General features: G+C 67.2%; 57 protein-coding genes and 1 tRNA gene (2 of these 58 running past the window's edge). 36 read left to right on the top strand and 22 right to left on the bottom strand.

Going from position 1 to position 54,795, the window contains the following annotated elements; translation table 11 throughout:
• From ACXC9Q_RS11670 to ACXC9Q_RS11640, 7 genes are all read left to right on the top strand, one after another.
• Positions 1-385: the end of an MFS transporter gene (locus ACXC9Q_RS11670; protein WP_457056488.1), read on the top strand. Its footprint begins 911 nt before the window's first position; 385 of the gene's 1,296 nt are visible here — the last part of the coding sequence; its start codon lies off the left edge, out of view; the stop codon is at positions 383-385.
• Position 386: 1 nt separating this feature from the next.
• Positions 387-1,538 (top strand): anhydro-N-acetylmuramic acid kinase, encoded by a 1,152-nt coding sequence (locus ACXC9Q_RS11665; RefSeq protein ID WP_457056487.1) that lies wholly within the window; start codon positions 387-389, stop codon positions 1,536-1,538.
• A 15-nt stretch (positions 1,539-1,553) separates the two neighbouring features.
• Complete coding sequence (locus ACXC9Q_RS11660; RefSeq protein ID WP_457056486.1) at positions 1,554-2,072, top strand: AAA family ATPase; 519 nt, start codon at positions 1,554-1,556, stop codon at positions 2,070-2,072.
• A gap of 92 nt (positions 2,073-2,164) precedes the next feature.
• Positions 2,165-3,271, top strand: a complete 1,107-nt coding sequence (locus ACXC9Q_RS11655; protein ID WP_457056485.1) for a DNA polymerase III subunit beta family protein — start codon at positions 2,165-2,167, stop codon at positions 3,269-3,271.
• Complete coding sequence (locus tag ACXC9Q_RS11650; RefSeq protein WP_457056484.1) at positions 3,268-3,801, top strand: AAA family ATPase; 534 nt, start codon at positions 3,268-3,270, stop codon at positions 3,799-3,801. The genes ACXC9Q_RS11655 and ACXC9Q_RS11650 overlap by 4 nt, the downstream gene beginning before the upstream one ends.
• A 24-nt stretch (positions 3,802-3,825) precedes the next feature.
• A complete protein-coding gene (locus tag ACXC9Q_RS11645) occupies positions 3,826-4,059 on the top strand; it encodes a hypothetical protein (protein WP_457056483.1) in 234 nt (77 codons plus the stop codon).
• Positions 4,059-4,451, top strand: coding sequence for a type II toxin-antitoxin system VapC family toxin (locus ACXC9Q_RS11640; RefSeq protein ID WP_457056482.1), 393 nt, complete (start codon positions 4,059-4,061; stop codon positions 4,449-4,451). The genes ACXC9Q_RS11645 and ACXC9Q_RS11640 overlap by 1 nt, the downstream gene beginning before the upstream one ends.
• 3 nt (positions 4,452-4,454) lie before the next feature.
• Here ACXC9Q_RS11640 and ACXC9Q_RS11635 read toward each other — a convergent pair whose 3' ends face one another.
• Positions 4,455-4,895, bottom strand: coding sequence for an N-acetyltransferase family protein (locus tag ACXC9Q_RS11635; RefSeq protein ID WP_457056481.1), 441 nt, complete (start codon positions 4,893-4,895; stop codon positions 4,455-4,457).
• A 49-nt stretch (positions 4,896-4,944) separates the two neighbouring features.
• Entirely contained in the window at positions 4,945-7,269 is a 2,325-nt protein-coding gene (locus tag ACXC9Q_RS11630) for a hypothetical protein (RefSeq protein WP_457056480.1), read from the bottom strand.
• A gap of 76 nt (positions 7,270-7,345) precedes the next feature.
• Between ACXC9Q_RS11630 and ACXC9Q_RS11625 the strand changes: the two genes are divergently transcribed.
• Together ACXC9Q_RS11625 and ACXC9Q_RS11620 are read left to right on the top strand one after the other, a co-directional pair.
• Positions 7,346-7,945: a DJ-1/PfpI family protein gene (locus ACXC9Q_RS11625; protein WP_457056479.1), complete on the top strand. Its 600-nt coding sequence runs from the start codon at positions 7,346-7,348 to the stop codon at positions 7,943-7,945.
• Entirely contained in the window at positions 7,942-8,418 is a 477-nt protein-coding gene (locus ACXC9Q_RS11620) for a MarR family winged helix-turn-helix transcriptional regulator (protein WP_457056478.1), read from the top strand. The genes ACXC9Q_RS11625 and ACXC9Q_RS11620 overlap by 4 nt, the downstream gene beginning before the upstream one ends.
• On the opposite strand, the gene ACXC9Q_RS11615 is transcribed toward ACXC9Q_RS11620, so the two are convergent.
• Positions 8,396-10,897: a polysaccharide lyase family 8 super-sandwich domain-containing protein gene (locus tag ACXC9Q_RS11615; RefSeq protein ID WP_457056477.1), complete on the bottom strand. Its 2,502-nt coding sequence runs from the start codon at positions 10,895-10,897 to the stop codon at positions 8,396-8,398. The two genes, ACXC9Q_RS11620 and ACXC9Q_RS11615, sit on opposite strands and share 23 nt — an antisense overlap.
• 114 nt (positions 10,898-11,011) lie before the next feature.
• Between ACXC9Q_RS11615 and ACXC9Q_RS11610 the strand changes: the two genes are divergently transcribed.
• Positions 11,012-11,383, top strand: a complete 372-nt coding sequence (locus ACXC9Q_RS11610; protein WP_457056476.1) for a hypothetical protein — start codon at positions 11,012-11,014, stop codon at positions 11,381-11,383.
• On the opposite strand, the gene ACXC9Q_RS11605 is transcribed toward ACXC9Q_RS11610, so the two are convergent.
• On the bottom strand, positions 11,360-13,879 hold the full coding sequence (locus ACXC9Q_RS11605; protein WP_457056475.1) for a hypothetical protein: 2,520 nt from the start codon (positions 13,877-13,879) through the stop codon (positions 11,360-11,362). The genes ACXC9Q_RS11610 and ACXC9Q_RS11605 overlap by 24 nt on opposite strands.
• Positions 13,880-14,061: 182 nt before the next feature.
• Between ACXC9Q_RS11605 and ACXC9Q_RS11600 the strand changes: the two genes are divergently transcribed.
• The 7 genes from ACXC9Q_RS11600 (at position 14,062) to ACXC9Q_RS11570 (ending at position 20,281) form a co-directional block, all read left to right on the top strand.
• On the top strand, positions 14,062-14,475 hold the full coding sequence (locus ACXC9Q_RS11600; protein ID WP_457056474.1) for a helix-turn-helix domain-containing protein: 414 nt from the start codon (positions 14,062-14,064) through the stop codon (positions 14,473-14,475).
• A complete protein-coding gene (locus tag ACXC9Q_RS11595) occupies positions 14,462-14,635 on the top strand; it encodes a hypothetical protein (RefSeq protein ID WP_457056473.1) in 174 nt (57 codons plus the stop codon). Before ACXC9Q_RS11600 ends, ACXC9Q_RS11595 begins: the two co-directional genes overlap by 14 nt.
• Positions 14,636-15,137: 502 nt before the next feature.
• Complete coding sequence (locus ACXC9Q_RS11590) at positions 15,138-15,647, top strand: DUF4145 domain-containing protein (RefSeq protein ID WP_457056472.1); 510 nt, start codon at positions 15,138-15,140, stop codon at positions 15,645-15,647.
• Between the two features lie 456 nt (positions 15,648-16,103).
• Positions 16,104-16,811 carry a DUF6338 family protein gene (locus tag ACXC9Q_RS11585; RefSeq protein WP_457056471.1) on the top strand — a complete coding sequence of 236 codons (708 nt, stop codon included), beginning with the start codon at positions 16,104-16,106 and terminating at the stop codon, positions 16,809-16,811.
• A gap of 392 nt (positions 16,812-17,203) precedes the next feature.
• Positions 17,204-18,301, top strand: a complete 1,098-nt coding sequence (locus ACXC9Q_RS11580; protein ID WP_457056470.1) for an ABC-three component system protein — start codon at positions 17,204-17,206, stop codon at positions 18,299-18,301.
• Entirely contained in the window at positions 18,298-18,549 is a 252-nt protein-coding gene (locus tag ACXC9Q_RS11575) for an ABC-three component system middle component 6 (protein WP_457056469.1), read from the top strand. The genes ACXC9Q_RS11580 and ACXC9Q_RS11575 overlap by 4 nt, the downstream gene beginning before the upstream one ends.
• The gene (locus ACXC9Q_RS11570; RefSeq protein ID WP_457056468.1) at positions 18,542-20,281 is read left to right on the top strand and encodes an ABC-three component system protein; all 1,740 of its coding nucleotides are present in this window, start codon (positions 18,542-18,544) and stop codon (positions 20,279-20,281) included. Before ACXC9Q_RS11575 ends, ACXC9Q_RS11570 begins: the two co-directional genes overlap by 8 nt.
• Before the next feature lie 343 nt (positions 20,282-20,624).
• Here ACXC9Q_RS11570 and ACXC9Q_RS11565 read toward each other — a convergent pair whose 3' ends face one another.
• The 5 genes from ACXC9Q_RS11565 to ACXC9Q_RS11545 form a co-directional block, all read right to left on the bottom strand.
• The gene (locus ACXC9Q_RS11565; RefSeq protein WP_457056467.1) at positions 20,625-20,942 is read right to left on the bottom strand and encodes a hypothetical protein; all 318 of its coding nucleotides are present in this window, start codon (positions 20,940-20,942) and stop codon (positions 20,625-20,627) included.
• The gene (locus ACXC9Q_RS11560; protein ID WP_457056466.1) at positions 20,939-21,109 is read right to left on the bottom strand and encodes a hypothetical protein; all 171 of its coding nucleotides are present in this window, start codon (positions 21,107-21,109) and stop codon (positions 20,939-20,941) included. The genes ACXC9Q_RS11565 and ACXC9Q_RS11560 overlap by 4 nt, the downstream gene beginning before the upstream one ends.
• 212 nt (positions 21,110-21,321) lie before the next feature.
• Positions 21,322-22,518, bottom strand: a complete 1,197-nt coding sequence (locus ACXC9Q_RS11555; RefSeq protein ID WP_457056465.1) for a helix-turn-helix domain-containing protein — start codon at positions 22,516-22,518, stop codon at positions 21,322-21,324.
• A gap of 29 nt (positions 22,519-22,547) precedes the next feature.
• Positions 22,548-23,054 (bottom strand): GNAT family N-acetyltransferase, encoded by a 507-nt coding sequence (locus ACXC9Q_RS11550; protein WP_457056464.1) that lies wholly within the window; start codon positions 23,052-23,054, stop codon positions 22,548-22,550.
• Entirely contained in the window at positions 23,051-23,839 is a 789-nt protein-coding gene (locus tag ACXC9Q_RS11545; RefSeq protein ID WP_457056463.1) for a GntR family transcriptional regulator, read from the bottom strand. Before ACXC9Q_RS11545 ends, ACXC9Q_RS11550 begins: the two co-directional genes overlap by 4 nt.
• A gap of 132 nt (positions 23,840-23,971) precedes the next feature.
• On the opposite strand from ACXC9Q_RS11545, the gene ACXC9Q_RS11540 reads away from it, so the two are divergent.
• The 8 genes from ACXC9Q_RS11540 to ACXC9Q_RS11505 are packed head-to-tail and all read left to right on the top strand — an operon-like array spanning position 23,972 to position 30,084.
• Positions 23,972-24,421 carry a plasmid replication, integration and excision activator gene (locus ACXC9Q_RS11540; protein WP_457056462.1) on the top strand — a complete coding sequence of 150 codons (450 nt, stop codon included), beginning with the start codon at positions 23,972-23,974 and terminating at the stop codon, positions 24,419-24,421.
• A 2-nt stretch (positions 24,422-24,423) separates the two neighbouring features.
• Positions 24,424-24,690: a hypothetical protein gene (locus tag ACXC9Q_RS11535; RefSeq protein WP_457056461.1), complete on the top strand. Its 267-nt coding sequence runs from the start codon at positions 24,424-24,426 to the stop codon at positions 24,688-24,690.
• Positions 24,690-24,932, top strand: a complete 243-nt coding sequence (locus ACXC9Q_RS11530) for a hypothetical protein (protein ID WP_457056460.1) — start codon at positions 24,690-24,692, stop codon at positions 24,930-24,932. Before ACXC9Q_RS11535 ends, ACXC9Q_RS11530 begins: the two co-directional genes overlap by 1 nt.
• Before the next feature lie 5 nt (positions 24,933-24,937).
• On the top strand, positions 24,938-26,494 hold the full coding sequence (locus ACXC9Q_RS11525; protein WP_457056459.1) for an FtsK/SpoIIIE domain-containing protein: 1,557 nt from the start codon (positions 24,938-24,940) through the stop codon (positions 26,492-26,494).
• On the top strand, positions 26,491-26,889 hold the full coding sequence (locus ACXC9Q_RS11520) for a WhiB family transcriptional regulator (RefSeq protein ID WP_457056458.1): 399 nt from the start codon (positions 26,491-26,493) through the stop codon (positions 26,887-26,889). Before ACXC9Q_RS11525 ends, ACXC9Q_RS11520 begins: the two co-directional genes overlap by 4 nt.
• Entirely contained in the window at positions 26,886-28,535 is a 1,650-nt protein-coding gene (locus ACXC9Q_RS11515) for a replication initiator (RefSeq protein ID WP_457056457.1), read from the top strand. Before ACXC9Q_RS11520 ends, ACXC9Q_RS11515 begins: the two co-directional genes overlap by 4 nt.
• Positions 28,536-28,553: 18 nt before the next feature.
• Positions 28,554-28,775, top strand: coding sequence for a helix-turn-helix domain-containing protein (locus tag ACXC9Q_RS11510; protein ID WP_457056456.1), 222 nt, complete (start codon positions 28,554-28,556; stop codon positions 28,773-28,775).
• A 1-nt stretch (position 28,776) separates the two neighbouring features.
• Entirely contained in the window at positions 28,777-30,084 is a 1,308-nt protein-coding gene (locus ACXC9Q_RS11505) for a tyrosine-type recombinase/integrase (protein WP_457056455.1), read from the top strand.
• Positions 30,085-30,188: 104 nt separating this feature from the next.
• On the opposite strand, the gene ACXC9Q_RS11500 is transcribed toward ACXC9Q_RS11505, so the two are convergent.
• Positions 30,189-30,259 (bottom strand) — tRNA-Gly (locus ACXC9Q_RS11500).
• Between the two features lie 391 nt (positions 30,260-30,650).
• Between ACXC9Q_RS11500 and ACXC9Q_RS11495 the strand changes: the two genes are divergently transcribed.
• Complete coding sequence (locus ACXC9Q_RS11495; protein ID WP_457056454.1) at positions 30,651-31,091, top strand: MarR family winged helix-turn-helix transcriptional regulator; 441 nt, start codon at positions 30,651-30,653, stop codon at positions 31,089-31,091.
• A 194-nt stretch (positions 31,092-31,285) separates the two neighbouring features.
• A complete protein-coding gene (gene dcd, locus ACXC9Q_RS11490; protein WP_457056453.1) occupies positions 31,286-31,861 on the top strand; it encodes a dCTP deaminase in 576 nt (191 codons plus the stop codon).
• 61 nt (positions 31,862-31,922) lie between these two features.
• Here the strand turns inward: dcd and ACXC9Q_RS11485 are convergent, their stop codons facing one another.
• The 4 genes from ACXC9Q_RS11485 to ACXC9Q_RS11470 form a co-directional block, all read right to left on the bottom strand.
• Positions 31,923-33,398 (bottom strand): hypothetical protein, encoded by a 1,476-nt coding sequence (locus tag ACXC9Q_RS11485; protein WP_457056452.1) that lies wholly within the window; start codon positions 33,396-33,398, stop codon positions 31,923-31,925.
• Between the two features lie 227 nt (positions 33,399-33,625).
• A complete protein-coding gene (locus ACXC9Q_RS11480; RefSeq protein ID WP_457056451.1) occupies positions 33,626-33,850 on the bottom strand; it encodes a hypothetical protein in 225 nt (74 codons plus the stop codon).
• A 105-nt stretch (positions 33,851-33,955) separates the two neighbouring features.
• On the bottom strand, positions 33,956-34,798 hold the full coding sequence (locus tag ACXC9Q_RS11475; protein WP_457056450.1) for a DUF4097 family beta strand repeat-containing protein: 843 nt from the start codon (positions 34,796-34,798) through the stop codon (positions 33,956-33,958).
• On the bottom strand, positions 34,786-35,565 hold the full coding sequence (locus tag ACXC9Q_RS11470; RefSeq protein ID WP_329482817.1) for a hypothetical protein: 780 nt from the start codon (positions 35,563-35,565) through the stop codon (positions 34,786-34,788). The genes ACXC9Q_RS11475 and ACXC9Q_RS11470 overlap by 13 nt, the downstream gene beginning before the upstream one ends.
• A 100-nt stretch (positions 35,566-35,665) precedes the next feature.
• Here ACXC9Q_RS11470 and ACXC9Q_RS11465 point away from each other — a divergent pair, with 100 nt between their 5' ends.
• Positions 35,666-36,460: an SDR family NAD(P)-dependent oxidoreductase gene (locus tag ACXC9Q_RS11465; RefSeq protein ID WP_457056449.1), complete on the top strand. Its 795-nt coding sequence runs from the start codon at positions 35,666-35,668 to the stop codon at positions 36,458-36,460.
• A 76-nt stretch (positions 36,461-36,536) separates the two neighbouring features.
• Here the strand turns inward: ACXC9Q_RS11465 and ACXC9Q_RS11460 are convergent, their stop codons facing one another.
• The 3 genes from ACXC9Q_RS11460 to ACXC9Q_RS11450 all read right to left on the bottom strand — a co-directional run bounded on the left by ACXC9Q_RS11460 (position 36,537) and on the right by ACXC9Q_RS11450 (position 39,893).
• On the bottom strand, positions 36,537-37,328 hold the full coding sequence (locus ACXC9Q_RS11460; protein WP_457056448.1) for a hypothetical protein: 792 nt from the start codon (positions 37,326-37,328) through the stop codon (positions 36,537-36,539).
• Between the two features lie 87 nt (positions 37,329-37,415).
• Positions 37,416-39,569 carry a (Fe-S)-binding protein gene (locus ACXC9Q_RS11455; protein WP_457056447.1) on the bottom strand — a complete coding sequence of 718 codons (2,154 nt, stop codon included), beginning with the start codon at positions 39,567-39,569 and terminating at the stop codon, positions 37,416-37,418.
• A gap of 198 nt (positions 39,570-39,767) precedes the next feature.
• A complete protein-coding gene (locus ACXC9Q_RS11450; protein WP_457056446.1) occupies positions 39,768-39,893 on the bottom strand; it encodes a hypothetical protein in 126 nt (41 codons plus the stop codon).
• Positions 39,894-39,918: 25 nt separating this feature from the next.
• On the opposite strand from ACXC9Q_RS11450, the gene ACXC9Q_RS11445 reads away from it, so the two are divergent.
• The gene (locus ACXC9Q_RS11445) at positions 39,919-40,308 is read left to right on the top strand and encodes a hypothetical protein (protein WP_457056445.1); all 390 of its coding nucleotides are present in this window, start codon (positions 39,919-39,921) and stop codon (positions 40,306-40,308) included.
• Positions 40,309-40,326: 18 nt separating this feature from the next.
• Here ACXC9Q_RS11445 and ACXC9Q_RS11440 read toward each other — a convergent pair whose 3' ends face one another.
• Positions 40,327-41,778 (bottom strand): GAF domain-containing protein, encoded by a 1,452-nt coding sequence (locus tag ACXC9Q_RS11440; RefSeq protein ID WP_457056444.1) that lies wholly within the window; start codon positions 41,776-41,778, stop codon positions 40,327-40,329.
• A gap of 88 nt (positions 41,779-41,866) precedes the next feature.
• On the opposite strand from ACXC9Q_RS11440, the gene adh reads away from it, so the two are divergent.
• Positions 41,867-43,390, top strand: coding sequence for an aldehyde dehydrogenase (gene adh / locus ACXC9Q_RS11435; RefSeq protein WP_457056443.1), 1,524 nt, complete (start codon positions 41,867-41,869; stop codon positions 43,388-43,390).
• A gap of 2 nt (positions 43,391-43,392) precedes the next feature.
• Entirely contained in the window at positions 43,393-43,770 is a 378-nt protein-coding gene (locus tag ACXC9Q_RS11430) for a DUF779 domain-containing protein (RefSeq protein ID WP_457056442.1), read from the top strand.
• A 167-nt stretch (positions 43,771-43,937) separates the two neighbouring features.
• On the opposite strand, the gene ACXC9Q_RS11425 is transcribed toward ACXC9Q_RS11430, so the two are convergent.
• Positions 43,938-44,474 (bottom strand): hypothetical protein, encoded by a 537-nt coding sequence (locus ACXC9Q_RS11425; protein WP_457056441.1) that lies wholly within the window; start codon positions 44,472-44,474, stop codon positions 43,938-43,940.
• A 309-nt stretch (positions 44,475-44,783) separates the two neighbouring features.
• On the opposite strand from ACXC9Q_RS11425, the gene ACXC9Q_RS11420 reads away from it, so the two are divergent.
• Entirely contained in the window at positions 44,784-45,980 is a 1,197-nt protein-coding gene (locus ACXC9Q_RS11420; protein ID WP_457056440.1) for a S53 family peptidase, read from the top strand.
• A gap of 268 nt (positions 45,981-46,248) precedes the next feature.
• Positions 46,249-49,170 (top strand): M36 family metallopeptidase, encoded by a 2,922-nt coding sequence (locus tag ACXC9Q_RS11415; protein ID WP_457056439.1) that lies wholly within the window; start codon positions 46,249-46,251, stop codon positions 49,168-49,170.
• Between the two features lie 210 nt (positions 49,171-49,380).
• Here ACXC9Q_RS11415 and ACXC9Q_RS11410 read toward each other — a convergent pair whose 3' ends face one another.
• The gene (locus ACXC9Q_RS11410) at positions 49,381-50,388 is read right to left on the bottom strand and encodes a LacI family DNA-binding transcriptional regulator (protein WP_457056438.1); all 1,008 of its coding nucleotides are present in this window, start codon (positions 50,386-50,388) and stop codon (positions 49,381-49,383) included.
• 116 nt (positions 50,389-50,504) lie between these two features.
• On the opposite strand from ACXC9Q_RS11410, the gene ACXC9Q_RS11405 reads away from it, so the two are divergent.
• Both ACXC9Q_RS11405 and ACXC9Q_RS11400 read left to right on the top strand, forming a co-directional pair.
• A complete protein-coding gene (locus ACXC9Q_RS11405; RefSeq protein ID WP_457056437.1) occupies positions 50,505-51,410 on the top strand; it encodes an amidohydrolase family protein in 906 nt (301 codons plus the stop codon).
• Positions 51,407-51,967, top strand: coding sequence for a cysteine dioxygenase (locus ACXC9Q_RS11400; RefSeq protein ID WP_457056436.1), 561 nt, complete (start codon positions 51,407-51,409; stop codon positions 51,965-51,967). The genes ACXC9Q_RS11405 and ACXC9Q_RS11400 overlap by 4 nt, the downstream gene beginning before the upstream one ends.
• A gap of 101 nt (positions 51,968-52,068) precedes the next feature.
• On the opposite strand, the gene ACXC9Q_RS11395 is transcribed toward ACXC9Q_RS11400, so the two are convergent.
• Positions 52,069-52,887, bottom strand: a complete 819-nt coding sequence (locus ACXC9Q_RS11395) for a class I SAM-dependent methyltransferase (RefSeq protein ID WP_457056435.1) — start codon at positions 52,885-52,887, stop codon at positions 52,069-52,071.
• 100 nt (positions 52,888-52,987) lie between these two features.
• Here ACXC9Q_RS11395 and ACXC9Q_RS11390 point away from each other — a divergent pair, with 100 nt between their 5' ends.
• Positions 52,988-53,863 carry a GNAT family N-acetyltransferase gene (locus ACXC9Q_RS11390; protein WP_457056434.1) on the top strand — a complete coding sequence of 292 codons (876 nt, stop codon included), beginning with the start codon at positions 52,988-52,990 and terminating at the stop codon, positions 53,861-53,863.
• Between the two features lies 1 nt (position 53,864).
• Here the strand turns inward: ACXC9Q_RS11390 and ACXC9Q_RS11385 are convergent, their stop codons facing one another.
• On the bottom strand, positions 53,865-54,795 hold the 3' portion of the coding sequence (locus tag ACXC9Q_RS11385) for a TIGR03118 family protein (RefSeq protein WP_457056433.1). 173 nt of this gene lie beyond the right edge of the window; only the last 931 of its 1,104 coding nucleotides appear in the window; its start codon lies off the right edge, out of view; its stop codon occupies positions 53,865-53,867.

The following is a 54,795-nucleotide window of genomic DNA, read 5'->3' as shown; positions in this document are numbered from 1 at the left end:
GCCGGTGATGGTGACCGGCGCCGCGCTGGTCGTCGTCCTCGCGTTCCCGTTGATGAATCTCCTCCAGGACAAGGAGTCCGGGAACGTTGCCAAGGGCACCGCGGTGTTCGTGGCCGGTCTGGTCGTCGGGTTGATGGCCGGTCCGGGTCCTGCGATGCTGGCGGAGATGTTCCCGACCCGGGCGCGCTACACCGGGCTCGGGCTGGCGTACTCGTTGTCCAACGCGGTGTTCTCGGGGTCGGCCGGGCTCATCATCACCGAGTTGATCAAGCGGACGAAGAACGTCGACATCCCGGCCTGGTATGTGGCGGTGACGTGTGCGGTGAGCGTGGCAGCGCTGCTCACGTTGCGCGGAGACGACTACCGACGGGAGTTGCGGGACTGACATGCGAGTCATCGGCCTGATGTCCGGGACGTCGTACGACGCCATCGACGCCGCCGCGGCGGATCTTCAGCTGGACGGCGATCAGTTGGTGCTGACGCCGCTCGGCCTTCTGAGCCAGCCTTACCCGGACGAGCTGCGTGCAGCCGTCGCCGGTTCGTTGCCGCCAGCAAGTACGACGATGGAGCAGGTGTGCCGGCTGGACACCGGGATCGGGCAGGCGTTCGCCGACGTCGCGCGGCAGGCGGTCGAGCAGTTGTGTGGCGGGCACGCCGATCTGATCGTGTCGCACGGGCAGACGATGTTCCACTGGATCGACGGAGGGTCGGTGCGTGGGACGCTGCAGCTCGGGCAGCCGGCCTGGATCGCGGAGGCGACCGGGATCTCGGTCGTGTCGGATCTGCGGTCGCGTGATGTGACGGCGGGCGGCCAGGGTGCGCCGCTGGTCAGCATCCTCGACGTGCTGTGGTTGCGCGGGCGCCGCGGCGTACCGGTCGCGCTGAATCTCGGCGGGATCGCGAACATCACCGTGGTGCATGGCGAACCTGTTGCCTTCGACACCGGTCCGGCGAACGCGCTGATCGATGCGGTGGTGGCGGAGCTGACCGATCGGGCGTTCGACGCGGACGGGGTGATGGCTGCGCGCGGGCGGGTGAACGAGGAGTTGCTCGGGCGGTTGCTGGCGGAGCCGTACTACGGCCGGCCGGCGCCGAAGTCGACGGGGAAGGAACTGTTCAACCTCGCGTATCTCGCGCGGGCACTGGAGGGGCTGCCGGACATCCCGGCCGACGATCTGGTTGCCACGGTGACGACGCTGACCGCCCGGACCGTCGGCGACGCGGTGCGACGGTACGGCGGGACCGAGGTGATCGCGTCCGGCGGTGGGATCCGGAATCCGGTGCTGATGCATCTGCTCGCGTCGGAGGTCGGCGTCCCGGTGCGGACGACGGACGAGCTCGGGCTCCCGTCGGCGGCCAAGGAGGCGTACGCGTTCGCCGTACTGGGCTTCCTGACGGCCCATGGGCTCGGCGGGACGGTGCCGAGCTGCACGGGGGCGGGGCATTCGAGCGTGCTCGGGTCGGTCACTCCCGGGCTGGGCGGCCTGCCGGTTGTTCCGGGCGAGGTGCGGCCTCCCGTGCGGCTGGTGGTGGGCTGACCGCACACTAGGACTGTGACGAGGTTGTTCGTGGTGACCGGTGCGCCCGGTTCTGGGAAATCGACAGTGGTGCCTGAGTTGCTCCGGCTGAGTCCGGGGAACCTGGTCGTGATGGACATGGACGAGTTACTGGACGACGACGGCCGGTTGCTCGGGATCGACATCGCGAGTCCGACCGCGGTGCCGATCTGGCCGGCGTACAACGCGCTGTGGTTGCGGATCACCGAGCTGATCCGGCGGTCCGGGATCCCCGTGCTCTTGCTGTCGCCGTTGCTGCCCGCCGAGCTGCCCGAGGGGCGGTGGCTGCATCTGGACTGCCCCGACGCGGTCCGGCGGAAACGGCTGGCCGGGCGAGGCTGGCCGGCGGCGCAGATCGAGGAGGCGCTCGAGGACGCGGCCGAGCTCCGCAAGCACGTGCCGCGGTCGGTCCGGGGTGACGTCGCGCCGGAGCAGTGCGCGAAGAGCATCCTCGAGTGGCTCCGCGGCGAACGCTTCGGCGGCCCGCTGAACCTCTGGGGACGGCTGCGCGGCTGATCTGTGGAACATAACTTGCGCTCGGTGGCAGTGATGTTCCACAAAGGTGCCGTGTTGACCTTCAGGCTGGTGGAAGGGGGAGGGTCGGCGGCATGAGTTTGACGATCAGTGAGTTCGCCAGGTTGGTGGGGCTGGCGCCGAGTGCGCTGCGGTTCTACGACGACTGCGGTCTGCTACCGCCCGCGTCGGTGGACAGCTCGAACGGGTACCGCTACTACGCCGCGTCCCAGCAACCCCGCGCCCGCCTGCTCCGCGACCTCCGCGAAATCGACCTCCCGCTCGCCGAGGTCCGCCTTGCACTCGACGCCGACCCCGCCGTACTCGCGGATATCGTCCGAGCCCACCTCCGCACAGTCGAGGCAAGGACCGCAGCCGCCCGAGCCGCCGCCCACCACCTCCTCACCCAGCTACGCACCGAACGAACAACCGTGATCCTGGGCGGCCCAGAGTTCGCCAGCGCCACCCGCCAAGTAGCCCCTGCCGCCGCAACCCCCGCTCCGATCATCGCGCCGGGCGCCGGGACTTCCGCCACCTCCACTGGAGTCGAGGCGGGGTTGGCTGTTGCGCTCGAGTGTGTGTTGGTCGAGCTCGCCGGGGACGAGGTGACGTTTGTGGCGACCGACAGGTATCGGCTGGCGGTGCGGACTGTGCGGGCGATGGAGTTCGCGGGACCGAGCGCGCGGGTGCTGGTGCGGGCGGATGAGTTGGCTGAGCTCGGGCGGTGGGCGGCGGCTGGGGAGGCTGTGCGGGTGGAGGTCGGCCCTGGGGGCGCCGAATTGGTGCGAGGGGACGAGGTCCGGCAGATCAGCGTGGTGGCGGCGGAGTATCCGGCGTACCAGGGGATTCTGGATGGGCTCGCGGCACCGGTGTGTCGGGTGGTTGTGGACCGGGCTGCGTTGCGGGCGGCGCTGGAGGGGCGTGACGTTGTTGCCTTTGACATCGGTTCGGGCGGGCTGACGGTCGACGGTGAGCAGACGCTCGAGGTGATCGGGTCGGGGGCGGTGCGGATCGGGTTCACCGCGGAGTTGCTGGGCGCCGCGCTGGAGGCGAGCGTCGGGCCGGACGTGCTCCTGGAGATCTGCGCCCAGGACCGGCCGGTCGTCGTACGCTCGGCCGACCAGGGCACGTTCACCACCCTGGTAATGCCTGTCCGGCTGGATGAACCAGTTGGTGCTGCGGAGCGTCGTACGACAACGTGACGGTCATCTGGATCAATGGGACTTTCGGGGCAGGTAAGACGACCACGGCTGGGAAGTTGGTCGGGCTGACCGAGGGGACGCGGTTGTTCGACCCTGAGCATGTCGGCTACATGCTGCGCGCCAACCTGAGTGACCAGGAGTTCACCGACTTCCAGCAGCTCCCACCGTGGCGGACCCTCGTCCCCGTCGTCATGGACGAGATCGCCCGCCTCACGGGCGACCACCTCATCGCCGTACAAACAGTCCTCGTCGAGTCCTACTGGGGCGAGGTCGAGGAGGGCCTCCGCGCCCGCGGCTATGACATCGTCCACGTCCTCCTCGACGCCGACCCCGAAACCCTCCACACCCGCATCGACGCCGACCCCGAAGGCCACGACATCCGCCCTTGGCGCCACAACCACGTAGCCGCCTACCAATCCGCCCGCCCCTGGCTCCTCCCAGCAGCCGACCTGGTCATTGACACGACCAAACACCCGGCCCAATCAGCCGCCGAACAAATCCGCGACCACCTCGGGAGCCTGGTGTCGTAAGACGTTATGTCTTACATTGGTTGCATGGCCGACACCATCACGATTCGTACCGACTCGGAGACCGAGCACGCGCTGGACGTGCTGACCCGCGACGGCAGTTCGCGCTCCGCGGTGATCAGGCAAGCCGTGCTGGAAGCCGCCCTGCGCAAGGAGCGGGCTACGGCGATGCGCCGCGCAGTTCTGCGGATGCCGCTCGGCGAACCGGACGGCGTTGATGTTGCCGCCGAGATATCCCGCGATCGCGAGGGGGAGCGCTGATGATCTACCTCGATTCGGCCGCCATCGTGAAGCTGGTGCACGCCGAATCCGAGTCGCAGGCGCTGCGCGACTGGCTCGACGAACGAGCCGAAGTGGGGTGGATCAGCTCCGTCCTCGCTGAGATCGAATCGTCTCGGGCGCTCGCGCGGCATGCGCCCGCTGCCGTGGCGCGACTGCACCTGGTCCTCGACCTTGTCGATCTGATCGACATGGATGCCGGCACGAGGATCCTTGCGCAGACCGTGAAGCCGCCGACGGTGCGCAGCCTGGATGCGATTCACCTGGCCACGGCGCTGCGCGTCGAGCCCCGGCTCACCTCGTTCGTCACTTACGACAAGCGACTTGCCGACGCCGCTCGGGTGGCCGGGCTGACTGTCGACGCACCCACCTGAAGGTCAGGCCGGGAACTCGATGTCGAAGGTTGGGTAGTCGGGTTGGGGGCACGGGGAGCCTTGGTGGCCCAGGGCTTCGTAGAAGGGGGCGGAACGTTCGTGGTGAGCTTGCCACTCGAGGTGGCGGACTCGGGTGGAGGCCCAGGTGGTGACGGCGGCCATCAGGGCGCGACCTACGCCGGTACGGCGGTTGGCCGGGTCGACGTAGAGGTCGTGGAGACGCCCTTGGTGGACGCGGCCGGCGCGGAGGTGCGTTCCGTAGTCCTGCACTACCGCATAGCCCACCAGCCCACCGTCGTCGTACCCGAAGGCGGCCCACCGGGGGTCGTCGACCAGCTCCTCGTAGAGCGGGCGGGTCTCCGCCTCGGACATCGCGGTGCCGAACCCCTGCACCAACGGCCACAGCTCATCCCAGTCGTGCAGAGTTAAGCGTCGTACGGGCATGACAGGCAGGATGGCAGGCCGGTCGATGAGGAGGCACCTGGTTTTGGGCTCAGTTGAAGGTCAGGGTGGCGAGGGTGGCCTCGGCGGTGGTGGCGTCGGGTGGGGACGCGTTGGGGAGCGTCACGACGAGAAGAGCCTTGATGTCTCCGGCGGTGTGATTGAAGGCGTAGCGCAAGGTGGTGCCCTGCAGTGTGCAGGAGTACCAGGAGAGGTCAGGGAGGCCGGCCAGTGGAGCTGATGGGGCTGTCTTGCACCAGTGGGAGTCCAGCGTCTTCTGAAGAAGGGCTGCCTCCTGGCATGCCTCGTCCGTACTCGCCGTACGGAGCGCCTGCTCGGGTGCGTTCGCGACGATGACAACGGTCTTGTGGTCGGATGAGTTGATGCTTGCGATCTCGGCGTCGGTGCGGTCGCATTGGCCCGGTGTCCAGCCGGACGGCACGCTGATCGTCACCTGATGATCCGGCGGCCGTGCGACAGCGTCCGGGACCCTCGCGATGCTGAGGATCGCCGAGGTCGCGATCACCACAGCCGCGACGGCGCCGGCCGCGAATCTGATCGGACCACCGGCGGGCACCACGGGGGCCGGGGGCCCACCCTTCCACCCTGGACCGACCGGGCGCACCACCGGCTCGGTCTGGCACAACAACGCGAACGTCAACGGAATGATCAGCAGGTTCCACTCGACCCGCGAGCCGTTGTCGAAGAGGCCGATCCCCGCGCCGGCCCCGATCGTGAAGGCCGCCAGGCTGATCAGGGTCGCCCACGTCGCCATCGCCAGCACCGACTTCCAGGCCGGCTTCTCCCGCTCGTCCCGGGTGTCGACGAGGAACCGCCACGCCACCGGCAGGATCACCAGCAGTACGGCGGCGGCCGTGGCCGGCGATCCGGATAGCAACGCGTCGATGCCGAAGGCCGAGATCGTCGACCCGATCAGCGTCTGCACCAGTAACGGCGAGACCGCGCCGATGTCGCGGACGCGGATCGCGACGACCAGTACGGCGATGCACACGCACACCACGAGGCGCTGCGGAGACGCGAGCAGCTGGTCGCTGGAGATCCTGTGCTTGCCGACGGCAACCTGCACGGCGCTCGGCAGAGCCCAGAAGACGAAGGCGAGTCCGAACGCCGTCCCCGTCGTCAGCCGCCGATCGGACCGCAGGTACACACTGGTGACCCAGGCAACCACCACGATCGCGGCGAGACCGTCGTACCGCTGGAACCACAGACCCCAGTCCAAGGCCGTCGGCGCCCAGTCTCCGCGGACGATCGGACCGACGACCAACTGAAGCAGGGATCCGGCCACCAGCAACACCGAGGGCAGACCAAGTGCGGCGATTGCGACGGCCACGGTACTGCGCAATCTGCCAGGAGCGATCGGGTTGCGATACTCCCATCGCAGGGCCGCCACGCCGGCTGCCGCCACGAGGACGCAGTACGCCCACTGCCAGATCGAGCCGACCCGCCAGATACCTGTCGAGGTGGAGCCGAAGGCACCGAGGTAGCCGAGGGTCAGGACGGCCAGAATGAGTACGGCGGCCGCGATCACCACGCCGCGCCGATGCAGGACACGCAACCTGGCGAGCCGGCCGGCCAGCGACACCTGCGCCCGGGCGAACTCCGAACCGGACAGCAGGATCAGGATGACCAGCCAGCCGGTGAGTCCGGCTGCGGCGACCCCACTGAAGAGCTTCAACGCCGACGCGGATCGAGGCGCCCGCAGGGACGCGGCGACGTCGGGCGCCAGACCGCCGGCGAGATGGAACGGGATGACGTTCGTGACGTGGCTGGACCACGCCCAGACGGCGATGGTGATCCACAGCGGCACGCTGATGATGAAGCCGGTCGTCACCGGTGACCTGGTGAGTCGCCTGGCCGGCAACAGGAGCCACACCGCTGGGACGAGACTGGCCACGACCATGAGGCCGAGCGTCCACCGCGGCACGGAACTCCACTCGACCCGGAAGGATGGGAGCTCCTTGGCGACCAGTGCGATGCTGCGCGCCAACCGGGTCGCACCGTCCAGGACGCTGAAGCTCACGCCACACGTGAGCAATGCCGTTGCTCCGAGCAACGGGCGGGCGTTCGTCGCGACCGCGGCGACGGTCGCCACCGACCAGGCGCCGAGGGCCAGCGACGCAAGCATCAGTACTACGGTCGCGTCGGCGATCGGCGTGCTGTAGAACCACACCTGCGGTTCCGTCGGCCCGATGTCGTAGACGCCCCCGACGATGGCCAGGCCGGCCGCGACCAGCGCGGCCGCGCCGAGCCGGATGCTGGTGTCGTACGGCGCCTCTGCGATGCCCGGGCGAATCAGGCGGTCGCCGAAGTACTGCCGCAGCCGCCCGACAGGCCCACCGAGTGCGGCTGTCGTCATGATGCCCCCTGACGTGAGTATGGCATCGCAGCAGCGACTGTTGACAACATGTTGTCGAGATGACAAGGTGTTGTCTATGGAGACAGCGTATGCAGCGGTGTATGACACGTGGGCAGACTGGGAGATCGGGCATCTGCTGGTCGAGTTGCGGACCGGGCGGTTCACCGGGGTGCCGTGGCAGGTGGTGACTGTGGGCGAGTCGACGGAGCCGGTCGTGACGATGGGAGGGCTGCGGGTCGTGCCCGACATGGCGCTGGCGGATGTCGAGCCGGACGACGGCGATCTGCTGGTACTCGCGGGATCCGGGCTCTGGGACACCGGGCAAGGGGACGCGTTCGCGAAGTTGGCGCAGCGGTTCCTCGACAGCGGGATCCCGGTGGCGGCGATCTGTGGGGCGACGTCCGGGTTGGCGCGGGCCGGTCTGCTGGACAACCGGAAGCACACCAGCGCAGCGAAGGAGTACCTGCAGGCCACCGGCTACCAGGGCAGTGACAACTACCTGGACGAGCGGGCCGTCGTCGACGGTGACCTGATCACGGCCGGGCCGGATTCGCCGGTGCAGTTCGCGCGGGCGACGTTGCAGCGGCTCGGGCTCGCGGACGAGCGGAAGCTGGACGCGTACGAGGGCGTGTTCCACCGGGCCGACGCGGCCGACTATCCGATCCTGGTCGGATGACGGTTCCACCTCGCGACGACTGGCCGAAGCCGGCCAAGCAGACGGAAGGTGGTGCGCTGTTGACCGACGTCATCATCGCCACCTTCCGCCTGAACACACGGCTGATGGAGGCAGCCCAGGACCTGGCCGCGCACGGCGGACTGACCGCCGCGTGGTGGCAGGTCCTCGGCGGCGTCCTGGACGAGCCGCGCTCCGTCGCCGATGTCGGCCGGATCATGGGCGTCAGCCGGCAGGCGGTCCAGCGGATCGCCGACCTCCTGGTCGACCGTGGCCTCGCCGAGTACCGCCCGAATCCGGCGCATCGCCGCGCCAAACTGCTCGCCTGTACCGAGGCCGGCTACTGGGCGATCCGGCAGATCTCCGTCGCCCAGCATCCGTGGTCCGCCAAGCTCAGCAAGTCCGTCGACCTCGATGAGCTGCGTACGACGCTCGCCACCATGCAGACCCTGATCACCAAGCTGGAAGAAGCCTGACCGCCAGACTGCGACCGTAGGTGTGGCGCGTGGTGAAGGTAAGCCGCGTCCCGGCCACGGTCCGCACCACCTGTACGCCGGGGGCCGGGAACGCGGGCCGAAGATACTGAGCCCAGAGGTTGACCGTGATGGTGTCGCGGGCGGTCGTGGGATCGGACACGGCGATGGTGACCGCGCTCGACTGGCGTCGGAGCAGGACGGAAGCAGGCCCGTCGATCGTCAGTCCAGGGAGGTGGTGAGCGCCAGGCGTGAAGGTGTTGGCGCCGGTCAGCCGCAGACCGAGGTGCTGGATCGCCTGCATTCGTGGGGTGTTCGACAGCACCGCGATCCGGCCGTGCTGATACGAACGCAGCCCGGATTCCGTTGCGTTAGGCACCAATGCGTAGGCCATCGACCGCGTGACCCCGGCGGCCTGCGCGACGGTCAGACCGAAGACCTGCTTGGTCACCGCGGTGTCCGGGTTCGACGTCCGCACCACGCGCCGGCTCCGGGTCACCTGCTGCAGCTCCACCGACACCTGGCTCGGCTGCAGGAAGTAGTAGCCGAGTGACACGCCGCCGCCCGCATACCGCAGCCACCGCGGATCGACCGTCCCTGTCCCGGCCCACGCGCGGCCATCCCGCCGTACGCCGGTGATGGCGACAGCGTCCCCGGTCGCCGCGATACGGGTGTCGAGTGTCGTGGTCACTGCACGATCCGCGTCGCCCACGCCGGCCGCGAGGACGACGATCTCGTCGTCGAGCAGGAACCACGACTTGGTCGCCGACGCGTTGCGGCACACCACGAAGTCGTCCGGCAGGCTGTCGCGCGACGCGTAGGCGAAGTCATCCGACTGCACCCACCCGACCGCGCCGTACGCGTCGAGCGTCGCACCGCCGGAGTAGGCGTTGGTGCCGGTCGGGAAGTACACATAGGTGTTCTGCGACTCCGACGACGCGGTGAAAGTCGGCGGGTTGTCGTAGTACTGCGTCCCGTACAGCTCCGGGATCGTCTTGCGGGCCTCGACCGGCGCGGTGACACCGCCCAGCGCGTACGGCGAAACAGTCGTGAAGTAGTCAACGCCGTACGACGTGGTCTGGTCCTGGCCGGCCAGGTAGAGGTAGTGCGCGCCGTCGCCCTGGAACCACGGCATCAGGTTCTCGCCGCTCATGTACTCGTACTTGCTGATCCGCTCCGAGTTCCGCGCCAGCGCGAACGCGAACCCCGGCCGCCGATGCACAGTGCGGTCCATCGCGTTGAACGCCGTACTGCTCGCGGCCGGGTTGAGGTCGGCCGGAACGATTGCCGGGTCGGCCTTGATGTCGGCGAACCGCGCGACGCTGACCGGGGAGACGAAGGTCGTCGGGTTGATCGTCGGCCGCGCGGTGAACTTCGCGAACGACTTGAGCCGGGACGCGTCCGCGCCGGTCGCGTAGTCGGCCAGATCGACGATCGCCTCCACCACGACCGCGACGTCGTCGTACCCGGTCGCCGTCCGGGACACGGCGCGACCCTTGACGATCTCCATCATCCAGCCCTCGAAGATCAGCGGCGCGAACCCGTGCTCGACCCAGCCCTGGACCACGCCGACGAGGTCGTCGCCCTGCGCGTACTCGGTGCCGTCGAGCACCTTGATGGTCTGCAGGACCCGGCTGAGCAGGGCCTTCCCGTACGACCCGGTGTACGCGACCGACGAGTGCTGGATGAACGAGCCGTCCGCGTAGTACCCGTCGGTGACGCCGTGCTGCAGGTTGTACGGGTCGACGGTCGCGAACACGGTGAACTGGTCCTGCAGCGCCTTCCGGATCCGCGCGTCGTCACCCATCAGCGCGCCCTGCAGGACCCGGTTCGCGGTGATGTCGACGAGGTTCGCGCCGGTGTGGAAGCGCGAGTCGAGGTCGACGTCGCCGTCCTTGCCGTTGCGCAGGTAGGCGTCCATCGAGGGCACGTACTGCGCGATCAGCGCGGCCGGCGCATCAAGCAGGGCGAGTGTCTTCGACACGTACGTCGAGATGCCGATCTCCCACGTGAACCAGTTGCCGTAGTACCCCTTCGACTGGTCGCCGTAGTAGTTCTCGTGCAGCCAGACCAGCTTCTCCGCGACCCGGGCCCGGACCTGCTCGTTGCCCTGCAGGTCCGAGGCCGGCCCAGGGCGTTTGGTCGCGAGCGCGATCTCGTAGAGGTGCTGGTACGACGCGCTGAGGTTGGGATCGCTGGTCCCGAGGGTGAGCCCGGCGAAGAGCTCACCGGCGCCGGCACGGTCGAGTGCCGCGAGCCAGGTCCGCGCGGTGCCGTCGAGGGCCGCGAGCTTGGCGGCGACTTCGGGGCGCGCGTTGGATTCCGCCGTACCGGCGTAGATCGCGATCGCGTTGGCGAGCAACTGGCTCGGATCGGCCATGGCCTTCAGGGTGGCAGCTCGGGCGGTCGGCGCGGGGTTGGCCGCGGTCAGCAGGGCGGTGGCGGGTACGAACGACAGCAGGCGGCGACGGGTGATGTCCACTGGTACTCCCGGGCGGATGGGAAAAACCTCACCCCCGGAGTCAACCAGCCGAAACTATTCTTCAGCAACCGCTTGCCACCGACTTCTTGGTCGTCCTCGTGGCATCGTTCCGCCGTGACCACGCAGACGTCACCGGACAGCCGGCTCGCCTCGGCTCTCCGGTTCACCACCGAGCTGATCGCCTGGATCGCGACCCCGTGGGCGCTCGCCCCGCACTCGATCCCGCTCGCCGTCGCGTCCGTCGTCGTACTGATAGGTCTGCCGACGATCTTCCAGACCCCAGGGGACAAGCCGCGCGTGATCGTCGCGGTGCCCGGGGTGGTGACCATTCTGCTGGTGCTGCTCCAGTTGGCCGCCGCGGTTGTCGCCGCTTGGTTTGCGTGGCCGATGGTGGTCGCAGTCGTGGTCAGCGTGCTTGCGGTTGGCTGTGTCGTGACAGAGCAGCCGCGGTGGCGGTGGTTGTTACGAGCCTCCGGCGCCGACTAGCTGGCCGTCCATCGAGAGGATGCGGATCGGGCCGCCGGTCGCCTTGGTCGGGATGACGAGGGCGAGTTGGTGGAGGTAGTCCTGGTGCAGGGTCTGCGTGTACTTGACCATGCTGCTGAAGGCGGTCGCCTCGCCGCTGGTCCAGTATGCGTTGGAACCCGGCTCGACCCGCTGCAGGTACTGCTCGGTGAGGGAGAGGAACACGAGCGCCTCGCCCGACGACGTGATGAAGGTGAGCGGGTCGCCGGACGGCTGGAAGGTGTCGGCGACACTCGCGATGTACGTCTCGGCGGTGTCCGCGACCTTGGACTTGGCGCCCAGCTCGAGCAGCTTCGACATCCCGGGGGAGGGCGTGAACAGCTTCGCCTGCGGGGCCTTCACACCGCCGGTCAGGTACGCCGCGAGGCTCGTGCCGACCGCGGTCGGCAGGCTGGCCAGCTTGTCCAGGTCGGCCTTGGCCGGAGTCCGCAGACCCTCCAGCAGCGGCAGCTTCATCGTCTTCGAGGGGTAGACCGAGTTCGTCAGCAACCACGGCGCGCCCGCGCTCTGCCGCTGCCAGACGCCGAGCTGGCGGCTCCCCGGGGCGTTCGAGACGCCGGAGCTGACCACGAACCGCATCGGGTACGACCCGAACTCGGGGGCGCCGATCTGCGGGTCGGTGTACGTGAACGGCTTGTCCTTGTCCTTGCCGGGCGCGTCGAGCTTGCGCCCGATCAGGAAGCCGGCCCGAGTCTGGGTGAGGGTCGGATCCGCCTCGATCGTCTCGGACAGGTTGGTGTCGCGGGCCTGGTTCGCCTGATTGTTGATCTGGTTGTAGCGCTGGACGACGGCCTGCGCGTCGGCGAGCGTCACGGCCGGGCGGCGCTCCGGCGCGGCGTCGCTGTTCTGGGCCGGCAGCAGGCCGCAACTCGTTGTCGTGAGCAACAATGCGCCGCTGGCGAGGAGTGCCGCCGTCCGCCGCACCGCCTCATCACTCTTCTCGAACTCCGGCGACTCCACCAACGAAACAGTCCCCACCCCGACGCCTCCTTGCTCCGCCGTCCGCCGTCCCGCCGGCTGCCCGCCCGTCGCCCGGCCGTGTGCCTGTCGGTCGTGCGCTGGCCGCCCGTTTGCTGGCGGCTCGTTCGCCGGTCGATCGTCCGCGGGGTGCTCGTGTGCCGGCCGCTCGTGCGCCGGCCGCTCGTTCGTCGGTCGGTCGTGCGCTGGCCGCCCGTTCGCCGGCTGCTCGTAGGACGGTCGGTCGTACGCGGGTCCGGCGTACGTCGGCCCGCCGTAGGGCGGCTCGTTGGACGGTGACCGGTCGCCGCGCGATTCGCCGTACCCGCGCTTGTCGGAGTGCTCGGTGTACCTCGGCTCGCCGTAGGTGGTCACGCCGACCCCGACCAGGAGTCCGGGCGACTTCGCCCTGGCGACCGCAGCCGCCGACATGAACATCGGAGCGGCCGGCACGGCCGGGGGCGGCGGTGCGGGCGCGAACGGGCTCGCCGTGACACGCGCCGGCGCGAACGTGGTCGCCCCGGACGAGGTGGTCGCCGCGGACGAGGTGGTCGCCGCGGACGAGGTGGTCGCCGCGAACGAGGTGGATGATGGGGTGAGGGCGGGTGCCGGGGCGGAGGTCGGCGCCAAAGTGAGGGAGGCTAGCGCGGGCTCGAGTGCCGTGGCGGGCTGGAGCGCGGCAGTAGGCTCGACGATTGCCGCAGTCTGGATAGCCCCTGCCCCAGCCCCATAGCCAGCGCCAGCCGCAGCGCCAGCGCCAGCCGCAGCGCCAGCGCCAGCCGCAGCGGCAGCGGCAGATCCGGCGCCGGCCGCATTGGTCGCGGCAGATCCGGCGGGGGTGGGTGCAGCTTGACGGGCTGTGGGCAGGGCGACCACCGGGAAGGCGGTGATGGTCGTGGCCGGGCTGCGGCGGAGGGTGAGGGTTAGGCCTAGGGCGAGGGCGACGATGCCGGCGCCGAAGGTGATGAGACTGATGCCGAACGCGCGGTGGACCTCGACGCCGAAGCGGACCTGTGCGCCCACCGCCGGGCTCCCGTCCGCGTTCATCACGACCACGTCGTACCGGCCGTCCTGGATCGGCCAGGCGACCGACGACTGTCCGGTGCCAGACTTCGCGACCCACCAGTCGAGGTCGCCCGGAGCCGTCAGCTTGGTGCTGCGGCCGCGCATGTCCTGGGTGCCGAATGTGGCCGGCGGGTCGAAGCGGATCAGCCGCGTGTGCGCGGCGCCGGCCAGGTAGTCGCGGACGTCGAGGTCCTGCCCGATGCCGACGAACAGCGGCTTGCCGCCGGTCGCGGTCACATGCAGGGTCGGGCCGTGCCGGTCGAGCAGGTCGGGCGCGGTGATGACGGCCAGGCCCTCCGTGGTCAGCTCCCGGGCGGACGTGGAGATCATGTTGTCCGGGCCGACCAGCCAGAAGGCCGCCACGGCTCCGGCGACGGTGACCACGAGACCGGCCAAGCCCAGCAGCAGGCCCAGGGCGGTGCGGGCGAAACGCATGAAAAGGCTCCCGTTGTACGACGAAAACCCAGCCCGCGGCGGGTGGACCGGGCAACGGGACCCCCGCCGGGACCCTCAGTGGCCCGACGATCACCCGTTGCTACTGAATAACTGAGCGCACAAGGATCTGTTACTGTCCCATCAATTAGCGAATGGCCATTCACAAACTCGGAGGTGGCTGGATGGCCCGGCCGCGACTCGTGAGTGACGACGTGATCCTGGACGCGACCCGCCAGGTCCTCGCCGAGCTAGGGCTGGCGAAATTGACCCTGGCGGCAGTCGGTGCCCGCGCCGGTCTCGCACCGCCGACGCTGCTGCAACGGTTCGGCTCCAAGCGCGGTCTGCTGCTCGCCTCGGCCGCCAGATCGCCGTTGATGCTGCTCCGTGCGGCCGAGGAAGCGGAGGCGCGGAACACATCCCCAGTGGCCGCGCTGCGGGATTTCACGCTGACGGCCGTTGCCCACATCAAACACCGTGAGGAGCTCGGCAACGGGTTCGACGTCACCGAGCCCGACTTCCGGCAGCACGCGCTCGCGCACTCGGCGGCGATCGTGGACTTGCGCCCGGCTCTACCAAGCCGCTGTGCAAGCCGGTGAGCTGCGCCCCGACACCGACGTACCGGCGCTTGCTCGCCACACCCTTGTCTGTTTCACCGGCGCTCTCCAGGTCTGGTCAGTGACCGACTCGGGTTCTCTCCGCGACTTCCTGGCCGACCAGCTGGACCTGATGATCGCGCCCTACCTCGTCCAGCAGTGACGATCGCGACCCGGAGTTGCGCACGGTTGACCAAGGCAACGGTCTGGACCGCACCTGGGTCAACCGTTTGATGCAGAGGTGAGTGCACAACAAAGCCCAGGTCCCGAAACGTGGGCCTGGGCTTTGACATCTGGAGCGGGTGACGGGAATCGAACCCGCACTGTCAGCTTGGGAATCGCACCCGGCTCCCCCGCCGCCACTCAGCCGCGCTTGCCCAAGTCGGCCGGTTCCGGCCTGGAGTACCCCTCCCTGGCCACCCGGAATGGCACACCAATGGCACGACTCTAGGCATCTCGCGCACCGCCTACGAGCGGAACTGTTGATGCGGATGTGTCTCTGACATTCTGCACGCATGGCTGCCCGAGTTTGTTATGCCTGTAAGACGAAGGCACACATGGCGCGTGTCGACGGGTCCGGACGGGCTCGGTACTTGTTTGACATGAGATCGGGCACGGGCGTCACCCGCCTCAGCGCAGCTTTCACCTGTGACCAATGCGGCGCCATGAGCATCGGCCAGATGTTCCAGGACGGTGATCAGTCGGAGTGGCGGGACATCGAGTACGACCTAGAGCAGATGGACAGCATGGAGTGGATTCCAGCCCATGCGACCGGCCGCGAGTTTCCGGATGTGCCTGGTCACATCGGCGAGGCTGCGTCGGAGGCGTTCAAGTGTCAGAGCGTCCAAGCCTTCCGCGCGTCCTGTTCGTTAGCTCGCGCCGTCATCGAGGCCACCGCCAAGCACAAAGGCCTGACCATGAACGGAATAGCCGCCAAGGTCGACGCGATGGCTGAAGCTGGGTACATCCGGCCGCACATCCAGGAGGCAGCCCACGAGGTGCGATACCTCGGGAACGAGATGGCGCACGGTGACTTCATCGACCCGGTGACCTCGGAGGAGACCGCGCTGGCGCTGGAGCTGATGGCTGAAGTTCTTGACGAGGTGTTCCAGTCGCCGGCCCGCGTGACTCGCGCTCGGGAGGCTCGTGAAGCTCGGCGCTCCGGAAGCCTCTAAGCCAGCCTCGCGAGCCCAGACTCGCCCAGGGAGGTTGAGGAATCCGAAACGCCCGACCTTCTGATCCGTAGGAGCCTGCGTCATCAGCTCGCAGACCTGCTGCCCGCTGGGCCGCCGTGCCAGAGGTAGCGCATGTGACCAGTTTGTACGGGGCTGTTGGGGTACGACTGGAGTACGGAATCGATGGGCCCCCGGGCCGCCGGCGCAGAACTGTCGACCTGGGCGGCCATACTGCTTGCATGGAAGATCACAACCGCGTGGAACTAAACATCGTCTCCGATCCCACCTCGATCCGCGGGAGCGCCGGAGTCGTGTCCACCACTGGCGTGCCGGAAGGCATCGCACCTCCCTCGGGCTCATTGACGCCCCCTCCCGCGTCTTCGCTGACCCCTCCGCCTCCGACTTCCCAGGCGGGCGGCGGGTCCGACTCTGGCTCCGGGGAATCGAAGTAGTCCGATGATCCCGTCCGGACTCGCAGCACTTCTCGTCGTGCTCGCGCTCGTTCCGGGCTGGTACTACCTACGCCTGACGAGCCGTCTTCGCGCTCGCACGAAGACGAGCGGTCTGCAGGAACTGCTGGAGTTCGTCTCAGTCGGCGCCTTGACGACCGGGACGGCCATCCTGATCGTCGTACTGATTCCATACCGGTTGCACCCGTGGACGCTGGACGTTGATCAGTGGACGAGCGATGGAGCAACCTATCTTCGCGATCACGCCCGCAACGCGGGTTGGTCGGTCGTGACGGTCCTCCTCCTCGCGCTCGTGATCGCCACACTCCTGTACGTGCTCCAGCGGCAGTGGAAAAGCTCGGAGTTTCGTCCCGATGGGAACGTCTGGGTCCACTCACTCGGGACCCGGCCCAAGGGCACGTGCCCATGGGTTGCCGTACGCCTACAAAACGGACAGCTCGTAGAGGGTGTGCTCCACTCATACACCATCGAGGACCTCGGCGGGGATCGGGACATCGCCCTGTGTTGGCCGATCCGTGCTGCGGCCAGCGATGGCGCCGATCCGAAGTGGCTGAGCCTCGATCGATTCATCGTGTCGCGCGACAAGATCGACTACATCTCGGTAACCCATCTCGAAGAGGCGCCGAACGTCCTGGACACTCGGGAGAAGCCAGCAGAATCGCCGTCGACCGCTACACCTGCCCCGTCCTCCTGATAGCTGCAAACCCAGGGCAGCGCGGTGCGGGTCAAGAGTCGGCTTGCCGATCCCGTAGGGACGCGAAGCGCTCTTGACGCGTGGCGTGGTGGCCGGACAATCGAGCGACCAGGGGGACGAGGCCAACCCGCCGGCCATTCGCCGTTCTCAATCGGCTCGGACTCGCCTGGTCGGGGTGAGCGCTTCGGGATCGGCCAAACGTAGAAGGTGCGCGCGGCGGAGGGCGTCGGCCGGAGGTCGCAAGCCCGGGCCGCGCTGCGCGCCGCTTGCGGCGTGCCTTGATTCTTAAGAGGTGAAACCGGCAACAGAGCTCCGGGCTGAGGCTTTCGGCGAGGATGCGCGTTCAGCGGTGCCGACGGACAGATCGGAGAGCGATGCGTCCGTTCGGTGTGATGCGCGACGCAGTCACTGGGTTGCCCGGGATCGTCATCGGGCGGGCCGCGCAGGACTCCAAGGGCGATGCGACACGAGTAGGTATCGGACGTAACGCGATTGGATCAGGACGCGATAGTGTTGACATCAGCGTCGAGACGATTGGGGAGGGGGTAATTGTGGGCATGAACTTCTATGAACGCCTCGCCGCCAGGTTTCTTCTAACCGCTAAGTTTGCCGAATTGAACGGCGAGCAGTTTGAGACCTTCTTTCAAGACTTAATGGCCGCCCGGCACGAAGATTTCCTGGACGTCCGTACCGCGGGAAGCCTCGGGGATCTCGGTAGCGACGGTATCTCGCTCTACTCGGGCAAGCTGTATGCGTGCTACGGGCCGAAGACCCTGGACGAGAAGAAGGTGTCAAGCAAATTCGCCGAGGATCTCGCCAAGGCGAAAGCCAAGCGTCCCGGTGAATTTGAAATCTTCGTATTTGTGCATAACGATCTGCGTGGAGTTCATCCGAAGGTCGCTGGAATGATCGCCAAGGTCAACGCCAGCGATACGCTGGCGTTTGAAAACTTCGGGTTCCGCAAATTTCGCGACGAAGTAATGAAGCTCGATCGGACTCAGGCAGAAGACTTGCTAGGCGCGGAACTGCCAGTTCAGGATATGGTCTTCGGTATTGGCCTTGATGAGTTGAAGCCGCTGCTTGATCACCTGAGTGAGCATCGGGTGCGGCCTGACGTCTTGCAACCTCTCGAGGCTCCCTCTGAATCAAAGCTGGATTATAATGAATTTAGTGACGATACTCGCGAGGAGATTGTCAGGCTGCTATATCTCGGTACGCCAATAGATGCCTACTATGCGAATCGGGTAGATGTCACCGAACGCGACGAGGTAGCATCGGGATTTCGCGAGGAGTATGAGCGGCTTCGTCAAGAATACACTGACCCCGATTTAGTTTTCTGGGGCCTTGAGCGGTACATACTTGGCAATGCTTCGGTTCCTCTGCGACAGAGCAATGTCGCCAAGGCTGTCGTCACCTACTTCTTTCAGAGTTGTGATGTCTTTGATAATCCACCTGCGGGTTGGGCGACTCACGAGCGGACGGCACGGTGATCATTCCAACAAAAGGCATCGCTCCGCAGCGGGCACTCCTCAGCGTGGGTGCTCAGATTGCGTCTGTCCTGCATGAGCCGATGACCGTGAGTCAAATCTGGGTACGGCTTCAGTCCTGGCGTGAAGAGAACGCGCATAAGGCGCCAGTTCCGTTCTGGTGGTTCGCGCTTGCACTGGACGTGCTGTTTGCTATGGACGTCGTTCGCTTCGATGGCGATCTTGTGGCATTGAGGAGAGCCGATGCTTAGGAGCATCAAAGCCAATGATGATCGGTTCAAGGCGCTCACCTTTCAGCCGGGATTGAATATCCTCGTCGCGGACAAGACCGCCAGTTCAACGGACACTGACAGTCGGAACGGTGCTGGAAAGTCCAGTCTCATACAAATTCTTCACTTCTTGTTGGGCGCAGACGCCGGAAAACGGTCCTTTCTTGACCGTCCCGAGCTCCGAAGGTATGAGTTTGAGTTGCACCTAGATTGGCCTCGGACTCAATCAGGACTTACCGTCCGACGGGCGGTGGCATCACCGGCCGATATTATCCTTGACCCAGATATTGCCGGGCCTGGTCCAGCATCGGACGGGCCGAGCAGAAAATCTTTGCCTGAGTGGCGCCGATTGATCGAACGAGACCTGTTCGGACTTCCAGATGAGCATCCGGGAATCAGCGGCCGCTCCATGCTCGCGTTGTATATGCGCCGGATCGGTTCTAATTCCTTCAATGAAGCTGTGAAGACCGCTTCCCAGCAGTCGCCGGCCGAGGCGAGTGCGAACGTGGCGTACCTCCTAGGCCTCGATTGGAGGCTTGCGGCCAGATACCGGGATATCAGTGCGCGTGAGGCGATGCGAAGGCAACTTGTCCAGGCCGCAAAAGACCCTATTTGGGGAAGGATCGTTGGCCGCTCTGCTGAGCTGCGCGGTCAGATCACGGTTGTACAGCAACGGGTATCGAACCTCGAAGGCCAAATCCAGGATTTTCGCGTTGTGCCGGAGTTTGAGGGCTTGCAGTCTCAAGCTGATTCGATTGCTCAGAGAGTCCGACTCCTTCGAGAGGAAGACATCGTCGATAGGCGGAACCTGCAAGATTACGAACGGGCCTTAACGGATTCAGTAGATCCCGAAGTTGACTATCTGGAATCGGTCTACTCTGAGCTAGGTGTTGTCCTCGGTGACTCGGTAAGGCGTAGATATGAAGAGGTTGAGGAGTTTCATCAGACAGTTATTCGGAATCGTCGCATGTATCTCGAAAGTGAGCTGGCGTCGGTTCGAGAACGTATCGATCGACGGAGTGCTGAGCGCGAGACGCTTGGCGAGGAGCAGGCAAGGGTTCTCCGGCTATTAAATGAAGGTGGAGCACTAGAGGCTTTGACCGCCCTTCAGGAAATCCTTGGCCAAGAGCGTGCGACACTCGAAGCGCTACGACACAGATATGAAGCGGCTGTCGCGCTTGAGGCCAGCGCTGCCGAGATCAAGGCTGAGCGGGGCAAACTAGAAGCTGAAATACGCATGGACTTGCGCGAGCGTGATCGCATCATCACCGATGTTAATATGCGTTTCCTGGGGTATGCCAACCGTCTCTACGGGGAAAATCGGGAAGCGTATCTAGACATAGATCCGACCGCGACTAGTTTGAAGATTTCTCCGCACATCGACAGCCAAGACAGTCGCGGCATTGGGAACATGGTCATCTTCTGTTTTGACCTGGCGGTTGCGGTAACCGCCCTCCGAGGGCACCGCGGCCCAGACTTTATTGTGCACGACAGTCATCTATTTGACGGCGTCGACGAACGGCAGTTAACGCGAGCCTTGAGTCTCGCGCGAGAGGTTTGCGAAGAGGAGTCAATGCAGTATTTGACCGCTTTGAATTCTGACGAGCTATCGAAGGTCAGGTCTCTAGGAGTCGATTTGACATCGAATTACCTAGAGCCACGTCTTACGGACAGCTTTGACGATGGTGGCTTGTTTGGATGCCGATTCGCGTAGCGATATTCTGATTCTGAAGCGACACACGGACCTCCGCATCGTCAGCCGCTCAAGTCCTGGTCCAGCCGGTTCCGCCGCAGGCCGTGCAGGGCTCGTGTTCGGGTTCGGTGACTACCTTGCCGTTCTTGATGCGGGTTTTCTGTACGACGGTCCATCCCCTGCCGTTGCAGGTGGGGCAGGGCTGTCGCGATGGCTGGTTGGGCTTTGGCATCGCGTGTCCGTTCGTCGGGTCTGGACATGGCCGCGCCCTTGCCCAGAGGTGTGCGGAGGAGCCAGGGCAAGGGCACGGGGTGGTGGGCGAGGCCGGCGCGGATGCAGGGATCTACACGCCGGCCTCGCCGGCTTACGGGGCGGTGGTGGGGATGACCCGGCCGCCGATGAGGTGTTCGAGGCGGTTCTTCACTTCGAGAGGGCTGCCGAGGCCGGCGAAGTGGAGGAGGCTCGGGATCAGGACCGTGGTGATCTCCAGGGCCGTGACCTGCTGCACTAGGCCGGTGAAGGCATCGGGTGTGCTTGCCTGGTCTTCGACGTGGATGTAGGTGAGTGCGTAGCCCCAGTCGCCGGCGAATCGGGCCACGTCCATCCGGACCCGCTCCAGTTCGGAGTCGGTGATCAGGAGACTTGCGTTGACGTATCCAACGGCGGCCGGTTTGTGGGTCATTGGTCGGTCGCCTCCTCGTTGGTGACACGGAGGCTGGCGAATCGTCGGCGCATGGCGTCTTCGAAGCGGGCCGCGTAGTCGGGGTCCGAGACGTGATCGATGACCAGGTGCTCGCCGAACCACACACAGACCCGGCGTAGAGGCTGCTCGGTGGCCGGCGCGCTCATTGGACCCGGCTCCGCACCAAGGCGAGAAGGATTCCGTCGAGGACTACACCGGCAAGTACGAGGATCGCGAACGCCGTAAGCATGATCTGCACCCCGTTGTTGTTGAGGGCGAAGCGAAGGGCTTCGGTAACGGCCTCAGTGCGCTACGTGATCAAGAGTGGCGATGCGTGAAGGGGGCAACTTTCACAGCTTGTGAAAGTCTCCGCGGCCTGTCAGAGACCGATCCACGCGGCGTACCGGGTAAGCGACTCGGACGGGTGGCGGGAGATGTGGAGGAGGTCTTGCACTACGCCTCGGACCAGCGGGTGCCGGCGGGCTTGGCCTGGCGCGACCTGGCGGGCGATGTGCAGATGTCGCAGGGCCTGCTCTGGGACGTTCAGGCGCTGGTAGGCGCGGGCGAGGTCGAAGTGGTGGTGCCCGATGCGGGTCGGGAGCCAGCCGCGGGGAAACTGGATGAATTCGCCAAGGTGGATGGCGTGGGAGTAGTCGCCGAGCTCGATCATCGTGATGACCCGATGGACGGCGACGTTTGTGGGGCCGAAGCCGAACCAGAAGGTCTCGAGATCTTCGCCGGTCAGGTCGGCGTAGCGCTCGGCTTCGTTGAGGTAGTCGCTGACTGCGGAGGCATCGCCGGCCCGCGCTGACAGGACTGCCGCGCCGAGGTTCAACTGACCTGAGGCGATCAAGGCTCCGGGCGTCTTCGGATCTGTGCCCTCGAGGTGGGCTCGGCCGGCGTTGTTCAGGTGCCAGCAGGTCTCGTAGTCGTGGCGGCGCAGGTACGCGGTGATCCGCAGGTATTCGCGGGCTGCACGAAGTGCCGGTGCCCGATCGCCTGCCTGTCGAGCTGCCCAGTCCATCCGGTTGAGCGCGATCAGCGACAGGTCGGGGTAGCCGGCGGCGATGCCAACTGTGTGCGCGCAGCGGTACGCCTCTGCCAGCAGACCCCAGGCGTCGGCTCGATCGGTCCCGGTCCAGGTGTTTGCTGCCGCGTGGAGTTCGGCGTACAGACCGGGCAGGACCGGCGTCATCGATTCGTACCGGGCGGCCTGGCCGACGACGTTGGCGACCCGGACCGCCTCGCGGAGGACGGGTAACGGGCGCGGCGTGATGGTCTCGTCCGGGTCCAGGTCGTAGAGATCGAGCTGGGTGCGTACCCGGCCGAGCGTCTTGCCTAACCGCTGGTCCTTCGTCGCCTCGGGTGCCGAATCGCCAAGCAGGACAGAGGTTTCGACGCCGAGCGCTCGGGCGCATGCCGCCACGAATCCCTCACTCGCAGGACGGCTGCCGCTCTCGACCTTGGTCAGGAGGCTGTAGGACACGTTCGCCAACGTGGCAAGGCCGTGTTGGGTCAATTGCCGGTGTTTCCGGAGCAGGGCGATCCGTGCCCCTACCTCCGCTGTGTCGCCCATGCCTCGAATCTCCCCAGGGATTCCGCGGCTCAGTCGTCACATGGCCGCTGGAACAGCGCACCCGAAGGGTAGTCGGCAAGGTCAAGTGTGCGGACGTGCTTGAAGCCGTTGTGGAGGTAGTAGTTGTGGAGGCCGGTGTTGTCGGTCCAGACGTCGATGCGGAGCCAGTGGAGGCCGAGGCGGTGGGCTCGGTGGCAGGCCCAGTCCATGATTTCGGTGCCTAGGCCGGCGTGCTTGCGGCGGACGATGAGGCGGTGCATGTACATCGCCGGGTCGGCTTGTTCCTCGGGAGTCCAGAGGCGCGGGTCCGAGAATGTGTCCAGTGCGACCGTGGCCATGGTGGCCTCGTTCTCGTCGCGGATCATCCAGGTTTCGCCGGCCTCGATGCTGGCGAGGATGCGGCGGTTCTGTTCCTCAGGGGTGGGCCAGGCGACAGCCCATTGGTTGATGCCCTGCTCGGCGAGCCATCCGCTGGCCTCGGTGCGCAGGGTGAGGATGACGCCCAGGTCGTCGGCGTCGGCGCGCTCGATGATCATGCCTCGGCGCCCTCTTGGGCAAGGTACGCGCGCACGTCGCCGAGTTCGTAGATGACCCGGTTTCGGTCGCTCGCGAAGGTCGTCAGCGTGAGACGCAAAGGGCGTTGGTCGCTGTACGTCGTACGCGCGTAGACGATGACCGGTGTTCCTGAGCCGAGCTGGAGCTTGCGGGCCTCGTCCGGGGTCGGCATGCGGGCGGTGATCTCGTCGCGGTAGCCGATCTCCTCATGCCCGACCTTGGCCATCGCTCGGATCACGCCGCCCGGAATGTCGTTCGGCACGAGGAGGCCTGCCTGCTGGGCGATGTCCATCGGGTAGTAGCTGACCTGGATGCTGAGCGGCTGGTTGTCGGCGTACCGGACGAAGCCGCGGGACACCAGCGCGTCGCCTTGGTCGACCTGGAGTCGGTTGGAGAAGTCAGGGCCGGCTACTTCCAGGCTCATCGCGAAGTCGCGGTATTCCGCGTGGCGTCCCTGCTCGGCCATCTCGGACTGGAAGGCGTCGGCCTGGTCGGAGGCTCGGCGGTCGCGGGTCTCGGCCCAGGTCGCGTGATAGTCCGCCATGATCCGCTCGCGGACGATGGTCCCGCGGCCCGGCGTGCTGGTGATCATGCCTTCGTTCTGGAGCATGCCGACCGCGAGGCGGACGGTGTTCCGGGATACGTCGTGCGAGGCCATGAGGTCTTGCTCGGTCGGCAGGCGTTCGCCGGCCTTGATCTTGCCGGTGCGGATCTGCTCGCGCAGCTCGGCTGCGATGCGCTGGTAGAGCGGTGCTGACTGTGCCATTCGAGGGAACCTCCTGGTTCGTACCAACCAATGGTCCCATTTTCCTTGACTTCGCACCAACCCCACGGTAAAGATTGGTCTCGTACCAAACATTGGTACGAATCCAATGAAGGGATCAGATCCATCATGGGTATGCCGAGAAGGATCATCGTTGAGTTCGGCGACACGTTTCCCCATGGTCTGTTCGCGGTCAGCGAGGTGATCGCGGCTCGGGACTTCGAAAAGTCCACCAAGACCAACCCTGTTCAGACGATCGATGAGGACTCCGGCCTTCCGGTCTGGACGCTCGACGTGATGGATGGTGACCCGGAGGCGCGCAAGGCGGACCGGACGTTCACGGTCCGGATCATCTCCAAGGTGCAGCCGGTGCTCCCGCCGGCTCTTCCGGGTCTGCCGTTCACGGCAGTCGAGTTGCAGGGCATGACGGCCGCGCCGTGGGTCGACACCCGGAGTTGCTCGGCTCCGGATGAAGGCCGCTCGCACCGCTGCCGGGCGCGTCAGGGCTGGAGCTTCCGATGCATGGGCCTCCGGTCGCCGAAGAACATGCCGGGTTCGGGCGCGACCGAGCAGAAGGCGGCCTGACCATGAGCGTCGCGGAGAGCGTGGACCCCGGTCAGTACCTGGCCTATCAGAACGGTCGCGCGGCATTCCTGCTGAGCGAGCTGCTGACGGGCGAGCCGAGCAAGTTCGTTCGCTTCGAGGCGCGCACGTGGCTCAACCAGCACCAGGCCTGGCTCTCGGACTCCGACGAGGAGAGCGACCCCTGGGAGGACACCGACGACACGGACGAGGACGACCTACCCGCCGACCGGCCCGGTAACCGCGTCCTCTACTCGGAGGGGTGGCTGTGATGACGCCTTGGCGTGAGGCCGCGCCGGGCGAACTCTGCACCTGCGGGCGGGAGGCTCGGGAGGTCTTCATCCGGGCGGACGGCGACGAGATCGGTTACTGCGGTATCCCGGACGGCGGCGCCAAGGGTCCGTGCCCGTTCTGCGGCAAGCGCCGGCACACCCCGGGTCCGTGCCCGAAGTACACCCTCCGCCTCCCGGTCGAGCCGGTGATGTGCGATGAGTCGCGACCGAACGGCGGGTGACCAACATGGCGAAGATCAAGGGCAAGGAGGTCGGGACGGGTCCGGTGAACTTCCGGGCCCCCTCGGTCGCCATTCGGCTCAAGTGGGTCGTGATCTGGTACTGCCTGCGGGCGATGATCCGCGCGACGCGCTGGCTGATCCGGCACCCGCTGTTCGTCGTCGTCCCGCTGCTGGGCCTCAAGGCGTATCAGCTCTGGACTGGCGGCGAGGCCTGGTTGGTCATTGCGACTGCGGCTGTACCGGCGACCGGCCTAGCAGGTTGGCGCTGGCGGTGGCCCGACTCGTTCGCGCAGCGGATCATCTGGCGGCTGCGTGGCTCACGGCGACGCTTCATGGAGTACCGGACCCGTTGGGACACGACGATGCGGGCGCTCAACCTCACGGTGCGCCTCGACGATCGGACGTACGTTCCCCGGATCGTCAAGGTTCGGTCGTCCGGCACGGTCGATCAGGTGACGGTTCGGCTGTTGCCGGGTCAGATCCTGACCGACTACGCCGAGCACTCCGAGCGGTTGGCACGCACCTTCGGTGCTGAGGATTGCCGAGTCCGTTCGGCGGCGTCGATGATCCCGGCATGGTGGCCGGGCGGCTCTGAGGGCTGGATGGCGCGTCTCTTCGCTTGGGCGCTGCCTCGGCGGTCCGATCGTCTGGTGCTGTGGTTCCTGACCAACGACCCGCTGCGGGAGGTCGTCGCTCCGATCCCTGCGGCTGATCCGCCGAACCTCCAGGCTCTCGACGTGGCGCGCCGCGAGGACGGCCTGATGTTCCGGCTTCGGCTGCTGTACACGCATCTTCTGGTGGCCGGCGCGACCGGTGCTGGTAAGGGCTCGGTGCTGTGGTCGATCATCGCGGCACTCGCTCCGGGTATCCGGTCGGGCCTGGTTCAACTCTGGGTCCTCGACCCCAAGGGCGGCATGGAGTTGGCGCTCGGCCGGCGGTTGTTTCACCGGTTCTGCTATGGCTCCGATCCGGCGATGGATGGTGCCAGCGATGCCGAGTACGAAGAGGCCTTCGCAACCCTGCTTGAAGATCTGGTGGCAATCATGCGCCGGCGGCAGGGCAAGCTCCGCGGCTTCTCCCGTCTCCTCAAGCCGAGCCGCGATGAGCCGTTCATCGTCCTGATCGCGGACGAGCTCGCTTCTCTGACGGCGTACGTCACCGACCCGGCGATGAAGAAGCGGATTGCCAAGGCGTTCTCACTGCTCCTGTCTCAGGGCCGTGCCGTTGGCATCACCGTGGTAGGCGCGTTGCAGGACCCGCGCAAGGAAGTACTTCCGTTCCGCGACCTATTCCCGACTCGGTTGGCGCTGCGGATGGCGGAGGCCGAGCAAGTTCGCCTCGTCCTCGCCGATGGAGCCCGCGAGCGGGGCGCACGCTGCGACAAGATCCCCGAGACCCTGCCCGGCGTCGGATACGTCGCCGTCGACGGCGAGACCGAGCCCATTCGAGTCAGGTTCTCCCACATCACCGATGACGACATTGCCGACCTCGTGAACATCTACGCGCCAGATCTGATCGGCGCTACCGAACGCATCGCGAACCCGGAAGGAGTGGCAGCATGACCGCGCGGCGGCAGGTACCTGGGCAACTGCTCCTCCCGTTGGTGCCGGGACTCTCGAAGAAGTCGCGGGCCTCGCTTGTGCAGCGGATCGACGTTCGTTGGCAGGACAAGGCCTACTGCGCCGGCTACCTCGACACGGACGACTTCTACCCCGACGACGAGACCAGGCGCGGCGTGCGGCGTACGACGAACCCCAAGGATCTTTGCGCCTTCTGTCCGGTCGTCCGGTCCTGCGTGGCTGCTGCGATCGTCGCCGACGAACACGGTGTGTGGGGTCGTACGACGGAGGACGAGCGCGACGCCATCCGCGAAGAGCTTGCCTTCGGCGCCGACGTTGACCGCGCGCTGAGTGTCGTTCTCGACGGCCCCGCGGCGCTCTGGATGACGGCGGCATGAACCTCACCGCACAGGCCACCCTCGACCGGTTCCCGCTGGACGTTGTCCGGGACCTGGCCGTGACCAACGGCGTCTGCGTACGCCCGGTGCTCAACAGGGTGTTCGACACACAGACCGGCACCGACCGAGTGGTCGGGGTGTCGTGCGGTTCCACGCTGGTCAGCAAGTGCCCTCCCTGCGCCGAGGCGAACCGTCGCCTCCGCATGTTGCAGTGCCGCGAGGGTTGGCACCGCGACTCCGAACCCGAAGCGCCGGCGGACGACGTACCCGACGACGAACCAAATGCGGCTGACGAGCCGGAATCCACTCGCCGAGTTCGATCGACGCGACGACGCCAGGACGCCGCAGACCTCCCGAAGGTCGAGATGGACAAGCGCACCGTTGGTGCGACCTTCACCGGTGCCAAGGGCAAGACCTATCGCCCGTCGATGTTCATCACACTCACGCTCGGCTCGTACGGCGCGACCCACCGACTGCCGCACCGCGTGCCGGGCAAGGGTCTTGTGCCGTGCGACTGCGGCGTGATCCACGGCCAGAACTCGCCGCTGCTCTCGACCCCGGTCGACCCTGACACCTACAACTACCGCCGTGCTGCGCTCGACGCCTTGCACTTCCCGAAGCTCGTCGACCGCTTCATGCAGAACCTTCGCCGTTGCGCCGGCTACAAGGCGCAGTACTTCGCGGTGGTCGAGCCGCAGAAGCGTCTAGCACCTCACCTGCATGCCGCCGTCCGGGGCGTTGTTGCTCGGGAGACGGTCCGTGAGGTTGCCAAGGCGACGTACCACCAAGTGTGGTGGCCGAGCCATCGGCGGCCCGTTTACGGCTGTGCCTCGAACCTGGAGATGGCCGTGTGGGACGAGATGGCCGGGGCTTTTGTGGACCCGTCGACCGGCGCTCTGCTCCCGACCTGGGAACAGGCCCTGGACGACCTCGACGCCGACCCGGCGGCCCAACCTGCGCACGTCGTCCGCCTCGGCTCGCAGATCGACTACCAAGGCATCATCGCCGACTCCGACGCCAAGGTCGGCAAGGCAGTCGGCTACCTGACCAAGTACCTCGGCAAGGCGATCGGCGAGACCTACGGCGACGACCGGGACGAACTCCACCCGGCTCAGCTCGCCCACATGAACAAGCTGCACGCCCATGTGCGGGTCCTGCCCTGCTCGCCGGAGTGCGCCAACTGGCTCCGGTACCGCGTGACCCCGAAGGACGCCACCGGCAGCGTCGTACCCGGCGAATGCCCGTCCAAGGCCCATGACCGCCAACACCTCGGCCTCGGCGGTCGACGCGTCCTCGTCTCGCGCCAGTGGACAGGCAAGACCCTCACCGAACACCGCGCCGACCGATCCGAGGTCGTCCGCCAAACCCTGGCCGCCGCCGACGTCGAGATGGACGACCAGAACGAGCTGGCCACGCACACCGACGACACCGAGGCACCTCGCTTCATTTGGCAAGCGATCCGACCTGGCGAGGAACGCGGGCCGCGTCGCCTCCCGACCCACAAGGAAGTCATGGCGGAAGCCATCGCCACCCGCATCCGGTGGCGCACGCAGTACGAGCAAGCCAAGCAACGTGCCAATCCATCCGGCGCACCACCGGACGAAACCAATTCGGCAACTGACGCATCCGCCGCAACCGCGGCATAGGAATCTGGGGAGAGTCACATGGCATCAAACGATCTCTACACGGTCGAAGAGGCGGCCCAGCGCATGCGGCTGAGTGCTCGCCAGGTCCGCAGGCTCATCGCTGAGCGGCAGATCGGCTTCCACAAGCTCGGCCGATCGGTTCGGCTCACGGATGAAGACGTGGTGACCTACATCGCGTCCAACCGCGTCGAGCCGATGACCGCGGCGGATGTCTGGGCCGGCCTGCGAAAGGTGGCCTGAGATGGCGAACAAGGAAGGTCACCGGCGGTTCGGCAACGTTCGCAAGCTCAAGTCCGGCCGGTATCAAGCTCGATACCCCGGACCTGACGGGAAGCTTCGGCCGGCGCCGCGCACCTTCCCCGACGAGAGGTCGGCCGCACGGTACTTGGTCCTGGTCGAGGCCGAGATGTTGAAGGGGGAGTGGACCGATCCGGAGCGGGCGAAGATCAAGCTCGGTGACTACGCGGACCGGTGGATCGACCAACGACCGAACCTGCGGCCTCGGACGCTTCAGCTCTACCGCTGGACGCTCAAGAAGCATGTTCGTCCGTACCTCGGTGAGGTGCAGCTCGGCACTCTCAGCCCGCCCATCGTTCGTGAGTGGCGATCGAAGCTCCTCGCGGAGGGAGTGTCCGTTGGGATGGTTGCCAAGGCCTATCGACTGCTCCGGGCGGTGCTGTGGACGGCGGTTCGAGAGGACGAGATTCTCAAGTCCAATCCGTGCCGCATCCCGGGAGCGGACAAGGAGAGTGCGCCAGAGCGTCCGCATCTAACGCTTGCTCAAGTCAATCGTTTGATGCAAGCCATGCCTGACCGCTATCGACTGATGATCCTTCTCGCCGCGATGGCAAGTCTGCGCTTCGGTGAGATCACCGCGTTGCAGCGGCAGGACGTCGACCTTGACACAGCGACCGTTCGAGTCCGTCAGCAATACCTCGAAGTCAGGGGAGAGGGGCTGACACTCGGGCCGCCGAAGTCCAGGGCGAGCATCCGCACTGTGGCAATCCCTGTTGCCCTCGTCGCTCTGCTCCGGGAGCACCTAGAGCTGTACTGCGGGTCTGCCGAGGATGCTCTTGTGTTCTCCCTCGAATCCGGGCTTCCCGTCCGCCGGAGTAGCTTCAACAAGCTGACTGCGTGGAAGAAGTCGACGGCGAAGATCGGCGTACCTGACCTGCACTTTCATGACCTGCGGCACACCGGCAACATGCTGGCGGCAGCGAGCAAGGTCACGACGAAGGACCTGATGGCGCGGATGGGGCACGACTCCATGCAGGCGGCCATCATCTATCAGCACGCAAGCCGGGAGGCCGACAGGTCGATCGCCGCGCACCTGAATACCCAGCTCAAGCGACTCGAGTCGGGCGGGAAGACGACCAAGAAGAAGGGTGCCAAGGCAACCAAGTCAAAGGCTGTCCGGGCGATCGAGGGCAAGCCCGCGGCTGATGACCAGCCAGTAGCCGGCCCCGGTGGCACTCCGAAGGCGGCTGGGAACCTGGAAGATCGAGGCGAGGAGGACGGCGCCGCGGGCATCCTGGTGGGAGTCGACTAATGGCGCGTTAATGGCACGGCGCCCCGGCCCCAGCCGGAGCAAACGGAAGCCCAGGTCAGGGAATTACCCCTCTGACCTGGGCTTTTGTCATGTTCTCACATGGGAGCGGGTGACGGGAATCGAACCCGCACTGTCAGCTTGGGAAGCTGATGTTCTGCCATTGAACTACACCCGCGCAGCCGGCGGAACCGGCAGGCGCAGAAGAGCATAGCCGATCGGTGGGGGCGAAAGCACGACGGGTGCGGCGCGGCGGGAACGGACGACCGACTGTGGCGCAGTGCCCCGGCCCGGCACCCGGTCTGTCGTTCGGGACCGGGCCGGTGGGGTGGTTGTTGCGGGGTCAGGAGATCAGGTGCCGAGTGCATCGAAAAGGGGGTCGCGGACGGTTTGCGATCGGGGTTCTTGGGGAGTTTTCCACAAAGGGCACGCTCAGGACTGGGCAGGTCCGTGATCTTCTGGCAGATTAGAACGCGTTGCCGGGGGCAACATTTGACGCAACGTGAGGATGCGGTCCTCGTCAGGACCGGACAAGATGGTTGCGGGGCAACTGGATGAAGGGGTGAACGGTGGCAACAGACACAAGTGACGCGCTGGAGAACCTGGAGATGGAGCTCGTCACGATGGCACGGCGGCTGCGTGGTCTGCAGCGGAAGCTGTCGGACGAAGCGCATCCGGACCTGGAGCCGGCGCAGTACGCGTTGCTGAACCACGTCGAGGAGCTGGCGCCGGTGCGGATGGCCGACCTGGTCGCGGCGCTCGAGGTGGACAAGGGTCCGGTCAGCCGGGCCTGCGCGCGGCTGGAGGAGGAAGGTCTGCTGAAGCGGGCGGCCGACAAGTCGGACGCGCGGGCGACCCTGCTGACCCTGACGGCGGCCGGCAAGCGCAAGCTGGCGGCGGCCCGGAAGAAGCGGCACAAGGTGATCGAGGACCTGCTCAAGGACTGGTCGCCGGCGCAGGTGAAGACCTTCGCCACCCAGGTGTCGAGATTCAACAAAGTGGCCGGCTGAGTTAGTTGCCTCAGGCCCGGTTTCGGTACGCCGCAACGGTATCGGAACCGCCCGTGAAGGTCTGGTGGTGAGGTCTCGCCGGGGAGCTGAGGGCTCCGGACGATCCACCACCGGCCCACGGACAGATCCGCCGGACGACCGGCGGAGTGAGGCGGGAACTGGGCGGATGAGCAGCGCGCTGCTAACGTGCGACCGTGCTGCTCTCCGACCGTGACATCCTGGCCGAGCTCGACGCGAAGCGGGTCCAGCTGGATCCGTTCGACGCTGCGATGCTGCAGCCGTCGAGTGTCGACGTACGGCTGGACCGGTTCTTCCGGGTCTTCGAGAACCACAAGTACCCACACATCGACCCGGCCGAGGAACAGCCCGACCTGACCCGGCTGGTCGAGCCGGACGGCGAGGAGCCGTTCATCCTGCACCCCGGTGAATTCGTCCTGGGATCGACGTACGAGCTGGTGACGCTGCCCGACGACGTGGCGGCGCGGCTGGAGGGTAAGTCCTCGCTGGGCCGGCTCGGGCTGCTGACGCACTCCACCGCCGGGTTCATCGACCCTGGGTTCTCCGGCCACGTGACGCTGGAGCTGTCCAACGTGGCGACGCTGCCGATCAAGCTCTGGCCCGGTATGAAGATCGGCCAGCTCTGCTTCTTCCGGCTCTCGTCCCCGGCCGAGCACCCGTACGGCTCCACCAAGTACGGCTCCCGCTATCAGGGCCAACGCGGCCCCACCCCGTCCCGCTCCTACCAGAACTTCCACCGCACCGACGTCTAGTACGCCGCAATGCAAAAGGCTCCCGGGTCACCCCAGGAGCCCTTCGCCGTGCGGGTCGTGGTCAGGCAGTCGGCTTGAGCGCGATGAGCACCGTCTGGAAGCTGGAGTCGCCCGTTGCCTGTGTGTAGACGCCGCCGTACTTCGTCACCGCGGTCGGCGACTCCTGCTTGTGGTTGTACAGCGACATGTCCGAACCGTTCGCACCGCCCGGGTCAGTCGCCTGCGAGCCCGGGTCCTGGCTCGGGGTCGCACCCTCGGTCGGCGTGCTGCTCTCCGACGGGCTGCCACCGTCTGACGGGCTGATGCTGTCCGACGGTGTCTGCGCGCTGGTCGGAACGTCGTTCCCGGTGGCCGCATCGAGCATCACCGGCTGCGCGTCGGTCTGCCCGTAGACGACGCCATGGAAGGCGGCGGTGACGTCGGGGACGATCCGGTTCGCAGCCTTGTCGGTGTACCCCCAGGTCTTCTTGCCGGTGGTGTCGTCGATACCGATGATCTCGCTGCTGTTGCCGACGCCTTCGGCGCAGACCACCGCGTTCGCCTCGTCGCCCAAGCACCTGAACTTCAACAGGTGATCGACAACCTGAGCCTGGATCGGCACGACCGCACCGGTGGCGATGTCGATCGAGTACACGACGTTGCTGAACTTGTCTCCGCCGCTGGTGCTGCCGGACACATAGGCGCGCTTCGAGCCGTGGCCCGCGCTCCACAGCGAGGCCTGCTTGGTCGGGAACTGCTTGGTGATCTTGCCCGTCGCGGCATCGGCGATCAGGATCGTCGTCGTGCCGTGGCCGCCGGCATCGCCGCCGTTCACTCCGGCGACCACCCCGTTGAGCACGCCGGCCGGTTCGAAGGACGGGATCAGGCTCGGCTTCTGCGTCTTCGGGTCGGCGAAGACGCTGAAGATCGCTCCGGACTGCGCGGTCGCCTTGTCGGGATGGACGCCGACCACGATCTGACCAGTGGCGGCGTCGTACGCCTGGCTCACGATGTTGTCGCCGGTCTGGCCGGGGCCGAGAAGCGGAGTGAGGTCCGCGGCCACTTCGGCGACCTTCTTGCCGTCGGCGGCGTCGATCCATTGGAACAGCACCTGGCCCTTGGCCTTCTGGGTGCCGCTGCCGGCGACGGACTGGATGTACGCGATCGCGACCACGTCCTTGCCGTCAAGCTGCACGGGCATAGGTCCGGTGACTGCTGCGATGGTGGTGGTCTCGGCTTCCGCCGGTGGGACGGTCCACGGCTGGCCCTGGGCGGCGATGTTCCGTCCGGTGATGCCGAACTTGCCCGCGACCAGCGTGGTCTGGCCGACCATGCCGTAGGCGAGGCTGTACTGGTTGTCCTTGTCGCTCCGCGGGACGCCGAACGCCGACACGGCGGCGAATCCCTTGGGCGGGTCGAAGGAGGCTACGGGTGGCGGCGACGGGGTGGCCGGGGCCGAGGACTCTCCGCCTGCGGACTTCGCGTCGGACTTCTTGTCGTCTCCGCCGCAGCCGGCCAGCAGGACGACGGCGGCGGTGACGGCGGCTGTTGCGACCATCGGACGCAGCATCGTTGGTTACTCTCCCCAGGTCTCGACCGAGAATGATCGCCTGAACGCTAGCAGTGTTCGCGGGTCCCCGATCGCGGTTATCCACAGGGGTTGCACCAAGCTGCAGGCTCAGCTGTGACTCCGGGTCCCCACCGTCACCAGCCCCAGGCGGTGCAGCACGCTGCAGAGTGCTGCGGCTGCACCGCTCAGGGGTTGGCCGGTCATCGGCACGCCGGTCATCGGACGATCGACAGGCCGGTCCCGCGGTGGCGGGGCTGCGGTTCGGCCAGCCGGCGGGAGGCCGGCTCGAGGCGGTCGGCCAGGCGGCGGAGGGCGGTGGCGAGTCCGTGCCGCGGGCCTTTGCCCTTCGGCTTGCGGTCGTGGCGCTGGGCCCTGGCCTCGGCGGCCCGCAACTGCTCGGCGACCCGGTAGCGTGCGACCTCTTCGTATTCGGTGATCATGTCCTTGCTCCCCTCACGTTGTCCCCGTACTGATGTGATTTCGGCAATGCTTCGCCCAGGTCCCGCCAGACCGAAGACGTGCGGGACCTTCCTGGGTGGTGTGGTTCAGACCTTGACGACGGTGATGTCGCCGGAGACGGTGCGGGCCCGCAGCATCAGCGCGTGCTCGCCCTCGGCCGGCTTCTCGCCGGGCTCCAGCTCGCACCGGATCCGCCCGGTGACGGTCTTCAGGTCCAGGTACGTCGGGACGCCGTCGGGAACCCCGATCCGGACGTCACCGCGAGCAGTCTCGGCCTGGACGCTCGGCCCGTCGGCGATCTCGACCGTGACGTCGCCGGAGCCGGAGGTGGCGACCGAGTGGTCGCGGATCCGCTCGATGGTGATGTCACCCGAGCCGACCTTGACGGTGGTGGGACCGCCGGCGTCGCCGACCTTGACGTCGCCGGAGCCGGTGCTCAGGCCGAGCCCGTCGGCGGCCTCGCCGATGTCGATCGACCCGGAGCCGGTGCTGGCCCGGACCGTGCCGGCCGCGTGCTCGACCTTGACGTCGCCGCTGCCGGTGCTGATTCCGAGGTCACCCTCGACCCGGTCGAGCTGGACGTCGCCGGAGCCGGTCGACAACCGCGCCGTACCCAAGGGCATCCGCGAGTCGATGTCGCCGGAGCCGGTCTTGATCCGCGCGTCCAGCGTCGCCGGGGTGGCGATCCTGACCTGGATCTGCGGGCCGCGGCCACGGACGTTGCGGGGACCCTCGACGATCAGTTCGCCGTCCTCGACGGTGAAGACCACGTCGTCCTCGGGACCGCTGTCGACGTCCAGGGTGACCATGGTCTCGGTGCCGTCGTTCGGCACGATCTCGACCTTGCCGGAGCCGATCTCGATCCGGACCCGGTCGATCTTGCCCGCGTCCTCGACGATCTGGCTGCTGAAGCCGCTCACTGGACCCATCCCGTCATCCGTTGTCCCGGCCCGCGGCCCCCACGGCGCTCCTCGTGCCGCCGCTGGTGCTCCTCGCGGCGCTGATCCTTGTCTTCGCGACGGCGCTCCCGGTCACGGTCGCGGCCACGCCGGCCGCGGTCGTTTCCGAACACGCCTTCCTCACCGAAGGGTCCACCCGGGCCGAACACGCCGTCCGGTCCGAAGACGCCGTCGGGTCCGAGCGGGCCGTTCGGGCCGAGCGGTCCGTCCGGTCCGAAGACCCCACCGCGCGGCGGGCGCGGCGGCCGGGGCGGGCGGGGGCCACCGCGGCGGCGGTCGCTCAGCTCGGTCATCACGGTGCGCATGAGCCACGCGTTCGAGGAGATGCCCTCGGCCGTGGCGGCTTCGTCCACCTTGTTCTTGATCGACATCGGCAGCCGGAGCGTGATCCGTGCGGTCGGCTCGTCGGCGTCCAGCGTGAGCTGGTCGGTGACGTCGGTGTCGGTCTCGTCGTCGATGTCGTCGTCGGTCTCGTCCGGACCGGTCAGCTGGCTCGGAGCCGGCGTGACCACGAACTCGGGACGGCCACCGGCCATCCGGAGCTCGACCGAACCGGGGGACAGCTCGCGGCTGATCTCCCCGGCGGCGTCGGACAGGGCTGAGATGAGGGCCAGTCGGCCCGCGTCATCCAGCGTGGCTCCGAGGCGCTGTGCCACTGAGCGAGTTTGGTCGTCGGCCAGGGCGGTTGCGTTCTCAACGCTCCGCCGGACCGACTCGAGGTAGTGATCAAGTTCCATGGCAGCAAGCATGACGTCATCGTGACGTCACTGTCAACCCCTTCTGATGTCATGGTGGTGGCACGGGCAGAATGAGGGCCAGTCGTCGACAGGAGGAACCGTGTCCAGAGGAGTACTCGTCACCGGAGCGTCCAGGGGTGTCGGTGCGGCCGCCGCGCGGGCGTTCGCGCAGGCCGGCGACCGGGTCGTGCTGCATTGCCGTGGCGCGGTCGACCGGGCCGAGGAGGTCCGGGCCGGACTGCCCGGCGACGGTCATGCGGTGGTCGCCGCCGACCTCGGCGATTCGGCCGCAATCCCTGCCCTGGTTGAGGAATCGGCCACGGCGCTCGGCCGGATCGACGTTCTGGTGAACAACGCCGCCCTGTTCGTCGACGAGCCGGTCGCCGGGTCCCGCCGGATCGGGCATCCGCCGGCCGAGACGCCGTACGACGAGTGGGTCGCGGCCTGGCGTCGTACCCTCGCGGTGAATCTGGAAGGGGCGGCGCACGTGACCTGGTGCGTGGCCCGGCAGATGCTCGACAAGGAGCCTGCCGAGGGCGTACGGCGGGGTGCGATCGTCAATGTGGGGTCGCGCGGCGCCTACCGCGGCGAGCCGGACGTGCCCGCGTACGGCGCCGCGAAGGCCGGACTGCACTCCCTGGGCCAGTCGTTGGCCGTCTCGCTGGCGCCACATGACATCACGGTGACGTCAATCGCGCCGGGATTCATCACGACCGACATGACCGAGTCCATCCTGTCCGGTCCCGCCGGCGATGCGATCCGGGCCCAGAGCCCCTTCAACCGCACCGCCACTGCCGAGGAGGTCGCCGACGCCATCGTCTGGCTCGCCTCCCCGCAGGCCACCTGGTCCAGTGGCGCCGTCCTCGACTTCAACGGCGCCTCCTACCTGCACTAGTTGCCGTAGACCTCGAGTTCGAACGAGAGAGTACGAGACGTTTCTCAGAACGGATGGGACCTGTCCGGATCCGATCTCAGCGAGAGACGATCTTGCTCGCCGGAGGCGCGGTGATGTGCACCGGCTTGTTGTAGTCGGCCATGTTCATCACCATCGACACTCCGGCGAGGTCGAACGACAGCCGCCGGACCAGGTGGGACTTGTCCATCCACATCGAGTAGGTCAGCGTCTTCGGCATACCTGCCGGGACCTTCTTGCCCTGCGCAGCCAGCGCCTTCGCGGTGTCGACACTGACCGCGTAGCGGTCGAGCTTCTGGCCGCCGACGGTCTCCGTGCGGACGAACTTGACGCTGACCATGCTCGTGTTGAAGGACTTGAAGATCTTGGTGGGGTCGCCGCCGTTGATCAGGTCGGCGAGCTCGTCGTTCATGCCGGACGTGAACTTCACGTACTTCCCGGCCGGTGTCATCCCCGGGATCGAGACGTAGCCGGTGTTCTTGATCACGACGATCTTTGCGGTCTTGCCCTGGAACGCTTCGCCGGTCATCGTCATGGAGATGGCCACCGGGTTCGCGGTCTGAATGCCGTCCATGGTCAGCACGGTGGTGCCGTTGGCAGTCATCGTCCCGGTGGTGTGCCAGGACTTCTGCTTGGCGATCGCGGTGGTCATCGCCGGGACGAACGTGACCCGGTTCAGGTGCGCGACGGGCGCCGCCTGCTGTGGTGCGGCGGTGTTGGTGGTTACCGGCGTGCTGACCGGTGCGGACGGCTTGTAGCCGGTGGCTTCGGGTTTGTCGTTGCCACAGGCGGCCAGGCCGAGGGCGAACGGTACGGCAGCGACGGTGACCATCGCGGCACGGAACTTCATGGTGCGGATTCCTCCCCAGATGAAACAGACGGTGGATCTTATGGTCTGGACCACCTGGAGAGGAAGGGGTTTTGCAGCTTGTTGCAGTCAGCTTTCCCCACGTTTTACAGAGGCCAGCAGGAGCTGGGCGACGTCCTGGACCTCGACCTCTTCCCGGGCCGAACCGTCCGCCTGCTTGGCGGTGAGGCCGTCGGACAGCATCACCCGGCAGAACGGGCAGCCGGTGGCGATCTTGTCCGCGCCGGTGTCGACCGCCTCGGTGGTCCGGTTCAGGTTGATCCGGCTGCCGAGCTTCTCCTCCATCCACATCCGCGCACCACCGGCGCCGCAGCAGAACGACTTGGTCTGGTTCCGCGGCATCTCGGCGTACTCCGCGCCCGGGATGATGTCGAGCAGTTCGCGCGGGGCGTCGTACACCTGGTTGTGGCGGCCGAGGTAGCACGGGTCGTGGTAGGTGATCTTCTGGCCGTTGAGGGAGCTGTCGGCCAGCGCGACCGGGGTCAGCTTGCCCTCGCGGACGAGCCGGTTGAGCAGCTGGGTGTGGTGGATCACGTCGAGCTCGACACCGAGCTGGGAGTACTCGTTCTTCAGTGTGTTGAAGCAGTGCGCGCAGGTGGAGACGACCTTCTTCGCGCCGGTCTCCTTGAAGACCTCTGCGTTCTGCATCGCGAGCTGCTGGAAGACGAACTCGTTGCCGGACCGCCGGGCCGGGTCACCCGTGCAGGTCTCGCCGTCACCCAGTACGGCGAAGCTGACGCCGGCGATGTTGAGCAGTTCGGCGACCGCCTGCGTGGTCTTCTTCGCGCGGTCCTCGTAGGCGCCGGCGCAGCCCACCCAGAACAGGTACTCGACCTCGGCCAGTGTTTCCACGTCCGTACCGACCTGCTTGACCTCGAACGGCAGGTCCTTGGCCCAGTCCATCCGGCCGGACGGGTTCATGTTCCACGGGTTGCCCTTGTTCTCCAGGCCTTTGAAGAGTCCGTTGAGCTCGGACGGGAACGACGACTCGATCAGCACCTGGTAGCGGCGCATGTCCATGATCGCGTCGACGTGCTCGATGTCGACCGGGCACTGCTGCACGCACGCACCACACGAGGTGCACGCCCACAGCGCGTCCTCGTCGATGACCGCGACGTCCGCGGGACCCACGAGCGGCTTGTCCTGTTCCGCGAGTACCAGCTCGGGCAGCGACTTCCTCTCGTCGTCCGACGACGCCAGCAGGTACGGCGCCTTGGCGTACGCGTGCTCGCGCAGGTTCATCATCACCAGCTTGGGTGACAACGGCTTGTCGGTGTTCCACGCCGGGCACTGCGACTGGCAGCGGCCGCACTCGGTGCAGGTGGTGAAGTCGAGCAGGCCCTTCCAGGTGAAGTCCTCGACCTTGCCGACGCCGAGCGCCGCGTCCTCGTCCAGTTCCTCGATGTTCTCGAAGTCGATCGGCTCGCCGTTGACCATGATCGGCTGCAGGGCGCCGAGCGCCGTACCGCCGTCGGCCTTGCGCTTGAACCAGATGTTGGGCCAGGCGGTGAAGCGGTGCCAGGCCACGCCCATCGTGGCGTTCAGCGAGATCGTGATCATCCAGGCGAACGAGATCAGGATCTTGATCATCGCGACCAGGTAGACGGTGTTCTCCAGTGCCTGCTCGGACATGCCGCCGAAGAGCGCCTCCCCGATGAAGAACGTGGTCGGGAAGTGGAACTTCGTGCCGCCGCCGAGCTCGTACTCCAGGCCGCGCAGCAACAGGATGCAGATCAGGACGCCGAGGATCGTGTACTCGACGTAGTACGCCTGCCAGGCGGTGGAACCGAAGAATCGGCTGTAGCGGCCCTTCTCGCCCCGCGGCAGATTGCGCAGCCGGATCGCCATCAGCCCGATGATCGAGACCAGGCCGGTCCAGGTGAGGAACTCGCTCACCCCCTCGAACACGAACCAGTGGCCGATCACCGGCAGCACCCAGTGCGGGTCGAACAACTGGCCGAACGCGGTCACCAGGGTGAGGAACAGCCCGATGAATCCGAACGCGACGAACCAGTGCAGGACGCCGACGTGGCTCCACTGCAGCATCCGGGTGTGGCCGAGGGTCTCCTTGGCCAGCGTGGCGGAGCGCCGCCCCGGGTTGTCGGTGCGGCCGGCCGGCTGGCCCAGCCTGATGACGGACACCATGTGCCCGATCGTCTTGCCGAACAGCGCGATACCGACGGCGGCGACCGCGAGCGAGACGACGATGGCGAGGATCTGCATACCAGCGATGTTATTGGGCGGTTACCCATGAGTCATGTCGATGCGGCCCTCGTCACGCCCGAGATGTGGTCGTGAGCGAATCGACACAGAGCGTTACCTGAATCCCGTGGTGACCGCAGTAGACCACTCGTAAATTTCCTTCCACTGCGACCGCAGTAGAAGCGAATCTTTTTCAGGGGAGAGTGTGATGCGTCTTCGTCACGGAATCGCGGCGGGAGTGCTGCTGGCGACCTGCTTGGTGGTGCCGAGCGTGCCGGCGAGTGCGACCCCGGCCCCCGCCACAGCTCCGGCCGCGGGAAAGAAGTGCAACACCAGAACGATCAACTGGTACACACGCTATGGAAAAGAGGTGTACGTCGGGACCAATCTGCACAGCGACTGGTTCGAAGGACCCGGCCGGATCACCTACTCGCGGACGGCGACCTCGGAGTCGAACTCGGCGTGGACCGGTGACCTCGGCGTCAGCGTCTCGGCGGTGATCGCGGAGATCCAGAGCAAGTACTCCAAGACCGTCGGCAAGTCCTATTCGGTCTCGCAGAACTGGTCGTACACGGCGGAGGTCAAGGCGGGCCAGGTACGGCGGTTGCAGCAGCTCAAGCAGTCCTGGATGGTGCAGGTGGTCCGCTGGCGCTACACCACCAGCAACTGCAAGAAGACCAAGGAGATCAGCAAGAAGACCGCGACCTTCCCGGTGAAGAACCACGACTACATGTGGATCCTGGTCGGACAGAATTCCTGAGCGGCCGGGGCCGGTCGCTCAACTGATCAGACGGTCGACCCGGGCGGCGACCGCCGGACGGCGCGGGTCGTCCGGCGGCAGGCCGGCGTCGAGCGACTCGAAGATCTCCAGGTCCTCGGCGCCGGTCGATGTCTGGGCGAAAAGCCAGAGGACGTCGGGATCGTCAGCGTCGAGGACGGCGCGGCGGACGGTGGCGTCCAGCTCGTCACGTTCCGCGCGCAGGGCCGGCGCGTCGGAGCGCGCCAGCAGCGGGCCGGCGTACAGGTCGAGGGCGGCGTCGAGGTCGCCGTTGCGGAGGGCGGCCTGGACGTCGGTCACGTCGCCGGTGACGTCGGCGATGATCCGGTACGGCTTGGTGTCGAGGACTCCACCACCGAGCAGGGTCCGCAGCCGGTGCATCTCCGCGCGCACGGTGGTCGGGTTGCCCTCGTCGCCGTACAACTGCAGCATCAGCTGCTCGGCGGTGAGCCCGGACGGATGCAGGAGAAGCAGTGCGAGTACTTCGGCCCGCCGCAGGGTCAGCGCGATCTCGCGGCCGCCGACGACCGCGATCGGTTGACCGGTACCGAGCAGCTTCAGCCGGAGTGACGGCCGGCTGCGGCGGACCGGCGTACCGGGCATGCGGAGCAGGTAGCCCTCGTCGAGTTGCTCGATCAACCCCTCGCGGCCGTCGCCGAGGTCGATGCGGTCGGCGCCGTCCGGGACGACGAGGCGGTCGGGCAACCACTCGAGCGGCTGTACGGCGAGCACGCGGCCGGACGGGGTCAGCAACGCACCGGGCGCATCGCCGAGTGCCATCAGGTGCCGCATGTTGCGGGCGCGCAGCATCTCGTCGGCCGCGGCCATCCGGACCCGCAGTTGTCCTTCGGCGAGCTGGGCCGCGGCGGTCACCAGCGCGACCATCGCGGGGTGGACCGTGCGAAGCGGACCGGAGACGTCGACCGCGCCGATCAGCTTGCCGGTGTCGGGGTCGTGGACCGGCGCGGCGGCACAGGTCCATTCATGGATGCGACGGACCAGGTGCTCGGCCGAGTAGATCTGGACCGGCTCCCCGACGGCGAGCGACGTACCCATGCCGTTGGTGCCGATCTGGTCCTCGGACCACACCGCGCCCTCGGACAAGGCGATCCGATCCGCCTGGCGTTTGACGTCGGACGCACCCTCACGCCACAGGATCATCCCCTGGGCGTCGGTGATGATCATGATGTGCGACGCCTCGTCGGCGATCGTGGTCAGCGTCTGCCGCAGGACCGGGAGGACGGCGCGCAGGGGGTGGTTCTCGCGGACCGCCTCGAGTACCTCGGGGTCGACGATCACCGGCGGCGCGTCCAGTTCAGGATCGACCGCGGCGGCGAGCGACCGCTCCCAGGACGCGGCGACCAGCGGGCGCGGCGCACCCGGCACCCGGCCGCCACCGAGCACCTCGTCGTACAACGCACTCAACCGGCGAGCCTGCTCCGGTGCGTCCATGCCGCCTCGCTCCACGGTGCAACGTCGGTGCAACGTCCATCCTCCTACGTTCGGTCAAACGTCAGGTTTCCGATCTGAAGGAGGACCTATGACGATCTTCGCAGCTCCCGGGCAGGATGGCAGCCCGGTCACGTACAAGTCGCGGTACGAGCACTTCATCGGCGGCGAGTGGGTGCCGCCGGCCAAGGGTGGGTACTTCGAGAATCCCAGTCCCGTCACCGGACAGAACTTCACCGAGATCGCCCGCGGTACGGCGGACGACGTCGAGCGCGCCCTCGACGCCGCCCACGGTGCCGCGCCCGGCTGGGGACGCACCTCACCGGCCGAGCGGGCGAACATCCTGAACAAGATCGCCGACCGGATGGAGGCGAACCTCGAACTGCTCGCGGTCGCCGAGACCTGGGACAACGGCAAGGCGGTGCGGGAGACGCTGGCCGCCGACCTGCCGCTGGCGATCGACCACTTCCGGTACTTCGCCGGTGCGCTGCGGGCCCAGGAGGGCTCGGTCTCGGTGATCGACGACGACACCATCGCGTACCACTTCCACGAGCCGCTCGGCGTGGTCGGGCAGATCATCCCGTGGAACTTCCCGATCCTGATGGCGACCTGGAAGCTGGCGCCCGCGCTGGCCGCCGGCAACGCGGTCGTCCTGAAGCCGGCCGAGCAGACACCGGCGTCGATCCACGTCTGGCTCGAGCTGATCCACGACCTGCTGCCACCCGGCGTGCTCAACGTGGTCAACGGATTCGGCGTCGAGGCCGGCAAACCGCTTGCCTCAAGCAACAGAGTCGCCAAGGTCGCGTTCACTGGTGAGACCACGACCGGCCGGCTGATCATGCAGTACGCCTCGGAGAACATCATCCCGGTGACGCTGGAGCTCGGCGGCAAGAGCCCGAACGTGTTCTTCGCCGACGTCGCGTCGGCGCGGGACGAGTTCTACGACAAGGCGCTGGAAGGCTTCACGATGTTCGCCCTGAACCAGGGCGAGGTCTGCACCTGCCCGTCCCGGGCGCTGATCCAGTCGTCGATCTACGACGACTTCCTCGGCGACGCGACGGCGCGGACCCAGGCGATCAAGATGGGCAACCCGCTCGACACCGACACGATGATGGGCGCGCAGGCCAGCAACGACCAGTACGAGAAGATCCTGTCCTACATCGACATCGGCAAGGCCGAGGGTGCGAAGGTTCTCACCGGCGGCGCTCGCGCGGAGCTCGAAGGGGACCTGGCCGGCGGGTACTACGTCCGGCCGACGATCTTCGAGGGCGACAACAAGATGCGGATCTTCCAGGAGGAGATCTTCGGGCCGGTCGTCTCGGTGACGCGGTTCGACGACTACGCGGACGCGATGAAGATCGCGAACGACACCCTGTACGGTCTCGGCGCCGGGGTCTGGTCGCGCGACATCAACACGGCGTACCGGGCCGGGCGGGAGATCCAGGCCGGCCGGGTCTGGACCAACTCGTACCACACCTACCCCGCGCACGCGGCGTTCGGCGGGTACAAGAACTCCGGCATCGGCCGCGAGAACCACAAGATGATGCTCGACCACTACCAGCAGACCAAGAACCTGCTGGTCAGCTACAGCCCGAACGCGGCCGGGTTCTTCTGATCATGGTCGACAAGGTGCTGCTCTCGGACGAGGCGGCGGACTGGCTCCGCCGTCTCACCGACATGCACGGTCCGCTGATGTTCCACCAGTCCGGTGGGTGCTGCGACGGCAGCTCGCCGATGTGTTTCCCGGACGGGGAATTTCGAACGGGGGCGGCGGACGTGCATCTCGGTGATCTGGTCGTCGACGGCCTCGACAGGCCGATCGCGTTCTGGATGTCCGCGAATCAGTACGAGTATTGGAAGCACACACAGCTCACCGTCGATGTGGTGAAGGGCCGCGGCAGCGGATTCTCGGTGGAGGCACCGGAGGGCGTCCGCTTCCTGATCCGGTCCCGCGTCTTCACCGACCAGGAGTCCGAAGCGCTGGGACTCCTCTGAGCGAGTGCCGACCGTCCGGTGGCGTTGCCGGACGGCCGGCACTCTTCATTCCCCGAGCACGGCGCTCGACTTGGTGCCCCGAACGACAAAAACGGCCTCCCGAAGGAGGCCGTTGGACCAAAGCCGCGAGGCCTTGGCGTGGTGAACCCAGCTTAGTCATAGGCGGCTCAATGCGGTGCCTGGAGGTAGGAGTCGAGTTCGGTTGGTGTGCGGACGCAGTTGTGCAGTACGGCGTTGTAGATGTCCGTGCTGTGGACACCGCGACAGGCGTCCTTGAGTTGCAGGATCGTCAATCGCTGCTCCTCGGGGGCTTCGCGTAGCCGTTGGGCGTCTCGGAGGAATGGGCGGTCGACGACGTGCAGCCAGAAGGTGAGGTCGACCTTCCAGCGGCCGTTGACCTGCAGCACGGCGTAGAAGCGCTCGTCGGTGATCGCAGGGGTCGGCCGGCGGGCGCCGCGCTCGTCGCGGAAGTCCACGTCGAGCGTGTCCGCCCGCCGCGCGAGCACGGCCAGCCCCTCGAGGACGTCAGCGGCGGTAGCGCCGGGTGCGTCGAATACGACGTCGAGGTCGCGGACAACCATCAGCCCGGACAACGCACTCCCAATCACCTGCCCTGGCCAGGGAAAGGCGGTCTGCAGGTCCAGCTGGTCGGCCAGCTGGTGAGCCTCGGTCTGCAGGGCTCGTGCACGTTCGAGGAGCGTCATGTTGTGACGGTAGGCCTGAGGTTGTGCTGATCACCAAAGGTTTGCTGGCACGACCGTCTCGTCGACGGGCCGGGAAACTCAGGGGGAAACCTTCATCGCCGGATCGGCTGTCGATCACCCCGTCAGTGCGGGGAAAATCCGGCTCGATCGGGTCGGTTGTCACGGGTTCACCCATGACATTTGTCAGGGCTCCGATCGCTGGCTTCGGGTTGCGTCGCCGACGGACGATGCCAGAACCCACCCATGCCGGTCTCCGCCCCCACCGCACAGGGAACTCGGGCGGAGGCCTGCCCAGCTCGAGGAGTTCTGTTGAGGCAACGGATTCTCGTGTCCGCCCTGGGCGCCGGCGCACTAGCCGTCGCGGGACTGACCGCCCAAGGGGCCATCGCCGCCCCCACCCCGTACACCGCCGGGAAGCACGCCGCCAAGGTCTGCGCGGCTCCGAAGGCCGCGCACACCGCGGCCTGCAACGCGATCAAACTGGTGAACGACAAAGGTGTCGCACCGGCCTCCACCACGCCGCCGTCGACCGGGCTCACCCCAGCGGGCCTGCGCGACGCCTACAAGCTGAACGGCCTGAGCGCCGGCGGCCGCACGGTCGCGATCGTCGACGCGTACGGCTACCCGAACCTGGAGCGCGACCTCGGCGTCTACCGCTCCCAGTTCGGCCTGTCCGCGTGTACGACGGCCAACGGCTGCCTGCGGGTCATCAACCAGACCGGCGGGACCTCGCTGCCGAGGTTCAACGCGGGCTGGGCCGGTGAGCAGGCGCTCGACGTCGACGCGGTCTCGGCCGCGGCGCCCGACGCGAAGATCGTCGTCGTACAGGCCAACTCGGCCAGCTTCGCCGACCTCGGCACCGCCGTGGTGACCGCATCCAAGCAGGCCGGTGTGGTCGCGATCTCGAACAGCTACGGCGGTGGTGACGCGTCCGACGCGACGTACGGCACCTACTACAACCACCCCGGCATCGCCGTCACCGCGTCCACCGGTGACAACGGCTACCAGGGTGGCAGCTACCCGGCGTCCTCGTCGTACACGACGGCCGTCGGCGGTACGTCGCTTGTTGCCGCCAGCAACTCACGCGGGTGGAGCGAGACCGTGTGGAGCGGTGCCGGTTCGGGCTGCTCGACGTACAACACCGCTTTGAGCGCCGCCTCGTCGTTCAACACCGGCTGCTCGAAGCGGGCGATGGCGGACGTGTCCGCGGCCGCCGACCCGGGCAAGGGCGGCATGGCGATCTACTACCCGACCAGCAAGACGGCGTCGACCTGGGCGCAGTTCGGTGGCACCAGTGAGGCCGCCCCGATCATCGCCGCGGTCTACGCGCTGTCCGGCAACACCAGCGGCTACGCGAACGCGCTGCCGTACGCGCACCCGGGCTCGCTGTTCGACGTGACCAGCGGGAGCAACGGCTCCTGCCCGACGACCCAGTGGTGCAACGCCCGCACCGGCTGGGACGGCCCGACCGGCCTCGGCACCCCGAACGGCGCCGGCGCCTTCTGATCGAACGGGCGGACCCCTACCGCGATTGGGGTCCGCCCGTTCCCCGGTAGGTCCACCACCGCCGCGGCGACACACGCCGCGGTGCGTTGGTGGCTGGGTGCGACTGTTGGCCTGTCGCTCCTAGTACCCTTCCGGGCACGAAGGACAACCCTCGTCTCCACGTCATTTCCGGTGATTTCCCTTCCCAGCGAGCGCTTGCCCGCCTAAGGTCGCCCCCGGACGGGTCGTGGAGGGCGACCCGCGTACACGAACTCCATGGAGATTTGCTGTGACAACATCACGCAGAGGGCGGGGGCTCCTGGCAGTCACCACCGCCGTCTCCGCCGCCACTGTGCTGGCCGTGACGGCCGCCGGTGGCGCCACCGCCGCCCAGACCGCCGGACCGGGTGAGGGCAAGGGCAAGGCGGCCCAGGCCGAGAACATGTCGGGCAAGGAGCGGAAGGGCAACTACGACGCCCGGACCCCGAGTGCCAAGATCACCAACGCCCGCGCCGCCAAGGTGGCCGGCAAGGAGACCGCGGCCTCGGAGAAGTTCCGCAACTCGCTCGGCACCCAGGGCGTCGTCGAGCTCGACCCGAACACCGGCACCCCGGCCCAGGTCAGCAAGCTGAACGGCTTCCTGACCGGCAAGAGCGCGAAGAAGGCGCCGGACGTCGCGCTCGCCTACGTGAAGGCGCACCCGGAGGTCTTCAAGCTCTCCGACGCCGACCTGTCCACCCTGAAGCTGCGCAAGGACTACGTCGACGACCTGGGCACCCACCACGTGTCCTGGTCGCAGGTGGTCGACGGTGTCGAGGTGTTCGGCAACGGCCTCAAGGCCAACGTCACCAAGAACGGCCAGCTGATCTCGCTCATGGGCTCTCCGGTCGCCGGTCTCACGGCCCAGGCCGAGGCCGCCGCGGCCGCTCCGAAGGTGACAGCCGCCGCGGCCCGCACCGCGGCTGCCGAGGACGTCGGCGGTACCCCGAAGTCCGCCACCGCGAAGGCGGCCGGCGTCAGCACCCAGTGGAGCAACGGCGACACCGCCCAGCAGGTGTGGTTCCACACCGCCGACGGGCTGCGCAAGGGCTGGCTGACGTACGTCAACGCCGGCGGCATGAAGATCTACAACCACGTCATCGACGCCCAGACCGGCAGCCTGCTCTACCGCAAGGACCTGGTCAACGAGGGCAACGGCGACGCGCTGGTCCAGGACAACTACCCGGGCGCGGCCAAGGGCGGCACCCAGCGGGTCGAGAACCTGATCTACAACAAGTGGCTGCCGAAGAACGCCAAGACCCTCCTGGACGGTACGTCGGTCGCGGCCTGGGCGGACGTGAACGACGACAACCAGCCGAACGCCGGTGAGACGGTCAAGGTGCCGGGCACCAAGACCGGCGCCGAGTACAAGCTGACCACCTTCCAGAACGCGTCGTCGTTCTGCTCGGCGGCCTTCGTCTGCACCTGGGACCCGGCCAAGCCGGACTCCTGGAAGACGAACATGAACCAGGACGTCACCAACGCGTTCTACCTGGCCAGCAACTTCCACGACTGGCTGGCCAAGCCGCCGATCAGCTTCACCCCCGCGGCCGGCTCGTTCGACGCCGCGGGCGGCGACCCGGTCCTGCTGAACGCGCTCGACGGCGCGGCGACCGCGGCGAACGGCGGCCCGGACGCCAACCACATCGACAACGCCAACATGTCCACCCCTCCGGACGGCACCCCGCCGACCATGCAGATGTACCTGTGGCACCAGCCCGGCGCGACCGACGCACAGGACCCGTTCGTCCCGGCCAGCGGCGCGAACGACGCGAGCGTGCTGTACCACGAGTACACCCACGGTCTGTCCAACCGCCTGGTCGTCGACGCCACCGGCAACAGCACGCTGAACAGCATCCAGGCCGGCTCGATGGGCGAGGCGTGGAGCGACTTCTACGCGATGGACTACTTGGTCTCGCACGGCCTGGAGAAGGACACCACCGCACCGGGTGAGGTGCTCGAGGGCAAGTACGTCGCCCACGGCGAGCTGTTCCGCACCCAGGCGATCGACTGCCGGGTCAAGGCGGTCAGCCCGAACTGCATCCAGCCCGACGGTTCGAAGGGCGGCTACACCTACGCCGACTTCCCGACCATCGGCGGCGCACCCGAGGTCCACGCCTCCGGCGAGGTCTGGGCGCAGACGCTGTGGGATCTGCGGGAGCGCTTCGGCCGCAGCTACGCGATGAGCATCATCACCCGCGCGATGGAGCTGTCGCCGGCCGACCCGACGATGCTCGACATGCGCAACGCGATCGTGCAGGCCGACCTGGTCGCCAGTGGCGGCAAGAACGCCGACATCATCTGGACCGTCTTCGCCAACCGCGGCATGGGCTGGTACGCCGGTGTCGTCGACGGCGGCGACTCCTTCCCGGCCGAGGACTTCCACAAGCCGCCGACAGGTGCGACCACGACCCTCAGCGGCACGGTGAAGGACAAGGACACCGGTGCTCCGGTGGCCGGCGCGCTGGTCTACATCGGCGGTCACTCGTCCGGTTACGCCGGTGACTACGCCGCCTCGACCGACGCGAACGGCAACTACGCCATCACCGGTGTTGCTCCGGGCACCTACCCGAAGGTCGTCATGTCGGCTCCGGGCTACGAGCTGCTGGTCCAGTCGGCCACGGTCAAGCCGGGTGCCAAGGTGGCCTTCACGCCGCGTCGCAACTGGGCGGCGAGCTCCGGCGGCGGTTCGGTGGTCGGCTTCAACGGACCGGACTTCACCCCGCAGTGCGGCCCGGCGTACGCGATCGACAACGCGCAGGGCACCGGCTGGGGCAGCACCACCGGTGACGACGCCGGCACGCCGACCAACAAGATGATCGACAAGCACGTCGACATCAAGCTGCCGGCGAAGGTGAACATCAGCGCCTTCAACGTCGACCCGTCGAACACCTGTGGTGACCCGGGCAGCTCGTCGACCGGCAAGTACCGGATCGAGACCTCGGTCGACGGCACCACCTGGCTGCCCGCTCAGACGGGCGAGTTCACCGCCGCCAACCGGGGCAAGTACACCCTGCTCACCCCGAGCGGCAACGTGACCGGAGTTCAGTACGTGCGGTTCTGGATGCTCAGCCCGCAGGTCCCGGACTTCGAGACCAACTGCCCGGCCGGCGCGTTCGGTGGCTGCACGTTCACCGACATGACCGAGATCCAGGTCTTCGGTACCAAGTAACAACCCCCCCGCGAAGGCCGGCCGAGCACCCGCTCGGCCGGCCTTCCGGCGTTCAGTGGCCGGTGGCCGGTGGGACGGCCGTGAAGACGAGCACCTGCGGCCGCACCCCGTGACCAAGTAGGGCCCACATCGTGGACAACGGGAAGTAAGTGTAGTGAATTAGTTTAGTTTCGCGGTGTGGATGTTGCCGCTCGACCGTCGCCGTCCCGCTCAGCCGGGCGGGGCGGCGACCGAGCCGCGCTCGATCAGGACCGGCGCGATCGTGGTCCGGCGGACCCGGCGGTTGGTGTCGACGGTCGAGGTGACGCGGGCGACGACGTCGGCGACCAGCTCGTCGAGCGGCCAGTGGAAGGTGGACAGTGGCGGCGTGAGCAGCTGCGACACCGGCTGGTCGTCGTACCCGAGCAGGGAGAGATCGTCCGGGACGCGGAGGCCGAGCTCGCGGCTGGCGGCGTACACACCGAAGGCCATCGAGTCGGCGAGCGCGAGGATGCCGGTCGGGCGCCCGGTGCCGGTGAGCAAGGTTCGGGCGACCTCGGTCGCGCCGGCCAGGTCGTGCGGGCACTGCAGGATGCGGATCTTCAGCTTGAGGTCGACGCCGACGCGCTGGGCGATCTCCTCGGCCGGCCGCTCCACCTCGAAGCGGCGGGTCGGACTGAGTACGGCGATCTGCCGGTGGCCGGCGTCGGCCAGCCGGCGCAGGGCCGTGCTGACGCCACTCTCGTTGTCGAGCATGACCTCGGACTTCGCCTTCGCGCCCGGCAGCGCGTCGCCGATCGCGACCACCGGCGTCTGCCGCGCGATCTCGGCCCAGCCCTTCGCGGCCGGGTTGATCGGGACCACCACGATCGCGTCGGCGCGGTGGTCGACCAGGTGCTGGGCGAGCTCGAGCTGGCGGTCGGCGTCGCCGGCCGAGTCGATGATCCACGCATTCCGGTCCGGGGCGAGCAGCTCCCGGCCGAGGGCGGCCGCGAGCCTCTGCTGCCAGAGATCCTCCAGCGACGCGCAGAGCACGCCGATCGAACCGCTCCGGCCCGAGGCGAGGGCCCGGGCGACCGGATCGGCCTGGTAGCCGAGGCGGTCGGCGGCGTCCTGGACGCGCTGCCTGGTCTCCGGCGTTCCGTGCAGGCCGCGCAGCGCGTAGGACACAGCGGCCATCGAGAGCCCGGTCTCGGCGGCGATGTCCTTGAGGGTTGGCCTCCGGCCGGTTCCGGACATGTCCACGACCTTAGGGCAGACCTCCGACAAAAGCTTGACAAGAGGTGCATTGAAGCGCTTCACTTCAATTGTCCTGAAGCGCTTCAATCTGATCAAACCGCTGGGGGGAGAGTTCGATGATCGACGTCCACCAGCATCTGTGGCCGGTCGGGTTCGTCGACGGCCTCCGGGCCCGCTCCGAGCCGCCGTACCTCGACGGCTGGACGCTCCACACCGCGAGCGAGGCGCCGTACGACGTGGATCCGGCCGCGCATGCGGTCGACAAGCGGGTCGCGCTGGAGCAGGACAGTGGGATGAAACTCGCCGTGGTCTCGCTGTCGAGTCCGCTCGGGATCGAGCATCTCGGGGATGCCGCGCTGCTCGATGCCTGGCACGCCGGGGCCGTGGAGTTCCCGGCGCCGTTCAAGGCCTGGGCGGCCGTCGATCTGCTCGATCCTGACGTCGACGGTCTGGAATCCCTTCTGGACAACGGTTTTCTCGGGCTGCAGTTGCCTGCGCATGTGCTCGGCACGCCGGCCGGGTGGGCCGCGCTGGGTGAGTTGCTTGCCGCCCTCGAGCGAGTGAACAAGCCGATCCTGGTCCACCCGGGTGTGGCCCAGCCGGTCGACGAGGCGCTGTGCTGGTGGGCGCCGGTGGTCGATTACACGAGCCAGTTGCAGGCTGCTTGGTGGTCATGGCATGCGTTCGGCGGGCGACGCTCGTACCCGGCCTTGCGGCTGTGCTTCGCGGCCGCGGCGGGGCTGGCGCCGGTGCACCACGAGCGGCTGGCCGCGCGCGGCGGTCGGCTCGGCACCATCGACCCCAATCTGTACGTCGACACTTCGAGCTACGGCCCGCAAGGGATCGACGCGGTCGCAAGGGTCCTCGGCATCGACCAGGTCGTGCACGGCACCGACCGGCCGTACGCCGGGATCACCGACCTCCGCCAAGGCGACGCCGCGACCGCGGTGATCCGCCACGACAATCCACACCGGCTGCTGTTCGGCGCCGGTACACCGACTCCTGAGAGGGGAGTGCAGTGACTGCTCAGCCCATCACCGACGTACCGGTGCCCGCGCGCCAAGCCAGCCGGCTCGTGGAGCTCAACAACTGTCTGTCGCTGGACGACCTTCCGGGCCGCGACCTCGATCCCGCCGAGCTGGCCGAGCTGGCCGCGTCGATCGCCGCGCAGCCGCAGCTGTGGGAGGACAAGGTTGCCTACAGCGACGAGGAGCGGGTGTTCGCCTCGCTGCACCGCGACGCCAACGTCGACGTCTGGCTGATCTGCTGGACCCCGGTGAACGACACCGGCTGGCACGACCACGACGTCTCGTCCGGCGCGGTCGCGGTGGCCAAGGGCAAGCTGGTCGAGCACAACCTGGCCATCGGCGCCGAGTCGGTCGAGACCGAGGTGGAGGCCGGCGATGTCTACGGCTTCGGCCCGGACCACATCCACCGCCTCACCGGCCTCGACAAGGGCAGCGTCACCGTCCACGCCTACAGCCCACCCCTGTGGCGCATGGGCCAGTACTCGGTGAAGGACGGCGTCCTCCGCCGCATCTCCGTCTCGTACGCCGACGAACTCCGCCCCCTCGACTGAGACCACTGGGGGTCACCCCCTCAGATGGAGGGTTGCCCACCGAGAATCGGAGGAGGCAACCCACCGTCTCGGGGGGCAACCCCCTCAGGCGGTGGGGCACTCTAGGTGTCCCAGCGTTGGCCGACTGCGAGCAAGAGGGCGCTGGACTGGACGAGTTCGGGGTATCTGTCGGCCAGGCGGGAGCATTCCAGGGCGGTGTGGAGCGGGTCCGGTTCGCAGAGAGTGTCCGGCAACGGCCGGCCGTTGTAGTGGGCATCGATCATCACGGTGAGCCATCCGCCGGGTCCGGTCAGGCCGTGGATGGTCACTCCGCGGAGGCCGACGTTGATCAGCTCGGACCGGAGTTGCGCGACCGTGTGGTAGTTCGCGTGGGCCAACCGGTCGTTGTCGGCGCTGTAGCCGTCGCGGAGGATATCGCTGACCACGCTGTGCCGTTCGATCAGCTCGTTCGCCAGCGTCGAGCCGATCAGGTTGGCCGCGCGGTTGATCGCGACGACCGCGACGAACCCGCCGAGCTTGGTGACCCGAATCGCCTCCCGCAAGGCCTGTCGCCGGTCGGCCATCTCCGGCAGGTGATACATCGGTCCCGCCAGAAAGGCGGCATCGAACTGCTCGTCGTCCCAGGGCAGCCTCCGGGCATCACCCTGTACGGCGGTGATCCCGGCCGCCGCCGCTTGGTCGACGTGCCGCTTCACCGGGTCGACGAGCTCCACGTCGTACCCGCGTCCTTCGAGCCAGGTGGCGTGGACGCCCGGTCCGCCCCCGATGTCCGCGACCGACGCGGGCGGCGGCGGGAGATATCTGCTGAGCAGGTCCTGTACTCGCGCCAACTCGAGCCGCCCCTTGATCGTCGACCCCAGCCGGCTCGCCTCGTCACACCGCTCGGAGTAGAAACGCTCGAGCTCACTATCTGTCGTCATGACTCTCGAGTCTCAGCGCGACCGAGCGGTCAGGGGAGGGCAGATCGCGGGGCATCCCGGGGCATTTACTGGTCGAGGATTCTCTGACTAAAGTCAGAGAATGGAGATTGGTGGGGTCAGGCGGTTCAATCGGGTGGTTACGCAGCGGGTGGGGGCGTTGCAGGAGGCCTATCTGGCTCGGGGACGGTCGTTGGGGCTGGATCGGGTGTTGTGGGAGATCGGGCTCGACGGGTGTGATGTCAGGTCGCTGCGAGCCCGGCTTGAGCTGGACTCGGGGTATCTGAGCCGGCTGCTGCGATCGCTGGAGAGCAGTGGGCTGGTCCGGGTCGAGCGGAGCGGTGGCGACGGGCGGGTGCGGATCGCGCGGCTGACGAAGGAGGGTGTCGCCGAGCGGGAGGTGCTGGATCGGCGGTCGGACGAGCTGGCGGTGTCGATCCTGGAGCCGTTGAGTGCGCGGCAGCAGGAGCGGCTGGTCGCGGCGATGGACGAGGTGTCGCGGTTGCTGACCGCGTCGATGGTGCGCGTCGGGGTGGTCGATCCGCGGCGGCCGGAGGCGCAGTACTGCGTGCAGTCGTACTTCGCCGAGCTCGGCCGGAGGTTCGACGCCGGATTCGATCACACCCGCAGCATCCCGGCGGACAACGCCGAGTTGACGTTGCCCGCCGGATTGTTGCTGATGGCAACACTCCACACCGAGCCGGTCGGCTGCGGCGGGTTGAAGCTGCACGGTGCCGAACCGGCCGAGATCAAACGGATGTGGGTCTCACCCGAGGCGCGGGGCCTCGGGCTCGGGCGCCGGTTGCTGACCGAGCTCGAGCGCGAGGCGATCGCCCACGGTGCCCCCGCCGTACGGCTGGAAACCAACCGCAACCTGACCGAGGCGATCGCCCTGTACCGCGCCGCGGGCTATCGGGAGGTGCCGGCCTTCAACACCGAGCCCTACGCCCACCACTGGTTCGAGAAGTCGCTGCGTTAGCTCACGGCTTCCTGAGTACGCCGAGGAGGCCGTGGGTCTCGTCGTTCGGTCCGGCGGAGAAGAAGAGGGAGTCGGTGCCGCCGGTGGTGGCCGTGCCTTGGAGGAGCGCCCAGAGGCCGTCGATCACCAGGGTCCTGCCGTGGCTATTGCGGACCTGACCGGCGAAGTCGTACCTGCCGTGCGACTTCGGATGGAAGATGTTGATCCGGCCGTCGCCGAAGTTTCCGACCAGGAGCGTGCCGGCCGGCTCACCCCAGGCAGCGGGTGCGAAGGCGAGACCCCACGGAGCGTTCAGCGTGCCGCGCGATGCGACCCGCGTGATCAGCCTGCCGTCCACGGTGAACTCGTCGACGAACCCGAGTCCGCGGCCGGCGATCTCGTCGCCGGTCTTAGCGTTCACCTTGGCGTAGGCGACGAAGATCCGGCCGTTGAGCGTCTGCACGTTGAACGGCCCGTACCCCTTCGGCAGGTGGGGGTCCCGGAACGCCCACCACGGCTTCTTCACCAGGGTGAACGTGGTGTCGAAGACGTCGATCCGGCGCTGGGTGAAGTTGGCGGCGTACAACCGATCCCCTGCTCTGGTTGTCGCGATCGCCAAGCCCTTGTAGCTGGCGCCGGGAGTCGTGGCCTTGATCTCGGCCGCGCCGATCAGCGGGCTGACGGGCGGACCCCAGGCGGCGATCTGTCCGGTCTCGGTGGCGAAGATGAACCGGGCCGGCGCGCTCACCGTCCCGTTGGTGAGCACGAACCCGGTGCCGGGGTTGTTGACCTGCCCGGTCGGCACCGGCATCGTCACCCGGACCGTGGGCACCTTGGTCGCCGTGGTCGAGCCTGGTGCGGACGAGTACAGCGTCGAGGACGACGTACCGTTGTTGGACGACCACAGCGGGGTGGTCGCACCGAGGGACAGGCCCCACGGGTTGACCAGGTCG

The sequence above is a fragment of the Kribbella sp. CWNU-51 genome (assembly GCF_054073265.1).
This window is presented reverse-complemented; position numbering and strand designations above follow the sequence as displayed.

Excerpts from the sequence above, each read along its gene's own strand:
- ACXC9Q_RS11625 (WP_457056479.1), top strand. The coding sequence starts at position 7,346 with ATGGAGACAGCGTATGCAGCGGTGTATGACACGTGGGCAGACTGGGAG.
- ACXC9Q_RS11635 (WP_457056481.1), bottom strand. The coding sequence starts at position 4,895 with ATGCCCGTACGACGCTTAACTCTGCACGACTGGGATGAGCTGTGGCCG.
- ACXC9Q_RS11390 (WP_457056434.1), top strand. The coding sequence starts at position 52,988 with ATGGAGATTGGTGGGGTCAGGCGGTTCAATCGGGTGGTTACGCAGCGG.
- ACXC9Q_RS11525 (WP_457056459.1), top strand. The coding sequence starts at position 24,938 with ATGGCGAAGATCAAGGGCAAGGAGGTCGGGACGGGTCCGGTGAACTTC.
- ACXC9Q_RS11395 (WP_457056435.1), bottom strand. The coding sequence starts at position 52,887 with ATGACGACAGATAGTGAGCTCGAGCGTTTCTACTCCGAGCGGTGTGAC.
- ACXC9Q_RS11530 (WP_457056460.1), top strand. The coding sequence starts at position 24,690 with ATGACGCCTTGGCGTGAGGCCGCGCCGGGCGAACTCTGCACCTGCGGG.
- ACXC9Q_RS11535 (WP_457056461.1), top strand. The coding sequence starts at position 24,424 with ATGAGCGTCGCGGAGAGCGTGGACCCCGGTCAGTACCTGGCCTATCAG.
- ACXC9Q_RS11565 (WP_457056467.1), bottom strand. The coding sequence starts at position 20,942 with ATGACCCACAAACCGGCCGCCGTTGGATACGTCAACGCAAGTCTCCTG.
- ACXC9Q_RS11440 (WP_457056444.1), bottom strand. The coding sequence starts at position 41,778 with ATGGACGCACCGGAGCAGGCTCGCCGGTTGAGTGCGTTGTACGACGAG.
- ACXC9Q_RS11485 (WP_457056452.1), bottom strand. The coding sequence starts at position 33,398 with ATGGTCGCAACAGCCGCCGTCACCGCCGCCGTCGTCCTGCTGGCCGGC.
- ACXC9Q_RS11480 (WP_457056451.1), bottom strand. The coding sequence starts at position 33,850 with ATGATCACCGAATACGAAGAGGTCGCACGCTACCGGGTCGCCGAGCAG.
- ACXC9Q_RS11645 (WP_457056483.1), top strand. The coding sequence starts at position 3,826 with ATGGCCGACACCATCACGATTCGTACCGACTCGGAGACCGAGCACGCG.
- ACXC9Q_RS11630 (WP_457056480.1), bottom strand. The coding sequence starts at position 7,269 with ATGACGACAGCCGCACTCGGTGGGCCTGTCGGGCGGCTGCGGCAGTAC.
- ACXC9Q_RS11505 (WP_457056455.1), top strand. The coding sequence starts at position 28,777 with ATGGCGAACAAGGAAGGTCACCGGCGGTTCGGCAACGTTCGCAAGCTC.
- ACXC9Q_RS11460 (WP_457056448.1), bottom strand. The coding sequence starts at position 37,328 with ATGAAGTTCCGTGCCGCGATGGTCACCGTCGCTGCCGTACCGTTCGCC.
- ACXC9Q_RS11590 (WP_457056472.1), top strand. The coding sequence starts at position 15,138 with ATGAGCATCGGCCAGATGTTCCAGGACGGTGATCAGTCGGAGTGGCGG.
- ACXC9Q_RS11515 (WP_457056457.1), top strand. The coding sequence starts at position 26,886 with ATGAACCTCACCGCACAGGCCACCCTCGACCGGTTCCCGCTGGACGTT.
- ACXC9Q_RS11570 (WP_457056468.1), top strand. The coding sequence starts at position 18,542 with ATGCTTAGGAGCATCAAAGCCAATGATGATCGGTTCAAGGCGCTCACC.
- adh (WP_457056443.1), top strand. The coding sequence starts at position 41,867 with ATGACGATCTTCGCAGCTCCCGGGCAGGATGGCAGCCCGGTCACGTAC.
- ACXC9Q_RS11640 (WP_457056482.1), top strand. The coding sequence starts at position 4,059 with ATGATCTACCTCGATTCGGCCGCCATCGTGAAGCTGGTGCACGCCGAA.
- ACXC9Q_RS11665 (WP_457056487.1), top strand. The coding sequence starts at position 387 with ATGCGAGTCATCGGCCTGATGTCCGGGACGTCGTACGACGCCATCGAC.
- ACXC9Q_RS11540 (WP_457056462.1), top strand. The coding sequence starts at position 23,972 with ATGCCGAGAAGGATCATCGTTGAGTTCGGCGACACGTTTCCCCATGGT.
- ACXC9Q_RS11405 (WP_457056437.1), top strand. The coding sequence starts at position 50,505 with ATGATCGACGTCCACCAGCATCTGTGGCCGGTCGGGTTCGTCGACGGC.
- ACXC9Q_RS11410 (WP_457056438.1), bottom strand. The coding sequence starts at position 50,388 with ATGTCCGGAACCGGCCGGAGGCCAACCCTCAAGGACATCGCCGCCGAG.
- ACXC9Q_RS11620 (WP_457056478.1), top strand. The coding sequence starts at position 7,942 with ATGACGGTTCCACCTCGCGACGACTGGCCGAAGCCGGCCAAGCAGACG.
- ACXC9Q_RS11550 (WP_457056464.1), bottom strand. The coding sequence starts at position 23,054 with ATGATCATCGAGCGCGCCGACGCCGACGACCTGGGCGTCATCCTCACC.
- ACXC9Q_RS11425 (WP_457056441.1), bottom strand. The coding sequence starts at position 44,474 with ATGACGCTCCTCGAACGTGCACGAGCCCTGCAGACCGAGGCTCACCAG.
- ACXC9Q_RS11600 (WP_457056474.1), top strand. The coding sequence starts at position 14,062 with ATGGCCCGGCCGCGACTCGTGAGTGACGACGTGATCCTGGACGCGACC.
- ACXC9Q_RS11455 (WP_457056447.1), bottom strand. The coding sequence starts at position 39,569 with ATGCAGATCCTCGCCATCGTCGTCTCGCTCGCGGTCGCCGCCGTCGGT.
- ACXC9Q_RS11510 (WP_457056456.1), top strand. The coding sequence starts at position 28,554 with ATGGCATCAAACGATCTCTACACGGTCGAAGAGGCGGCCCAGCGCATG.
- ACXC9Q_RS11655 (WP_457056485.1), top strand. The coding sequence starts at position 2,165 with ATGAGTTTGACGATCAGTGAGTTCGCCAGGTTGGTGGGGCTGGCGCCG.
- ACXC9Q_RS11545 (WP_457056463.1), bottom strand. The coding sequence starts at position 23,839 with ATGGCACAGTCAGCACCGCTCTACCAGCGCATCGCAGCCGAGCTGCGC.
- ACXC9Q_RS11475 (WP_457056450.1), bottom strand. The coding sequence starts at position 34,798 with ATGGGTCCAGTGAGCGGCTTCAGCAGCCAGATCGTCGAGGACGCGGGC.
- ACXC9Q_RS11560 (WP_457056466.1), bottom strand. The coding sequence starts at position 21,109 with ATGAGCGCGCCGGCCACCGAGCAGCCTCTACGCCGGGTCTGTGTGTGG.
- ACXC9Q_RS11605 (WP_457056475.1), bottom strand. The coding sequence starts at position 13,879 with ATGCGTTTCGCCCGCACCGCCCTGGGCCTGCTGCTGGGCTTGGCCGGT.
- ACXC9Q_RS11470 (WP_329482817.1), bottom strand. The coding sequence starts at position 35,565 with ATGGAACTTGATCACTACCTCGAGTCGGTCCGGCGGAGCGTTGAGAAC.
- ACXC9Q_RS11520 (WP_457056458.1), top strand. The coding sequence starts at position 26,491 with ATGACCGCGCGGCGGCAGGTACCTGGGCAACTGCTCCTCCCGTTGGTG.
- ACXC9Q_RS11580 (WP_457056470.1), top strand. The coding sequence starts at position 17,204 with ATGCGCGACGCAGTCACTGGGTTGCCCGGGATCGTCATCGGGCGGGCC.
- ACXC9Q_RS11430 (WP_457056442.1), top strand. The coding sequence starts at position 43,393 with ATGGTCGACAAGGTGCTGCTCTCGGACGAGGCGGCGGACTGGCTCCGC.
- ACXC9Q_RS11555 (WP_457056465.1), bottom strand. The coding sequence starts at position 22,518 with ATGGGCGACACAGCGGAGGTAGGGGCACGGATCGCCCTGCTCCGGAAA.
- ACXC9Q_RS11585 (WP_457056471.1), top strand. The coding sequence starts at position 16,104 with ATGATCCCGTCCGGACTCGCAGCACTTCTCGTCGTGCTCGCGCTCGTT.